Source organism: Streptomyces sp. NPDC002643 (assembly GCF_053592555.1).
This window is the reverse complement of sequence record NZ_JBSFVY010000001.1, coordinates 85,826-142,549: the sequence shown is the minus strand read 5'-3', so window position 1 is coordinate 142,549 and position 56,724 is coordinate 85,826. Positions and strand designations below refer to the sequence as shown.

The 56,724-nt window shown below is 70.0% G+C and carries 51 protein-coding genes and 2 pseudogenes (2 of these 53 only partly in view); 18 read left to right on the top strand and 35 right to left on the bottom strand.

Features of this window, described 5'->3' with window-relative positions:
• On the top strand, positions 1-365 hold the 3' end of the coding sequence (locus tag ACWD4G_RS00635; RefSeq protein ID WP_451289855.1) for a DUF72 domain-containing protein. The gene continues 400 nt to the left of window position 1, outside the view; 365 of the gene's 765 nt are visible here — the last part of the coding sequence; its start codon lies beyond the left edge, outside the window; the stop codon is at positions 363-365.
• Positions 366-515: 150 nt separating this feature from the next.
• Here ACWD4G_RS00635 and ACWD4G_RS00630 read toward each other — a convergent pair whose 3' ends face one another.
• A complete protein-coding gene (locus ACWD4G_RS00630; RefSeq protein WP_451289854.1) occupies positions 516-884 on the bottom strand; it encodes a GntR family transcriptional regulator in 369 nt (122 codons plus the stop codon).
• 94 nt (positions 885-978) lie between these two features.
• Between ACWD4G_RS00630 and ACWD4G_RS00625 the strand changes: the two genes are divergently transcribed.
• Positions 979-1,908 carry a GNAT family N-acetyltransferase gene (locus ACWD4G_RS00625; RefSeq protein ID WP_451289853.1) on the top strand — a complete coding sequence of 310 codons (930 nt, stop codon included), beginning with the start codon at positions 979-981 and terminating at the stop codon, positions 1,906-1,908.
• Positions 1,889-2,416 (top strand): DUF402 domain-containing protein, encoded by a 528-nt coding sequence (locus ACWD4G_RS00620; protein WP_451289852.1) that lies wholly within the window; start codon positions 1,889-1,891, stop codon positions 2,414-2,416. The genes ACWD4G_RS00625 and ACWD4G_RS00620 overlap by 20 nt, the downstream gene beginning before the upstream one ends.
• Before the next feature lie 69 nt (positions 2,417-2,485).
• Here ACWD4G_RS00620 and ACWD4G_RS00615 read toward each other — a convergent pair whose 3' ends face one another.
• Positions 2,486-3,145 carry a class I SAM-dependent methyltransferase gene (locus tag ACWD4G_RS00615; RefSeq protein ID WP_451289851.1) on the bottom strand — a complete coding sequence of 220 codons (660 nt, stop codon included), beginning with the start codon at positions 3,143-3,145 and terminating at the stop codon, positions 2,486-2,488.
• 137 nt (positions 3,146-3,282) lie between these two features.
• On the opposite strand from ACWD4G_RS00615, the gene ACWD4G_RS00610 reads away from it, so the two are divergent.
• Positions 3,283-3,417: a hypothetical protein gene (locus tag ACWD4G_RS00610; protein WP_451289850.1), complete on the top strand. Its 135-nt coding sequence runs from the start codon at positions 3,283-3,285 to the stop codon at positions 3,415-3,417.
• Between the two features lie 305 nt (positions 3,418-3,722).
• On the opposite strand, the gene ACWD4G_RS00605 is transcribed toward ACWD4G_RS00610, so the two are convergent.
• From ACWD4G_RS00605 to ACWD4G_RS00580, 6 genes and pseudogenes are all read right to left on the bottom strand, one after another.
• Positions 3,723-4,493, bottom strand: a complete 771-nt coding sequence (locus ACWD4G_RS00605; RefSeq protein ID WP_451289849.1) for a dienelactone hydrolase family protein — start codon at positions 4,491-4,493, stop codon at positions 3,723-3,725.
• A gap of 350 nt (positions 4,494-4,843) precedes the next feature.
• The gene (locus ACWD4G_RS00600) at positions 4,844-5,704 is read right to left on the bottom strand and encodes an esterase/lipase family protein (RefSeq protein ID WP_451289848.1); all 861 of its coding nucleotides are present in this window, start codon (positions 5,702-5,704) and stop codon (positions 4,844-4,846) included.
• Between the two features lie 347 nt (positions 5,705-6,051).
• A complete protein-coding gene (locus ACWD4G_RS00595; protein ID WP_451289847.1) occupies positions 6,052-8,208 on the bottom strand; it encodes an MMPL family transporter in 2,157 nt (718 codons plus the stop codon).
• 44 nt (positions 8,209-8,252) lie between these two features.
• Positions 8,253-8,528 carry a hypothetical protein gene (locus ACWD4G_RS00590; protein ID WP_451289846.1) on the bottom strand — a complete coding sequence of 92 codons (276 nt, stop codon included), beginning with the start codon at positions 8,526-8,528 and terminating at the stop codon, positions 8,253-8,255.
• A gap of 179 nt (positions 8,529-8,707) precedes the next feature.
• Positions 8,708-9,664: a DNA polymerase Y family protein gene (locus ACWD4G_RS00585; RefSeq protein WP_451289845.1), complete on the bottom strand. Its 957-nt coding sequence runs from the start codon at positions 9,662-9,664 to the stop codon at positions 8,708-8,710.
• Positions 9,665-9,803: 139 nt separating this feature from the next.
• A pseudogene (locus tag ACWD4G_RS00580) lies at positions 9,804-10,846 on the bottom strand (OB-fold nucleic acid binding domain-containing protein); the annotation flags it as partial.
• 235 nt (positions 10,847-11,081) lie between these two features.
• On the opposite strand from ACWD4G_RS00580, the gene ACWD4G_RS00575 reads away from it, so the two are divergent.
• A complete protein-coding gene (locus ACWD4G_RS00575) occupies positions 11,082-12,149 on the top strand; it encodes a LysR family transcriptional regulator (protein WP_451289844.1) in 1,068 nt (355 codons plus the stop codon).
• Positions 12,150-12,200: 51 nt separating this feature from the next.
• On the opposite strand, the gene ACWD4G_RS00570 is transcribed toward ACWD4G_RS00575, so the two are convergent.
• Positions 12,201-14,843 (bottom strand): family 78 glycoside hydrolase catalytic domain, encoded by a 2,643-nt coding sequence (locus ACWD4G_RS00570; protein WP_451289843.1) that lies wholly within the window; start codon positions 14,841-14,843, stop codon positions 12,201-12,203.
• A 270-nt stretch (positions 14,844-15,113) separates the two neighbouring features.
• Here ACWD4G_RS00570 and ACWD4G_RS00565 point away from each other — a divergent pair, with 270 nt between their 5' ends.
• Complete coding sequence (locus ACWD4G_RS00565) at positions 15,114-15,656, top strand: MarR family winged helix-turn-helix transcriptional regulator (protein WP_451289842.1); 543 nt, start codon at positions 15,114-15,116, stop codon at positions 15,654-15,656.
• 97 nt (positions 15,657-15,753) lie between these two features.
• On the opposite strand, the gene ACWD4G_RS00560 is transcribed toward ACWD4G_RS00565, so the two are convergent.
• Positions 15,754-16,446, bottom strand: a complete 693-nt coding sequence (locus ACWD4G_RS00560) for a TetR/AcrR family transcriptional regulator (RefSeq protein WP_451289841.1) — start codon at positions 16,444-16,446, stop codon at positions 15,754-15,756.
• Between the two features lie 132 nt (positions 16,447-16,578).
• On the opposite strand from ACWD4G_RS00560, the gene ACWD4G_RS00555 reads away from it, so the two are divergent.
• From ACWD4G_RS00555 to ACWD4G_RS00545, 3 genes are all read left to right on the top strand, one after another.
• A complete protein-coding gene (locus ACWD4G_RS00555; RefSeq protein WP_451289840.1) occupies positions 16,579-16,788 on the top strand; it encodes an SDR family NAD(P)-dependent oxidoreductase in 210 nt (69 codons plus the stop codon).
• 2 nt (positions 16,789-16,790) lie between these two features.
• Positions 16,791-17,240 carry an SDR family NAD(P)-dependent oxidoreductase gene (locus tag ACWD4G_RS00550; protein ID WP_451289839.1) on the top strand — a complete coding sequence of 150 codons (450 nt, stop codon included), beginning with the start codon at positions 16,791-16,793 and terminating at the stop codon, positions 17,238-17,240.
• A gap of 161 nt (positions 17,241-17,401) precedes the next feature.
• Complete coding sequence (locus ACWD4G_RS00545; protein ID WP_451289838.1) at positions 17,402-18,340, top strand: aldo/keto reductase; 939 nt, start codon at positions 17,402-17,404, stop codon at positions 18,338-18,340.
• A 71-nt stretch (positions 18,341-18,411) separates the two neighbouring features.
• Here the strand turns inward: ACWD4G_RS00545 and ACWD4G_RS00540 are convergent, their stop codons facing one another.
• From ACWD4G_RS00540 to ACWD4G_RS00530, 3 genes are all read right to left on the bottom strand, one after another.
• Positions 18,412-19,029, bottom strand: a complete 618-nt coding sequence (locus ACWD4G_RS00540; RefSeq protein ID WP_451289837.1) for a carboxymuconolactone decarboxylase family protein — start codon at positions 19,027-19,029, stop codon at positions 18,412-18,414.
• A gap of 335 nt (positions 19,030-19,364) precedes the next feature.
• Complete coding sequence (locus tag ACWD4G_RS00535) at positions 19,365-20,336, bottom strand: fumarylacetoacetate hydrolase family protein (RefSeq protein WP_451289836.1); 972 nt, start codon at positions 20,334-20,336, stop codon at positions 19,365-19,367.
• 101 nt (positions 20,337-20,437) lie between these two features.
• Positions 20,438-21,355, bottom strand: coding sequence for a LysR family transcriptional regulator (locus tag ACWD4G_RS00530; RefSeq protein ID WP_451289835.1), 918 nt, complete (start codon positions 21,353-21,355; stop codon positions 20,438-20,440).
• A 124-nt stretch (positions 21,356-21,479) separates the two neighbouring features.
• Here ACWD4G_RS00530 and ACWD4G_RS00525 point away from each other — a divergent pair, with 124 nt between their 5' ends.
• From ACWD4G_RS00525 to ACWD4G_RS00515, 3 genes are all read left to right on the top strand, one after another.
• The gene (locus ACWD4G_RS00525; RefSeq protein ID WP_451290269.1) at positions 21,480-22,613 is read left to right on the top strand and encodes an FAD-dependent monooxygenase; all 1,134 of its coding nucleotides are present in this window, start codon (positions 21,480-21,482) and stop codon (positions 22,611-22,613) included.
• 228 nt (positions 22,614-22,841) lie between these two features.
• Entirely contained in the window at positions 22,842-23,768 is a 927-nt protein-coding gene (locus tag ACWD4G_RS00520; RefSeq protein WP_451290268.1) for a VOC family protein, read from the top strand.
• Positions 23,769-23,889: 121 nt separating this feature from the next.
• Positions 23,890-24,777, top strand: coding sequence for an aldo/keto reductase (locus ACWD4G_RS00515; protein WP_451289834.1), 888 nt, complete (start codon positions 23,890-23,892; stop codon positions 24,775-24,777).
• A gap of 79 nt (positions 24,778-24,856) precedes the next feature.
• Here ACWD4G_RS00515 and ACWD4G_RS00510 read toward each other — a convergent pair whose 3' ends face one another.
• The 8 genes from ACWD4G_RS00510 to ACWD4G_RS00475 form a co-directional block, all read right to left on the bottom strand.
• On the bottom strand, positions 24,857-26,227 hold the full coding sequence (locus ACWD4G_RS00510) for a LysR family transcriptional regulator (RefSeq protein ID WP_451289833.1): 1,371 nt from the start codon (positions 26,225-26,227) through the stop codon (positions 24,857-24,859).
• Between the two features lie 282 nt (positions 26,228-26,509).
• Positions 26,510-27,640: an NAD(P)/FAD-dependent oxidoreductase gene (locus ACWD4G_RS00505; RefSeq protein WP_451289832.1), complete on the bottom strand. Its 1,131-nt coding sequence runs from the start codon at positions 27,638-27,640 to the stop codon at positions 26,510-26,512.
• Complete coding sequence (locus ACWD4G_RS00500) at positions 27,637-27,831, bottom strand: ferredoxin (RefSeq protein WP_451289831.1); 195 nt, start codon at positions 27,829-27,831, stop codon at positions 27,637-27,639. Before ACWD4G_RS00500 ends, ACWD4G_RS00505 begins: the two co-directional genes overlap by 4 nt.
• Positions 27,832-27,940: 109 nt before the next feature.
• Positions 27,941-29,215: a cytochrome P450 gene (locus tag ACWD4G_RS00495; RefSeq protein ID WP_451289830.1), complete on the bottom strand. Its 1,275-nt coding sequence runs from the start codon at positions 29,213-29,215 to the stop codon at positions 27,941-27,943.
• A 48-nt stretch (positions 29,216-29,263) separates the two neighbouring features.
• Positions 29,264-29,794: a flavin reductase family protein gene (locus tag ACWD4G_RS00490; RefSeq protein ID WP_451289829.1), complete on the bottom strand. Its 531-nt coding sequence runs from the start codon at positions 29,792-29,794 to the stop codon at positions 29,264-29,266.
• A gap of 34 nt (positions 29,795-29,828) precedes the next feature.
• Positions 29,829-31,010 (bottom strand): hydroxylase, encoded by a 1,182-nt coding sequence (locus ACWD4G_RS00485; RefSeq protein WP_451289828.1) that lies wholly within the window; start codon positions 31,008-31,010, stop codon positions 29,829-29,831.
• A gap of 74 nt (positions 31,011-31,084) precedes the next feature.
• Positions 31,085-31,951 carry an MBL fold metallo-hydrolase gene (locus ACWD4G_RS00480; RefSeq protein ID WP_451289827.1) on the bottom strand — a complete coding sequence of 289 codons (867 nt, stop codon included), beginning with the start codon at positions 31,949-31,951 and terminating at the stop codon, positions 31,085-31,087.
• Between the two features lie 10 nt (positions 31,952-31,961).
• Positions 31,962-33,131 (bottom strand): fumarylacetoacetate hydrolase family protein, encoded by a 1,170-nt coding sequence (locus tag ACWD4G_RS00475; RefSeq protein ID WP_451289826.1) that lies wholly within the window; start codon positions 33,129-33,131, stop codon positions 31,962-31,964.
• A 232-nt stretch (positions 33,132-33,363) separates the two neighbouring features.
• On the opposite strand from ACWD4G_RS00475, the gene ACWD4G_RS00470 reads away from it, so the two are divergent.
• The gene (locus ACWD4G_RS00470) at positions 33,364-34,332 is read left to right on the top strand and encodes an amidohydrolase family protein (protein ID WP_451289825.1); all 969 of its coding nucleotides are present in this window, start codon (positions 33,364-33,366) and stop codon (positions 34,330-34,332) included.
• Positions 34,333-34,392: 60 nt separating this feature from the next.
• Here the strand turns inward: ACWD4G_RS00470 and ACWD4G_RS00465 are convergent, their stop codons facing one another.
• From ACWD4G_RS00465 to ACWD4G_RS00450, 4 genes and pseudogenes are all read right to left on the bottom strand, one after another.
• The gene (locus tag ACWD4G_RS00465; protein WP_451289824.1) at positions 34,393-36,675 is read right to left on the bottom strand and encodes a GDSL-type esterase/lipase family protein; all 2,283 of its coding nucleotides are present in this window, start codon (positions 36,673-36,675) and stop codon (positions 34,393-34,395) included.
• A 43-nt stretch (positions 36,676-36,718) separates the two neighbouring features.
• Positions 36,719-36,874 (bottom strand): annotated as a pseudogene (locus tag ACWD4G_RS00460) (FAD-binding protein); the annotation flags it as partial.
• On the bottom strand, positions 36,853-37,434 hold the full coding sequence (locus ACWD4G_RS00455) for an SDR family NAD(P)-dependent oxidoreductase (RefSeq protein WP_451289823.1): 582 nt from the start codon (positions 37,432-37,434) through the stop codon (positions 36,853-36,855). The pseudogene ACWD4G_RS00460 and the gene ACWD4G_RS00455, both read right to left, overlap by 22 nt.
• Positions 37,435-37,776: 342 nt before the next feature.
• Complete coding sequence (locus ACWD4G_RS00450; RefSeq protein ID WP_451289822.1) at positions 37,777-38,175, bottom strand: winged helix-turn-helix transcriptional regulator; 399 nt, start codon at positions 38,173-38,175, stop codon at positions 37,777-37,779.
• Between the two features lie 119 nt (positions 38,176-38,294).
• Between ACWD4G_RS00450 and ACWD4G_RS00445 the strand changes: the two genes are divergently transcribed.
• The 5 genes from ACWD4G_RS00445 (at position 38,295) to ACWD4G_RS00425 (ending at position 42,040) form a co-directional block, all read left to right on the top strand.
• Positions 38,295-39,008 carry a DsbA family oxidoreductase gene (locus tag ACWD4G_RS00445; RefSeq protein ID WP_451289820.1) on the top strand — a complete coding sequence of 238 codons (714 nt, stop codon included), beginning with the start codon at positions 38,295-38,297 and terminating at the stop codon, positions 39,006-39,008.
• Between the two features lie 68 nt (positions 39,009-39,076).
• The gene (locus ACWD4G_RS00440) at positions 39,077-39,721 is read left to right on the top strand and encodes an FMN-dependent NADH-azoreductase (RefSeq protein ID WP_451289819.1); all 645 of its coding nucleotides are present in this window, start codon (positions 39,077-39,079) and stop codon (positions 39,719-39,721) included.
• 55 nt (positions 39,722-39,776) lie between these two features.
• Positions 39,777-40,439 (top strand): NAD(P)-dependent oxidoreductase, encoded by a 663-nt coding sequence (locus ACWD4G_RS00435; RefSeq protein WP_451289818.1) that lies wholly within the window; start codon positions 39,777-39,779, stop codon positions 40,437-40,439.
• A gap of 90 nt (positions 40,440-40,529) precedes the next feature.
• Entirely contained in the window at positions 40,530-41,468 is a 939-nt protein-coding gene (locus ACWD4G_RS00430) for a dioxygenase family protein (RefSeq protein WP_451289817.1), read from the top strand.
• 74 nt (positions 41,469-41,542) lie between these two features.
• On the top strand, positions 41,543-42,040 hold the full coding sequence (locus ACWD4G_RS00425) for a nuclear transport factor 2 family protein (RefSeq protein WP_451289816.1): 498 nt from the start codon (positions 41,543-41,545) through the stop codon (positions 42,038-42,040).
• Here ACWD4G_RS00425 and ACWD4G_RS00420 read toward each other — a convergent pair.
• The 10 genes from ACWD4G_RS00420 to ACWD4G_RS00375 form a co-directional block, all read right to left on the bottom strand.
• On the bottom strand, positions 41,961-44,963 hold the full coding sequence (locus ACWD4G_RS00420; protein ID WP_451289815.1) for a glycosyl hydrolase: 3,003 nt from the start codon (positions 44,961-44,963) through the stop codon (positions 41,961-41,963). The two genes, ACWD4G_RS00425 and ACWD4G_RS00420, sit on opposite strands and share 80 nt — an antisense overlap.
• 64 nt (positions 44,964-45,027) lie before the next feature.
• Positions 45,028-48,498: an indolepyruvate ferredoxin oxidoreductase family protein gene (locus tag ACWD4G_RS00415; RefSeq protein WP_451289814.1), complete on the bottom strand. Its 3,471-nt coding sequence runs from the start codon at positions 48,496-48,498 to the stop codon at positions 45,028-45,030.
• Positions 48,499-48,587: 89 nt separating this feature from the next.
• A complete protein-coding gene (locus ACWD4G_RS00410) occupies positions 48,588-49,643 on the bottom strand; it encodes an extracellular catalytic domain type 1 short-chain-length polyhydroxyalkanoate depolymerase (protein ID WP_451289813.1) in 1,056 nt (351 codons plus the stop codon).
• Positions 49,640-50,512, bottom strand: coding sequence for an alpha/beta fold hydrolase (locus tag ACWD4G_RS00405; protein ID WP_451289811.1), 873 nt, complete (start codon positions 50,510-50,512; stop codon positions 49,640-49,642). The genes ACWD4G_RS00410 and ACWD4G_RS00405 overlap by 4 nt, the downstream gene beginning before the upstream one ends.
• Positions 50,509-51,303 (bottom strand): ABC transporter ATP-binding protein, encoded by a 795-nt coding sequence (locus ACWD4G_RS00400; RefSeq protein ID WP_451289810.1) that lies wholly within the window; start codon positions 51,301-51,303, stop codon positions 50,509-50,511. Before ACWD4G_RS00400 ends, ACWD4G_RS00405 begins: the two co-directional genes overlap by 4 nt.
• A 5-nt stretch (positions 51,304-51,308) precedes the next feature.
• Entirely contained in the window at positions 51,309-52,109 is an 801-nt protein-coding gene (locus tag ACWD4G_RS00395; RefSeq protein ID WP_451289809.1) for an ABC transporter permease, read from the bottom strand.
• The gene (locus ACWD4G_RS00390; protein WP_451289808.1) at positions 52,106-52,948 is read right to left on the bottom strand and encodes an ABC transporter permease; all 843 of its coding nucleotides are present in this window, start codon (positions 52,946-52,948) and stop codon (positions 52,106-52,108) included. Before ACWD4G_RS00390 ends, ACWD4G_RS00395 begins: the two co-directional genes overlap by 4 nt.
• Positions 52,945-53,937 carry an ABC transporter substrate-binding protein gene (locus tag ACWD4G_RS00385; protein WP_451289806.1) on the bottom strand — a complete coding sequence of 331 codons (993 nt, stop codon included), beginning with the start codon at positions 53,935-53,937 and terminating at the stop codon, positions 52,945-52,947. Before ACWD4G_RS00385 ends, ACWD4G_RS00390 begins: the two co-directional genes overlap by 4 nt.
• Complete coding sequence (locus tag ACWD4G_RS00380) at positions 53,934-55,415, bottom strand: FAD-binding oxidoreductase (RefSeq protein WP_451289805.1); 1,482 nt, start codon at positions 55,413-55,415, stop codon at positions 53,934-53,936. The genes ACWD4G_RS00385 and ACWD4G_RS00380 overlap by 4 nt, the downstream gene beginning before the upstream one ends.
• A 114-nt stretch (positions 55,416-55,529) precedes the next feature.
• A protein-coding gene (locus ACWD4G_RS00375) for a helix-turn-helix domain-containing protein (protein ID WP_451289804.1) crosses the window boundary here: on the bottom strand, positions 55,530-56,724 show its 3' portion. The gene runs 710 nt beyond the window's last position; the window shows 1,195 of its 1,905 coding nt (coding positions 711-1,905); the start codon falls outside the window, past its right edge; the stop codon is at positions 55,530-55,532.

The window sequence follows — 56,724 nt, the reverse complement described above, 5'->3', positions numbered from 1 at the left end:
TCGCCGTGGAACCGCGCCACGACTCCTGGTGGACGGAGGAGACCCGCGAGGTCCTGACCTCCCGAAACGCCGCCCTCTGCTGGGCCGACATCGACTCCCGCCCCGCCACGCCCCTCTGGCGCACCACCGACTGGGCCTACCTGCGCCTCCACAAGGGCCGAGCCCGCTCCTGGCCCCACTACGGCTCCCAGTCCCTGAAGACCTGGGCCCGCCGCCTCTCCGACACCTGGCCCAGGACCGCCGACCTCTACACCTACTTCAACAACGACCCGGGCGGGGCGGCGGTGGAGGACGCGATGACGTTCGCACGGGCGGCGAGAAGGAGCGGCATGCCGGTGACCCGAACACCGAGCCAGTTGCTATAGCCATGGCGGCTGGGCCAAACCGCGCCCCAAAAGGGGCGCGGGGCGGAACATTCTGCGGCTCCGCCGCGCGGGCGCGACCAGCCACAACGACGCCGCAGACGAACAACTACCCATCAGCGGCCCCGCGGCGGAGCCGCAGGTCGCCCCGGCCTACTCGCCGTAGGCGGCCCGCAGGGCATCACGGGCCACCGCCAACGCCTCCGCCTCACCCAACCCCAACCGCCGCGCCCTCTCCGCGAACACCGCGGCGGCAGCCGCCGCCTCCCGCTCCGCGGCCGACCCGGCGGCGGCGACGAACGTCCCGTTCCGCCCCCGCGTCTCGATCACCCCATCCGTCTCCAACGCCCGATACGCCTTGGCGACGGTGTTGGCGGCGAGCCCCAGCTCCTCGGCCAGCCCCCGCACGGTCGGCAGCCGATACCCCACGGGCAGCACCCCGGCCCTGGCCTGCTCCGAGATCTGGGCCCGCACCTGCTCATAGGGCGCGGTCCCCTCAACGATGCGAATCTTCAAGGTCACGCCGCGATTGTCCCGCACCCCCGGCGTTTCCCCGTTCCGCACCCACAGGAAATCGGGAGGCGCCTCCGCTCCGCCCCGCGTACCGTGCGCGCATATGACAGTGACCGTGCGCGACCTCCGCCCCACGGACCCCGTGGCCACCGAGGCCTTCGCGACCGTACGACGCCGTGCGCTGCCTTTCCTGGTCAGCACCGCCGAGTCCCTCCTGCACGACGCCACCCACGCACCCCCCGAGGCCCACTACCGCCAGCTGATCGCGGAGGCGGACGGCGTGGTGATCGGCACCGCGCAGCTCGGCATCGCCCACGACAGCCCGACCCCGGGCCAGGGCAACGTGAACGTCTACGTGGACCCGGAGCACATGCGCCGCGGCGCGGGCGGCGCACTGGTGCGTACGGCGGAGGAATGGCTGGCCTCGGTGGGAGCGAAGCGGCTGCTCTCCTGGGTGCTGGACACCCCGGACAACCGCGCCTTCGCGGAACGGCGCGGCTATACGGCGAGCCGCTCGGCCCACTTCCTCCGCCTGGACCTCGCCCACGGCACCCTCCCCCCGCTCCAGCCCCTTCCCTCCGGTGTCGAGTTGCGGACGACCGGGGACTTCGCCGACGACCCGCGCCCCCTGTTCGACTTGGACGAGGAGACCGCGGCGGACGAACCGGGCGATGTGGAGGCCGAGTTGGACGACTACGCGCTGTGGCTGGAGGAGACCTTCCGCCATCCTCTGCTGGACCATGGACTCAGCACGGTGGTCGTGGCGGACGGCGTGCCCGTCGCGTTCACCGCGGTCCGCACGGACGGGCGCGCCCGCTACTTCACCGGTATGACGGGTACCGCCCGCGCCCACCGCGGCCGGGGCCTGGCGAAGCTCGCCAAGAACGACTCCCTGCACCGAGCCCGTACCGCCGGCTACACGGAGGCCTTCACCGGCAACGACGCCGAGAACGGCCCCATGCTCGCGATCAACGAATGGTTCGGCTACGCAATGTGCGCGACGGAGGTGCGCTATGTCCGCGAACTCGACTGACCCCACGAACGAGCCCACGAACGGACCCGGGATTGACCTGGACGTCGTCCTGGTCAAGGCGGGCCGTACGAAGATCCGTTACCCGGCCCGGCTGCTGAGCGACGACGGCACCCGGATCGCCGTACGCGCCGCCTGGGCGGGCACCGCCGCGCGGGACTTCGGCTTCGTACGGTTCGAGGCGGGCGATGTCTTCACCGAGTACTACTGGCGGGACCGCTGGTACGCGATCAAGGAGGTCCGCGACGGGCAGGGCGGCCTGAAGGGCTGGTACTGCGACATCACGCGCCCCGCCACGCTGTCCGGCGGGGAACTCGTCGTGGAGGACCTCGACCTGGACCTGTGGCGCTCGGCGGACGGCACGACCGTACTGCGTCTGGACGAGGACGAGTTCGAGGCGAGCGGCCTGCGGACCACCGACCCGGAGGCCGCGTCCGCCGCCGTCGCCGCCCTCGACGAACTGGAGGCCCTGGCCACCGCGGAAGGCGGCCTGGAGTCACTGCTGGCGTAGGCGGAGGGGAGGAGCCACACCGGCACAAACCGATCAAGTGTGGCGGCCGGCCGGCCTCGGCCCACTCGCTCAAGGACGGGCCACCACCACGTACCGCTCGTCCTCGACCTCCTTCCCCCACAGCCGCGCGTCGCCCGACAGCCGCTCCACCCGCACGTCCGACATGAGCGGCGAGACCATCGCGCACAGCCGCCCGGCGGGTATGCCGACCGGGCCGATCGTCCCCCAGACCCCCTCGACCAGCACGAGCCGTCCGCCGGGCCGCAGCAGCCCGCACCAGTGGCGCAGAGCACGTCCAGGGTCGGGCAGGGCCCAGAGGACATGGCGGACGAGGACGACGTCGAAGCGTTCCTCCCCCACCGGCGGTGCCGCCGCGTCGCCGACGAGGAACACGGCCGGGCGCCCGGCGAGCTTGGTGCGGGCGTGGCTGACCATGGCCGGGGAGGAGTCGACGCCGGTCACCCGGTGGCCCTGTCCGGTCGCGAGGAGTGACAGGGTGCCGGTGCCGCAGCCGAGGTCCAGTACGTCGCTCGGCCGGTGCGGCAGCCATGCGCGCAGGCGGGCCGCCCAGGCGTCCCGGACCAGGGGATCGCGCAGGCCATGATCGGGTTCGTCGTCGAATGTGGCCGCCTCGGCGTCCCAGTCGACGGTCGTCGGGGCGCCAACCGGCGCCGCCTTCTTCGAAGTTCGCAGGGCTCGGGAGGTTTCGCGGTCGTCGATGTTGGTCATGCCGCCAGAGTGACACCTGCCACTGACAGTCCCGAGGGTGACAACCACCACTGACAGAGCACGAACGATGAGGAACGCTCCCGGAAAGGGTCTACCTCCGTGAAACCGCGGAGCCCGGTAGACGCAAGGAGGCAGCCATGCGCCGTACGACCGTGCAGAAGCCCCTGAAGAAGTCGGTCTCCCGCCGGATGCGGGAGGAAGCCGACGAACGCCCCGTCGAGCGCCGGGAAGTGCGAAAGGACATCGCGCGCACCTGGTGGCCGGACGGCTGACCCCGCCCGCCCACCGGCATCGACCGTCAGGTCACCAGACCGTCAGGTCACGAGTCCATCTGGACACCGAACCGTCAGGTCACCACGACAGACCACCAGGACCGACCAGCGAGGACCGACCGCCGGGGCCGACCGTCAGGTCCCGCCCACGAGTCGACGAACTCCAGCAGCCGCCGTTCCGGCGCCCGGCCACCGGCCGTGTGCGTCGGGCCGGACGGCGGCGCTGTCGAGGAACAGATGTCGCCCCTGCGCCGGGAAGAGAGGTCACCCCTGTGCCCGGGGCCTCCCTCATACCCGGGCCTCCGTCATGCCCGGGGCCGGGCGAGCGCGCGGTTCAGCAGATCGAGCAGGGCCTCCCAGTGGCGTTCGCTCGCCTCGGCGTCGTACGTGGAGGTGTCGGACTGGGTGTAGCCGTGCCGGGCGCCCTCGTAGACCTCGGTGCGATGGCGGACGCCGGCCTCGGTGAGGGCCTTGTCGAGCCGTTCGATCTGCTCCGGCGGCAGGGAGTGGTCGTTGTCGGCGTGGCCGAGGTACACCTCGCCGGTGATCCGGGGAACCGCCAGATGGGGGCTGTCCGGGGCGTCGGTCGCCAGCCCTCCCCCGTGGAACCCGGCCGCCGCCGCGACCCGCTCCGGGAAGGCGGCGGCGGTGTGCAGGGAGAGCCGGGTGCCCATGCAGTAACCGGTGGTGCCGACCGGCCCCTCGGCGGCCTGCGGACACTCCTCCAGCCACCCCAGATAGGCCTGAGCGTCCCGCATCGCCCGGTCGACCGTCAGCGACCGCATGACCGGCATGATCACCCCCCACAGCTCCGGCCGCGCCTGCGGGTCGATGAACTCGGGCAACTCGAACACCGGGGTCGGCCCGGTGCGGTAGAAGACGTTCGGGACGAGCACCGTGTACCCGGCCGCCGCCAGCCGGTCCGCCATCGCCGTCAGATGCGGTCGCAGCCCGAACGCGTCCATGTAGAACAGCACCGCCGGATGCGCGCCCCCGTCATCGGGGTGCGCGAGATACGCGTCGGCCGTCCCGTCGACAGTGGCGATCTCGACGGTCGTTCCCCGTACGCCGGTCATGGGCACTCCTCTTTCTCACACGACTGATCCGTCAACCGATCATCAACTGACCCGGACGAACGCATTGTTCCGCTGCCGGGTAAGAAAACGGATCGTCGGCCCCTGCGGAACCGGGCATTCCTGATCTCCCGGTTAGCCCTTCCTTAAGGCGACCATAAGGATCTCCCGCACCCACCCTCAACAGGGGATTTCACGGTTCCTTGGGGCTAACTTGCTGATCGTCCCGGCACTCGCTGATCGTCCCGGCACTCGATCGGCGTCGGGGCGCACCTCGGCCACAAGGACTCCGGGGCCTGTCCGGCGGCTCAGGCCGGACAGGCCCCGGTGATGCCCTTCGGCATGTGCACGTGTCAGCCGACGGCCGAGAGACAGGTCGTGGGCATGGCGTTGGCCGGGTCGAGGGCATTGGTGACCTCGTGGAAGGCGATGCGGTCGAGGAGACCGATCGCCGCGTGCTCGGAGAGGTCGAGGGCGCACAGGTCCTGGATGACGATGTTGCGTACGTTCGCCCCGCTGAGGAACTGGGACTGGTACGGCGTCACGACCTCGTCGTACTTGGTGGCGAGGACGGTGTAGGTGACGCCGGGGACGGTGTCGCCGCCCGCGTTGAGCTTGGTCAGGAAGGGCGAGCCGACGACCTGGTCGGCGAGGGCCGGGGTCGCGGTGGACAGTAGGTCTGCGGCCTCCGGGAAGTACTTCAGAAGCTCGGTGAGGCCGCCCAGAGTGGTGCCGTGACTGGAGGGCGCGATGGCGACGAGGGCGTTCACCTCCGCGGCTCCGCCGAGGAACTTGAGGTAGTAGCGGGGCATCATGCCGCCCTGTGAGTGCCCGACGAGGTCGACCTCGTCGGCGCCGGTCGCGGCGAGCACGCCGTCGACGTAGTCGTCCAACTGCTCCGCCGACTCCTCGATGGGGCCGAGGCCGTGGAAGAAGGAGACGCCGGGCAGTTGCCCGTAGTCGAGGGAGAAGACGCAGTACCCGCGGTTCACCAGATACGGCGCGAGGCCCAGCCAGTTGTCGACGGAGTTGGCGAGCGTTCCGTGGACGAGGACGACGGGGCGGGGGTGGGCACGGGAGGGTTCGCAGGAGTAGTCGTTCCAGCCACGGCTGGTCGTCTCGGCCGCCTCCGCGCCGGCGACGGGGACGACGGTCGCGGCGGAGGCCAGGAACAGGGCGGCCAGCGGTCTGATCAGGCGCTTCCAGGGCAGCATCGAGTGATCTCCTTGCGGCTCAAGGGACGTGCGAAGGCGTGTGCCCAGTGATCCGGATCACGAGGATGCTGTTCTGAATCGCCAAGTTACGGTCGAGTAGGAAAAGTGGGAAGCTACGCGTCAGTAAAAACTTCAAGCGCCGACCGCCGACCGCCGACACCGAGGCGGGGCCGGAGGCCGAAGTGGGGGCCGCGGCGGAGGCGGGTGACCACGCCGCGGCCGGCGTGGCGAGGGCCGCCGACGCGGCGACGGCCGCCCTCCACACGCGGGACCTGGGGTGATGGCGGTCTCGGTGGGGCGGGCGTTCGCGGGTGGCTTCCTTCGGTGTTCGTGGCTTCCCTCGGTGTTCATGGACGGCCTCCCCCGCGAGGGGCCCTGCTGGACTCGGCGCGGGGCAGGGCGCGGAGGTGGCCTATGGCCGTACGCGGTCCGGGGAGGCCGGTGGCCGTACGCGGCTCCGGGAGGTCGGCGGGTGGCGCGTCCGGTGGGGGCAGGAGGCGGCTCAGGGGGGCCGGGAGCCACCAGTTGCGGTGGCCGAGCAGGCGCATGAGGGCCGGTACGACGACCATGCGGATCAGCGTGGCGTCGAGGAGTACGGCGGTGGCGACGAGGAAACCGGTCTGCCGGAAATCGTCCCGCTGGGTGACCATGAGCCCGGCGAAGACGGTGGCCATGGTGGTCGCGGCGAGGGTGATCGGGCGGGCGGTGTCGCCGAGCCCCCGGGCGACGGCGAGGCGGCAGTCGCCGGTAGCCCGGTAGTGCGTGGTGATGCGGTGGACGAGGAAGACCTCGTAGTCCAGGGAGAGTCCGAAGACGACCGTCGCGGCCAGCAGGGGGATCGCGAGATGGATCGGCTCGGCGGTGCGTCCGTTCACCCAGGCGAGCAGCCCGAAGGACGCGGCGAGGGAGAGGACGTTCATGGTGATCGCCTTGAGCGGCAGCAGCAGACTGCGGAAGGCGACCAGCATCAGCAGGAACGCCCCGGCCAGCACAATGACGGCGATCTGTCGCAGCGCGGGCCGCAACGCCTGGTGGAAGTCGGCCAGTTGGGCGGCGGGCCCGGCGGTGAACACCTGTTGCCCGGGAGGAAGGGCGCGGGCGGCGAGCGTCCGGATGTCGGTCACCAGGTGTTCGGCGGGGCGCCGATCGCTGATGAGACGGTCGGTGACGGTGACCAGGGTCAGATCGCGGCCGTTGTCGAGGGTCGCGACGGTGGTGACGCGCGGGTCGGCGCGCAGGGCGTCGGTGAGGTCGGTGGTGTCCACCGGCCCGGCCGTCGGCGGGTGCGGCAGGGCGACCAGGGTGACGCCCGCGAGGCCGTCCCGCTCCATCTGGGCGAGGCCGCGCCCCGCCTCGGTGCCGGCGATGACGCTCCGCTCCATCTGCAGCCCGGTGCGCAGGGTGCCCGCCGGGAACGCGGCGACGAGCAGCACCGCGAGCACACCGAGCAGATGGGGCCAGGGCCGGTCCATCAGCCGCCGCGCCCAACGGGCCCAGCGCTCCTTGCGGTTCGCGCCGTCGCGGCGGCGCACCCGGCCCCGGTCCAGCAGCGGGTCGAGGCGGGGCAGTACGGCGGGCAGCAGGGTGGTGGCCGCGGCGGCGGTGACGACGGCGGTGAGCGCGGCGACCAGGGCGGCCGTACGGGCGAGCGCCAGCGGGGTGGCCAGCAGCGCGGCGCTGGTGACAACGACCGCGGCGGCGCACCACAGCACGGCGTGCCCGGCGGACCTGGTGGCGCTCGCCACGGCCGGGTCCGGGGCGAGCCCGTCGTCGCGCAGGCTCCGATAGCGCAGCAGGACCAGCAGGGCGTAGTCGAGGCCGAGTCCGAAGCCGACGGTGGTGGCGACGGTCACCATCAGGCTGTCGACGTCCAGCACCAGGGCGACGGCCGCGAGGGCGCCCGTGCTGACGAGGACGGCCAGGGCGGCGGTCACCAGGACCACCAGGGCGGAGCCGACGGACCCCAGCCCCACGACGAGCAGCAGCAGCGCGGCCGGCACGGTGACGGCCTCCACATACCGCAGATCGCGCAGGTCGGCCTTGATCTGCTCGGTGAAGACGGGTGTGGCGCCGGTGAGGGCGACGGTGACCCGTCCGTCGGAGGCGTCCGTCACCGCCCGGCCGACGGCGGACCGCAGTGCGGGGAGCAGCCGCCGACGTGCGTCGTCGTCGCCCTCGATGCCCATGGCCAGGTAGGCGTGGCGCGGGTCGCGGTCGGGGGCGTCCGGCACGGGGATGATCTGTCCGGTGCCGGGCAGTTCGTCCGCCGCCCGGGCCGCCGCGGCGACGGCCCGCCGATACGGCTCGCTGTCGGCCGTCAGGGAGGACGAGTCGAAGGCGAGGGAGACCTGTTCGGAGCCGAACGACGGCAATCCGCGCGCGATGAGCTCCGCCGCCCGTGCCGAGGAGCTGCCCTCCACACGCACGATCGCTCCCCGCACCTGGGCGAGCCCGACCGGCAGCACCAGACAGGCGACCACGACGACGACCGCCCACGCCGTCACACACCAACGCCCCTTGAACCGCCCGCCCCCTCCCACGACCGCCCTCACCGCTCTCCCCCGCCCGCCGACAGGAGCACGGACGCACATGACACGCGGACGAGGTCGCGGTGGTGCCGGGAGCGCAGGGGGACGGAGAGTCCCGCGCGGTCGAGCAGGGTCGTGCACGGGACCGCCCGGCACACGGGGCGCGGACCGGGCGGCATGAGCCGTATCAGCGCGTACTCGGTCGGGTCGGCGGGCTTGGAGTGTCTGCCGCAGGCCGGGTACGCGGCCCTCAGCGCGGGGTCCTCGATGGCGGCCTGAGCGGGGATGCCGGGCAACGGCGGCTTCCTTCAGCGAGGGGCGGACGCACGGTCCGACGGGGACGGGCGGGGACGGTGCGCCCCGGGGGCGGCGGGAAGAGGGGACCGGAGGTGAGATCGCCATCCACACCGGGGCAACGAGACACCCCACGGACGGTCACGCTGCGTAAGGTTTCCCGCCCATCTCGACGGTTCTGTCAGGTTCTGTCGGCCATGCCGGGATTATCAGGGTCATCGGCGTTGCCGCTCATGTCGATGAGGCAGGCCGCAGGGCCCACCGCGCCGGGTCCGCACCGCTCGTTGAGGGCGTCGATGACCGGCTCGGCGCGCAGCCGGGCCTCTCTGCCCCGGTCCAGGGAGAGCTGGGTGTGGGCGAGGGTGGCGTCCACGATGTTCTCGGCGGTCAGGGTGAGCCGTCGTATCCGGGCGCGCTGGAGGGCGTGGGCGTCGAGGACGGCGTACACCGCCGTGCGCAGGTCGTCGGTGTGAGCCGACGGACCGGGCAGGGTGCGGGTCCTGGCCAGCTCCCGCCGGTCGGCCATCCGCAGGGTCACCGTCACGCGTCGCGCGGCCTGGTCATGGGCGCGCAGCCGGGCGCCGAGTTCCGTGGCGAGGCGCAGCGCGGCGGCGCGGATCTCCACGCCGTCGAGGGCGTCGACGGGGAAGTCCGCCCGTACGCTCGTCGACCTCGTGCCTCCGCCCGGGACGACCGCCCGGCGGTCGATGCCGTGTGCCCGTTCCTGGAGTTCGCGGCCCGCGTGCCCGAGGATGCGCAGCGCGGTGGCGCCCGGCAGGCCGGCCAGTTGCCCGACCGTCTCCACGTCCAGGCTCCGCAACTCCTCCGCCTGCGCCCGCCGGATGCCGTACGACTCCTCGATCGGCAGCGGCCCCAGGAACTCCCCGGTCCGCTCCGGCACCACGAGGCGGATGCCGCCGGGGCCGGTGCGCGCCGAAGCCATCGCCGCGACCGCCCAGGACGGTCCGATCCCCACGGCCGTGTCCAGCCCGTACCAGGCCAGCGCCTGCACCCGCATCCGTCCCGCCAGCTCGACCTGCCCCGTCCCGAACAGCCGCAGGGCACCGCCGAGTTGAGCGACGGCCGCCCCCGGGGGCAACGCCCGCGCGGCAGGGGTGAACCGCTCCAGCACCGCCATCAGCTCGGACAGCCCCTCCCCCGGGTCCTCAGCCGCACATGGAAGAAGACGGACGACACCTCATGACCACGCCGCGCACGGCCGCCTCGCGCACCGCCGCCGCCGTCCAGTACGCCGCCATCCCGTACGCGAAGCGTCCTCATCCCGCGCTCCCCGGACTCTGGTGCCACAACTTCCTTACGCGTGAGGGTCCTTGTGCGGCCTCCTCGCCGGCCGGGCGGAGATCGGCCCATGGATGCGTCTCGTATCCGGTGGGCATACGGATACGGCGGCCGGTGGCGCCGTTCGCGGTGGGCGGGCCGGTGCCGTTCCCCGTGAGCGCGCCGGTGTCCGCGGGCTCGGCCAGCCGGGGCATCACCGCGTCGAGGCCGCCCTCGCGGCGCAGTTCCACCAGATCGGCGAGGTTCCAGACCGCCGAGCCGACCACACTGAGGCTGCGTGGACCGCGCCGTTGGACTACTCCACGGACCAGCAGCAGCCAGGAGTGGAAGACGGTGTGGGCGCAGGCGTCGTGGGAGTCGTCGAAGAAGGCGAGGTCGACCAGGCCGGTGCCGTCGTCGAGGGTGGTGAAGATGACCCGCTTGCCGGAGCGGATCGGCGGGGTCTGGGTGGCCGCCTTGGCGCCCGCGACCAGTACCGTCTCCCCGTGCCGGGCCTCGCACAGCCACCGGGCCGGCACCACGCCCAGTTCGTCGAGGAAGTCCCGGTGGTCGTCCATCAGATTGCGGGACACATCCATCGAGAGCACCCCCGGCTCGGCGCTGAGCCGTTCGACGGAAAACAGCTGCGGCAGCCCGGCCGACGCGGTCCCGCGCCCGCCCGCCAGGGGGAGTTGGCCCCCGCCCGCGCCCCGGCCGCCCCGGTGCAGCTCCGTCAAGTGCAGTCGCAGATCCCGCCGGTTGGCGCCGAAGGCGTCCAGCGCGCCGACCTGGGCGAGCGGACGGCTGGGCCGTGCCCGTTCCCAGAAGTCCAGCAGCGAGGCACACGGCTGCCCGTCCGCGATCCGCGCGGCCTCGGTCTCACTGATGCCGTGCACGTCGGAGAGCGCGAGCCGGAGACCCCAGGCCCCCGGCCCACTCGGCCCTTCCGGCCCCGCCGCCCCCGGCCCTCTCACCGCTTCCGACCCTCCCGACCCTCCCGACCCCCCGATTCAGACACCAGTTCGATACGGTGTGTGACGCCGCAACTGTCTCAGCCAATGGCTGGTGCGGGCGTCAGCGACTTGGCACCGGGGTCGCCCAGCTACCGTCTCAAAGAAGGGCGGCATATGTGACTCATCCGTGACCTACCTGAGCTGTCCCGGCTCCACTCAACTCGGGACGGGCCGGGGATTCCACGGAACCAGGGCAGCTCACGACGAGGATGTCCGCATCGCCCGGCCGCCACTGCCACACGCGCACAGCCGGAGCAGTGAGCCATGGCCGGCAGCGAGCGTTTGAACCTGGAAGGGCTCAGGTACGCGCAGGCCGTCGCCGAGACCCAGTCGTTCAGCGCCGCCGCCCGCGCGTACGGCGTCACCCAGCCCGCCCTGTCCAACGGGATCGCCAAACGGGAGGAGCGCCTCGGCGACAGGCTCTTCGACCGGTCGCCGCGCGGGGTGACCCGGACGGCGTTCGGCGCACGCATCCTGCCGCTCATCGAGCGGGCCCTGGCCGCGCTCGACGCGGTCACGGCGGAGGCCAGGCGACTGACCGAACCGAGCGAGCAGAAGATCCGCATGGGAGTCTCCCCCCTGATCGGCTCCCTGCTGATCGCCCGGGCTTTCAGCAGCGTCTGCGACCTGCCCACCCCGCGCGACCTCGTACTGCGCGAGGCGAACATGCAGGACCTCCGCGAAGGCCTGCGCGCAGGGGAACTGGACATCATCCTGATCCCGGCCGTCGCCGCGATGCCGCGCTTCGGGCACCGGGTCATCGACGTCGAACCGATCGTCGTCGTCACCCCCGACTCCTTGGATGACGCCCCACTCGAACTCGAAGAAGCGGGCAAGGAGCAGTTCATCCTCGTGCCGGACGCCTGCGGCCTGACCACCTTCACCACACAGCTCTTCCAGGCGCACCAGCTGCCCCTGCGCGCGTATGCGGGAGAGGCCGCCAGCTACCAGGTCCTGGAGGACTGGACCAAACTGGGCCTGGGACCGGCCATGATCCCGCGCTCCAAGCTCACCTCACCCGACGTCCCGCACCGGCCGTTGATGAACGAGGCCCGCGAGGTGCAGATCTCCCTGCAGGTGGCCCCGGCCAACCGCGTCGCCGCCGCGGGCGTGTACGAGAAGTACAAGCAGCCGTTCCTGGCGACCGTCCCGGGCGCCAGCAGCGAAGAGCTTCTCGTCCGCGACGAGGATGTCCAGGTTCTCCACGGCTTCCGGACCGTGGCCGACGCGAAGGCGTACCTGGAGAGCGACCTCTTCGCCCGCGACGTGGTCGGTGGCCTGTCCCCGCTGCTGAAAGCCGCACCCGAGGTGCGGGTGTACGACAGGGTCTGATCTCCTCAGAAGCGAGGCGCGCACCCGCGGCGCGCTGCCCACGACCTTGTGTCAGGGAGCCGGCACGGGGGCGAGGGTGCTGGTGAAGTCGTACGTGCCGCTTCCGACTTCCTTGTGGAGAGCGCCGAGATCGAGCTCTGCCGTCACACCGGCCGGCACGGTGACCGAGAGGCTGACTGTCCCGTCCGGCTGCAGTTCCCATGCGGACGCGGCGCGGCCGTACGGGGTTTCGACCGAAACGGAGGCAGAGGTGAGACCGCCACCGATCACCGGCGCGACGCGGATGCGGGCGTAACCCGGCGCGGCGGGGGAAAGACCGGCGACGTACTCCTGCAGGAAGGCGGCCACCGATCCGAACGCGTAGTGGTTGTGCGATGCGGTCGGGTTGCCGTCCTTGTAGCCCTCCCAGGTCTCCCAGGTCGTGGTCGCGCCGAGCTCGACCTGGCTGAGCCAGGACGGCGTGGTGGTCTGCAGGAGAACGCGGTAGGCGATGTCCGGGTGCCCGGCTTCGACAAGGCTGCCGAGAAGCATGGGCGTGCTCAGAAAGCCGGTGCCCAGGTGGAAGCCGTTCTCCTCGATGAGCTCGACCAACCGAGCGGCGGCGGCCGGACGCTGTGGGGGTTCGAGCAGTCCGAACGCGAGACCGCGCACGTAGTCGTCCTGCTTGTCGTCGGCGATCCGGCCGCCCCCGTCGCGGACGAAGGCCGCTCGCCACGCCTCGGCCGCCGAGTTCGCGAGCTGCCGGTAGCCGGCGGCGTCCTCGGTCCTGTCGAGCACGGTGGCGATCTGGGACAGCAGCCCCGCGGAGTGGGCCAGGTAGGCCGTGGCGACGCCTGCTCGCTTGCCGGTGAGATTGCCCGGGATCTCCGATCCGAGGCTGTCGCCGGGGCGGAGCCACTCTCCCCAGTGGTAGCCGGTGTCGACGATGTACCGTTCCAGCGGTCCCGTGCCGTTGCGGAACCGGCGTCGCCATCCTCGCTTCGTGGCGGCGCGCCGGGCGAGATGGTCGACCCACGCCCTGCCGCTGTCGTACTGCGTGCGCAGGACCTCCACGTCTCCGTAGTAACGGTGGAGCGTCCAGGGAAGGATCACGGCGGCATCACCCCATCCCACCGACGTCCTGGTGAAGCGCATCGGATTCCTGCTCCTGCCCCGGGCTTCTTCCGCCGGGATGAAGGGCGGCACGGTCCCGTCCTCGTACTGTTCGGCGGCCAGGTTCCGCAGATAGCGGCGGAGGTAGGCGTCCGCGTCGACCATTTGCGCCGCCGTGGGGCCGAAGACCTGGATGTCCCCGGTCCAGCCGCTGCGCTCGCGGGTCGGGCAGTCGGTGGGCGTGTCGGTGAAGTTGGACCGAAGGGACCACAGCACGTTGTTCCACAGCCGGTCGAGGCGGGGATCGGACGAGCGGAACTCGGCGATCTGCGGAAGGTCGCTGGAGAGCACGATGGCCTCCACGTCCTCCTCGGTGAGCGGCTGGACGGGGCCGTCGATGCACAGGTACCGGAAGCCGTGGATGGTGAACCACGGGGTGTAGTCGACGGGTTGGCCGGTCAGCACGGCTTCGTCGCGCTGGAACCACTCGCCCTTGCCGCTCCCCACTCCCAGGTATGTGGTCGCCACCTCGCCGTCGCTGTCGAGGACTTCGCTGTAGAGCAGTTTCACCGCCTGCCCCGCGGTGCCGGACAGACGAACCCGTGCGACGCCGGAGAAGTTCTGGCCGAAGTCGATCAGTTGCTTGCCCGACGGCGTCGTGCTCACCGTCCCGTTGCGGCGTCCGATCTCCGTGACGCGCTGGACCTCCTCGGCGACCAGCCGGGGGTTCTCCTCCAGCACCACGGTGACGGTCTCCCCGCTCGCCCCCTCCTCCGTCCAGGGCAGTTCGGGCAGGCGCAGATCCACGCGCTCACCGTCCTTGGGGTCGGAGCGGAGCACGCGGCCGTAGCCCACGCGCCAGGTCCCGTCCGTCGTCACACGCACGGTCGATCCGTCGGCGAGTTCCAGTTCGAGCTGCGCGAATGCTCCGAGGCGGTCTCCGTAGCGCGCGCGGAGGGAGAACGCGCCGAGGCGGCCGCGGTACCGGCCTTCGGAGACCACGATCCCGATGCGGTTGCTCCCGGCCCGGAAGGCGTCGGTGACGTCGTACGCCTGGTACTCGGTGTAGTCGTGGAACGGTGTCCAGCGCGGCACGAGCGCGTGGCCAGTCACATTGGTGTCGTTGACGAACAGCCGGTACCACCCGAGCGCGCTCGCGTAAGCGCGCCCGCGTACGACCGGAGCCGGCAGATCCAGTTCGGTGCGGAAGTACAGGGTCCGCGGCTCGTTTTTGTTCGATTCGGGATGGCTGATCCATCGAGCGTGCCACTGCGACGCGTCCAGTATCCCGGTCTCGAACGTGGCATCGGCCCACTCGGTCATGCCGCCGTCGGTGTCACGCACCCGTACTCGCCAGTGGTACGTCGTCCCGGAAGCCAGCGGTGTCCCCCCGTACAGGACACCGAACGGCCGGCGAGCGGGGACCTCACCGCTGGCCCACACCACGCTCGACGGCTCGAAGGAGGGCGTGAGAGCGACCTCCACCTCGTACGACTCCTGTCCTGCCGCGCCGAGGAGCTTCCACCCGAACTCCGGGGCCGCCGTGTCGATTCCGAACGGCTCGCTTCGCCGGTCGACGGTCAGGGAATGTGGTGCGGCCATGGAGGTCTCCGTTGAGGATCTTCTAGAAATGGTTGTGCCAGGAAAACGCCGAGCGCCTGGGCGGACTCATGATCAATGCGGAGTCGAAGACAGAACGGCTGGACCGCGGAGGCACCCACGTCTCACCAGGGGCTTCGAAGGCCGGTGCTGCGCGGTGAAACGATCCGGCCGCCGTCGAGAATGCCACAGGTATTGTCTTCAGGAAAGTACTTGGGTTTCGTAGGCTGAGAAACCCGAAGGGAGGCCAGGGTGGCGCGAAGCAAGAGCACGGTGCGACTGGACACCTTGTCGGCGGAAGATGTCACACCGATTGCCGGGGGTGACGGCCCGACGCTGCGCTCAGCTCTCCAAGCGGTCGTCACGTGGGGAACCTCTCGGTCCCTCCGTGAGCAGGTGATGACTGACTGCGGCTTTCCGCTGCCGGAGGACCTACCGGCCTTCCTCGTCGTCAACCAACTCGTTTACCGGGGCATCGCGAGGCCCACTGAGCTCGCAGACGCTGTGGACACGACCCGGTCCAACATGAGCAAGATCGTGTCCCGGCTGGAGGAGGCAGGGCTGGTTTTCCGCGCCACCGACCCACGAGACGACCGCGGGGTCGTCATCGGGCTCAGTCGCGAAGGGCGCGCACTCGGCCACCGCGTCGTACGCGCCGTCATGCCGAACGAACAGAAGCTTCCCGGCTGGTCCGCGGAGGAAATCGACACACTGGAACGTCTTCTCATCAAGTTCGCCGCGACCATCGACGCCCTGCCAGGACACCCGCTCACCGTCACCGCCGGTGTGACATTCGCCGAGTTCACCGAGCCCTGAATCGTCATTTCAGGTGCCGCAGTGGAGCAGGCGGACCGGAGCGACAGCGATCAGGGCCCCTTCACGATCCCAAGTCCACGCAAGATCACCTCGTGAATCAGGGCCGCTCCTGAGGGCCCCCCGGACCAGGTGCCACCGGCACGGGCGGCGTGCAGACGGCGGCTGACAGGGCGAGCAGGAGCGGCTTGGTCAGGACGGTCATCTCGAGCGGCGTTCGCGGGCACCCCCGCTGCAGCCAGTCGACGGCCACGCCCAGGAGCGCACCGGCCGCGAACGCCGCAGGGACGTCGTGCGCGATGTCGGACAGGCCGGTCACATCCGGCGGAACGTCGCCCGCCGCACCAAGGTATGCGGAGAAGTGCGCGGACACCGTGGTGCGCACGCGTACGTGCTCGATGACACGGGCGCTGCCCGTCGCCCCCAGCAGGCCGCGGTACAGGCCCGCATGCTCGGCGAAATGCGTGAAGAAGGCCGTCAGCACGGGGTCCGGGTCCACCGGATCCTCCGGGCGGTCCGACGGGTTCACCCGTGCGGGGTCGAGGGCTGTGAGCAACCCGATCATGTCGTCGATCATCGAGGTACAGGCGGCCTCGACCAGTTCGTTCACATCCTGGTAGTGGGCGTAGAACGTCGAGCGGTTCACGTCGGCCCGGTCGACGACGTCGGCGACGCTGATCTGGGAAACGTCCCGTTCCTCGACGAGACCGATCACTGCGCTCTGCAGAGCCGCCCTGGTGCGTCGCACGCGTCGGTCGCCCGGCACGGCGCCGCTGCTCTTGATCATGGCCATGCTCCTCAGCGTACCTTCTCTCCCACTCAGATAGGCAACGTCACGGCGTTTTTCCAACATGATGGTGGAAAAACGTCAGACTGTTGTCTATGGTTGGTCCTGCCACCACCGCCGCCGGAGAGGAAGAGGGAGATGCGCGGACTGCAGGGCAAGAGGATCGTCATCGCCGGGGGTGCCGCCGGGATCGGCGCGGCCACGGCCGAGCGGCTCACGAAGGAAGGCGCCTCCGTCGTCATCGGTGACCGCAACCTTGATGCCGCACAGGCCACTGCCAAGCACCTGGGCGAGACCGGCGGCACCGCGCCGGCCCCCAGAACCTGGGCCGGGACACGAACCTGCTGAACATGGACCTGGCCGTATGGCGCCGCACCTTCGAAGTGAACCTGTTCGGCTACGCCCTCACCGGCCGCGCGGTCATCCCCCATCTGCTGGCGGAGGGCGGCGGCGCCATCGTCAACACCTCATCGGGTTCGGCCTGGATAGGCGAGCCCGAGCGCCCCGCGTACGGCGCGTCCAAGGCCGCCGTCAACGCGCTGACCCGGCACATCGCCTCCGCCTGGGGCAAGCAGGGCATTCGCCGCAACACCGTCGCCCCCGGCGTGACCATGACCGAGCAGGCACAGCAGCAGGTCGGCGAGGAACTCAAGACCATGGTCCTCGGGATGGTCCGCAGCCCACGCCTGGGCCTGCCCAACGACCCGGCCGCCGCCGCCTCCTTCCTGCTCTCCGACGACGCCGCCTGGGTCAACGGACAAGCCTGGTCGATCGACGGTGGCATGACCATCCGCGGCTGAAGTGCCCTGACCGGCATCGGAACCACTGCTTCCGGTCAACCGGGACTCGATGCCGTCAACACGATCGTCCCGCCCGGTACTGACATCACCCCGACCGACGGGTGCCACACCACGCCGGGGCCGTTCAGCCCGAACTTTTGACTTCATCAAGGGAGTACCTCATGCAGACCAGGACACTGGGCACCCAGGGCCTGACCGTATCGGCCATCGGCTACGGCGCGATGGGCACCGCCTTCGCCTACGGCCCCTCCAACGACACCGAGTCGATCGCCGCGATCCGCCGCGCCCACGAACTCGGCGTCACCCACTTCGACACCGCCGAGCTGTACGGCTGGGGCACGGGCGAGCAGCTGCTCGGCCACGCCCTCGCGCCGATCCGCGACGAGGTGACGATCGCCACCAAGTTCGGCTTCACCGAGACCTGGGGAACGGACTCGCGGCCGGAACACATCCGCGAAGTGGTCGACAACAGCCTGCGCCACCTCAACACCGACACCATCGACCTGCTCTACCAGCACATGCCCGACCCCAACGTCCCCATCGAGGACGTGGTCGGCACCATGAAGGAGCTCGTCGACGCCGGCAAGGTCAAGTACCTCGGCCTGTCCAACGCCGACGAGGACACCATCCGCAAGGCCCACGCCGTGCACCCCATCTCGGCGCTGCAGAACCAGTACTCGATCTTCGCCCTCGACACCGAGCCCCTCTTCCCGGTCCTGGAGGAACTCGGCATCGGCTTCGTCGCCTACTCACCCATCGCCCGCGGCTTCCTCAGCGGCGGCGTCAAGTCCATCGACCACTACGACGCCACCGACTTCCGCCGGCAGCTGGCCTGGTGGAAGCCGGAGAACTTCGACGCCAACGTCGCCATCGTCGCCGAGCTGACCAAGCTCGCCGAGAGCAAGGGCGCCACCCTGTCGCAACTGGCCCTGGCCTGGCTGCTCGCGAAGAAGGACTACATCCTCCCCATCCCCGGCTCGCGCAACCTCGACCGCGTCGCGGAGAACATCGCCGCCGCCGACCTCAAGCTGACCGCCGAGGACCTCGCCCGCATCGCCGAGATCGCCCCCGAAGGCGGCGTCGGCGGAAGCCGGGACTGACACCCGCACCCTCGCTGGCCCGCGCCATGCGGCACGGGCCAGCGACCCGCGTGGAAGCAGCAGCCCGCCCGTCAATCCCACGCCTGGGCACCATCGCGGAGTGCGGCGGCCGAGGTTTTGGATGCGCCTCCCTCACCCGCGAAGACGCGAAGCTGAAGGGCGAGCGTGGAGTAATAACCCACCAGCGTGGTGAGCTCGAAGAGGCCGCTCTCACCGATCGCCGCGACCGCCATGTGGTACTCGTCGTCGCTCAGGGCGCCGGAGCGCAACAGGGCGGCGACGGTCCGCAACGCGACTGTCTCGTCCCGGTCGGTGAGGGTCGGCAGGATGCAGCTGCGCAAGTGCCCCAGCTCCTCCTCGGTCAGGCCGCAGGCGCGCCCCACGGCCTCGTGCGCCGTTCGCTCGAACGCGCTGTCCCAGCGCGCGGCGACGAGAAGGATGGCCATCTCCCGGACGCGGGCGGACAGGGAGGACTGGTAGCGCACCGCGGACCCCACGGCCTGTAGCGCGGCTCCGACCGGAGGGCTGAGCAGCATCGCGTTGAACGGTCCCCGCAACCGTCCCTCAGCGTCGGTCAGGGCGAAGGCCTGAGGGCTGGCGGCTCGTGGACCTCCGCAGATGGCCTCGTACACCGCGGTCTGCTCGACACTCATATCGCCGGGGAGAAATCCGGCCAGACGGGCGGTCAACGTGCCTCCATTCGTTCGACGCAGACGAGCCGATACCGCGAGCTTGACACGGGGTTCTTGTCATTCGGGTGGGAGGAGGCCGCATCAGGAGACGGGACGGAGGCCCTGCGGCACCGCGCCCGGCCGGTGTCCGCCGCTGTGGACCGGAATCAGGCCGGCCCGCTGGTCCGCATCCGTGACCACGGCTCCGGCTTCCCGTCCGACTGCTCGCCGTCCCCAAAACATCTGGACCTCAACGCGTCCGCAGCGGACGCGTTCCCGAGAGCCGACTCTGCCCGATCATCCGTGACGGTCTCCCAGGCCGATCGACGCTGAGGAGACCGAAGCGGCAGCGATCAGCGGTCCCGCTCGCCGGACACGCATCGGTTGCGCTGTTGGCCGAGCCCGGTGATGGTGCTCTCCATGACGTCCCCGGGGCGCAGGAACCGGCCTCGGGAAGCGCCGTTGCCGGCAGGCGAACCGGTCAGCACGAGATCGCCCGGCAGCAGAGTCGCGACGGACGAGGTGTGCTCGATGATCCGGGCGAGGTCGAAGACCATGTCAGAGGTCGACTCGTCCTGCATCACCTCGCCGTTGAGGCTGAGGGTGATGCGGAGCTTCATCGGATCGCCCGCGAAGGCGGCGGGGACCAGCCACGGGCCGGTCGGCAGGAACGTGGGCGAGTTCTTCGACGCGAGCCAGTCGGCGCCGATGGCGGCCGAGTCGGGGTGGTGCACACGGTCGCGGGTGGTGATGTCGTTGACGATCGTGTAGCCGGCCACATGGCTGAGTGCGTCCTCGCGCGAAACACGGTAGGCCGGGCGACCGATCACGGCCGCGAGTTCGAGCTCCCAGTCGTGGTCGGTGCCCGTGTCCGGCAGGACGACGTCGTCGTTCGGTCCGCACAAGGCGCTCGGCAGCCCGGTGAACACGTACGGCTGCCCCTCCCTGGCCCGTTTGTCCATCAGCGCTGCGGCGCGGGCCCGGTTCTCTTCGGTATCGCCCTGGTCTGCGGCCATCAGATCGATCACATGCGTGCGGTAATTGGCGCCGGCTTGGAAGATCTGCCGAGGAGTCACCGGAGGGAGGATCTCCAGAGCGTCGAGCTGCATCCCACTGGGACGACTTGCCCCGCTCATGTCGGTCAGTGCCGAGAAGGTGGCGGGCCAGTCCGCCAACGCGTCGGCAATGTCGATCTTCCCGGGCTGCAGGACGGACAGTTGTATCACCTCCGTACCCACCACCACGCCGGCGAAGGGGAATCCGCCCGCGTCGCGGAACCGGCCCAGCTTGAACGGTGTGTCCTCGTGCCGTACGTCCGTAGTCACCGCTCGGCCCTCCGTCTGCGTGATCGTTACTGACGTCCGTCGTCACGGTAGAGCCGGCACCGCGAGGCCGGAAGGAACCCTCTGCTGATCTCGGACATCGATCACATCGATACAGGGAGGTCGGCGGCCATCGCCGCGACCTCCTTCCGCAGCCATCGGTGCGCGGGATCGTCCTGCGACCGCGGGTGCCAGAACATCAGCTCGGTGATCGGCTTCAGCGGCAGTGGCGGTTCGAGGATGCGCAGCTCCGCCGTCTCCCGCATCGCGAGGGCCAGTCGCTCGTGCAGCAGAGCCACCAGCCGGGTGCCACGCAGCATCATCGGCGACACGACGAACGATCCGGTGGAGACCTCCAACTTGCGTTCAACGCCCGCGGCGTCGAGCTGAGCGTCGACCGACGTCGCATGCTCCGGGTCGGTGTACGTCAGGTACGGAAGTCCGCTGAACATCTCCAGGGTGATCTCGTCGCCCACCTCCGGATGCTGGTTCCAAACCGTGCACACGTAGCGATCCGTGAACAAGGTGGCATGCGGGAACTCACGCAAGCCCGGATCCATCTCGACCGGGAACAGCACCAGGTCGGCCTCGGCCCGGCTCAGCACGTCCCGGAACCGCAGGCTCATCGGGATCACCGACAGCTGGACGTTGGGCGCCACGTCCGCGAGCCTGGCCAGCAGCGGACGTAGCAGGACGAGCGTGACGTAGTCACTGGCCATCACACTGAAGGAGCGCTTGTCGCGGGCGGGGTTGAAGTCCGGCCGGATCGCGAGCAGCCCTTCAACCCCTTGGAGAACGTCGCGCACAGGCACGACCAGCAACTGGGCCAGAGGCGTCAGTTCCATGCCCCGCCCGCGGCGAACCAGGAGCGGATCGTCGAACATCCGCCGCAGTCTCTGCAGTGCGGCACTGGTGGCGGGCTGGCCGAGTGACAGCCGTTCAGCGGCCCGAGTCACGTTGCGCTCGGTCAGTAGAGCGTCCAGTGCCACGAGCAGGTTCAGATCCGCGTTCCCCAGGTTCACGAACGCCTCCGTCGCCAGTCGTATCGATGGCGTTGATGAACGTTATCGCAGATCAGTCCGTTCCGGTGCCTGTTCCCACTGCCTACGTTGACGACAAAACCAAAGGAGGTTGCGGGTGCTGACCATGGACGTGCTTGTCGTGGGAGCCGGCATCGGTGGTCTGGCCGCGGGCGTGGCACTGGCCCAGCGCGGGGCCGAGGTCGCGATGGTCGAGATCAGCCCCGTCCACGAGGTGTTCGGCGTCGGCATCAATCAACCCGCCAACGCCCTGCGCGCACTGCGCGCCATCGGCGTCCTCGATGAGTGCCTGGCGGCGGGCTACCAGTACGACCGGGCCCGGTTGTGCGACGCCTCCGGGAACGTGCTCGCAGAGGTGCCGGCAGGCGTCAACGGCGATGTCCCGGCGAACAACGCGATCACCCGTCCCGACCTGCAGCGCATCCTAAGAGGTGCGGCGGAGCGGGCGGGTGCGAAGATCCGCCGCGGGGTCACCGTCGACGTACTGCGGCAGGACGGTGACCGGGTCTACGTCGACTTCACCGACGGCGGCTCGGGCGACTTCGATCTCGTGGTCGCTTTCGACGGCATCAAGTCACAGACGCGCCGACGCCTGTTCGGGGCCGGCCACGAACCGGAGTTCTCGGGGTACGGCGTCTGGCGCGTCATGTTCCCGCGGCCCGCGGACGTCACCTGTGTCTACGGATTCCAGGGCGTCGGAGCGAGACCGGGGCTCATCCCGCTCAACGACCGTGAGATGTACATGTTCGTCGTCACTCCGGAACCGGGACAACCGCGGCACGATCCTGAGCGCTTCGACGCATTGGTGCGGGAGCGGATGGCCGAGTTCGTCGGATTCCCAGGAGCCCTGCGGGACAGGATCACCGGTCCCAAGGGCATCGTGTACAGCCCGCTCAACGAGGTCCTGCTGCCGCTGCCGTGGCACCAGGGAAGAGTCGTGGTCCTGGGCGACGCCGCCCATGCCTCCACGCCGCACCTCACCCAGGGCGCGAGCATGGCTCTGGAGGACGCAATGGTCCTGGCCGAGCTTCTCGACTCCGACATGCCGGTCGAGCAGGCGCTGACAGCCCTGGGCGAGCGCCGGTGGCCGCGCTGCAAGCTGGTCCAGGACGTCTCCCACCAGGTCATGGTCAGTGAGATGTCGATCACCGACGACACCATGCCGGGCGCGGCCGAGATGCGCGCCGCCATGGGTGCGCAGATGGCGGAACTCTCTCTTCTCCTCGACCAGCCCGCCTGATCCGGGGGCGCCCAGCGCCACAAGGACGGGGCCGATCCACACCGTGTGCCGCGGACGGCAGACCGCTGCCGATCACTCGCGCATCGAACCAGCGACAAGACAAGGAGTTTCACCGTGACCGAGACGTCCTTCAGCGACATTGACCTGTCCGGTATCCAGCCGCCGGAGCCCATCCCTGACCTGCCGCTGCCCCCGCCGGCCCTGCGGACCGGTCCTCCGGCCTCCGAGATCGCCGCCCGGTCCGTGATCACCCACCTCCGGCACGTCGGCCTCGCGGTGCCGGAGTACGAGCGCTCTCTGAAGTTCTACGAGCAGGTGTGGGGGCTGTACCGGATCGCCGACGACGGGAACGTCGCGTTCCTAGGCTCCGTCGGCTCTCCCGAGCCGTACATCCTCCGGATCAGGGCCGCCACCGAAGCGGGTACCGACATGCTGTCGTTCGGGGCTCGCGACGCGGCCGGCATCGACGAACTGGCCGCCGCCCTGGGCGCAGCGGGAGTGCGGCTGGTCCGCGAACCCGGCAAGCTCGACACCCCCGGTGCCGGCTACGGGCTGCGCTTCTTCGACCCGGACGGCCGGGTGGTCGAGGTCTCGGCGGACGTGGCTCCCAAGCCGTACCGTGAGCTGCAGGCGCGCGAGGCCGTGCCCAGGAAGATCAGCCATGTGATCATCAACTCCCCTAACCCGCCAGAGATGTTGGCCTTCTACGAGCAGCACCTCGGTTTCCGCCTGTCGGACTGGCTGGGCGACCTGATGTGCTTCATGCGCTGCTCGGACGAGCACCACAATCTCGGCATCGCGAAGGGGCCCGTGCCGGGCCTGAACCACGTGTCGTTCGAGATGCGGGGAATCGACGAGTACATGCGGGGTACCGGCCGGCTCGTCCGGGCCGGCTACAAGCCGCTGTTCGGACCCGGCCGGCACAGCGCGGGCGACAACACCTTCTCGTACTTCGCCGACCCCGACCGCAACATGATCGAGTACACGACCGAGCTGGAGCGGATCACCGACGAGGACGCCTGGATTCCCCGGGTCTGGTCCACCGACCCCGCCTACGCCGACCGTTGGGGCACCTCCGACATCCGCTCGGACATCACCGCCCTCAAGTACGAACCCCGTGCCGACGCCGGTCTGTGGAACGCTCCGCCGATCTGAGACCCCTCCGGGAGCCCGCCCGTCGCGAAGGACGGGCGGGGACCGGGGGAAACAGAAACAATCGAACGGTTCCATGGGAGAAATGGTGAAGTTTCGCCAACTTGGCGCTCACGGACCGGAGTTGTCGGTCATTGGCCTCGGCTGCAACAACTTCGGCATGAAGCTCGACCTCGACGCGAGTGCCGCGGTGATCAACACGGCACTCGACGTGGGGATCACCCACCTGGACACGGCCGAGATGTACGGCCAGGGCAAGTCGGAGGAGTTCATCGGGGCGGCTCTCGGGTCCCGCAGGGACGAGGCGGTGATCGCCACCAAGTTCTCGCCGCGCCCCGCGGAAGAATCGTACGCACCCGGCGTGCTCAAGCGGCGGATCGTCGAAGCATGCGAGGGCAGCCTGCGCCGTCTGGGCACCGATCGAATCGACCTGTACTACCAGCACTTTCCCGACCCTGACGCGCCTGTGGAGGAGGCCTTGGAGGCGCTGGACGAGTTGGTGCGGCAGGGCAAGGTGCTGCACATCGCGTCGTCGAACGTCAGCGCCGAGCAGATCCGGACCGCCGCGCAGGCCTCGGCAGCCGCGTCGAGTGCTCCGTTCTGCGGCATCCAGGTCCAGTGGAACCTGCTGGCCCGTGACGTGGAGCGTGATGTCGTGCCCGCCGCCCGGAAGAACCAGCTGGGTGTGGTGCCGTTCTTCCCGCTGGCCAGTGGGATGCTCACCGGGAAGTACCGGCGTGGGAAGCCGCACCCGGCGGGGTCGCGCTTCGCAACGCTGCCCTTCCTCGCGGACAAGGTCGTCACGGACGAGAACTTCGCCCGAGTCAAGGAGCTGACCGCCTTCGCCGAGCAGCGCGGGCACACGGTCGGCGAACTGGCGGTGGCATGGCTTGCTGCACAGGACGGTGTGACATCCGTGATCGCCGGTGCGACCACGCCCGAACAGGTCCGGTCGAATGTGGCCGCCGCGGACTGGCTCCTCACCGGAGAGGATCTCTCCGCCGTTCCGTGATGTCCTCGGCCGACGTGACCCACAGCCGTCCAGGGGTTTGCGACCTGGGCGGCTGTTCGTGGTCAGGCCACGCCCGCCTTCAGCCGTTCAGCGTGCGCACGAACTCGCCTGCGTGGCCGCAGACATGATCGAGGTGCTCCCGGATCTCGGACAGAGCGGCGAGAAGTCCCGGGTCGTCGACGTCCACGGGGAGCATCGAACCCTGTAGCTCGGCCAGAGCCGTGTTCGCCCGCTCTGCGGCGGTGACGGCGCGCTCGATCCGAGCCTTCGCATCGGCGGACGGTTGCGGGACGTGACCCCGGCCGCATGAGCGGCTCGGCAGGTCATGAGCCGCGGCAAAGGCGGTGTGGGCTCGCTGAGTGCGTCCCAGGGCGAGTTGAACCGGGCGGAACAACGATTTCTCGAGGCGGTCGCCGGCGGTGTCGTCCAGGAGCTCGTACGCCTCGCCGAGAGAGGCCAGGGCCAGCGTCATCTGCTCGGTGGCGGACGCCAGCGTGTCCTGCACCTGCGTGCCGGACATGGTGCGGGCCGTCTCGGCGATCATCCGCCGCAGCCAGGCGTGTGCCGGATCGCCGTCCGCCGCCGCGTTCCAATACATCATCTCCTCAAGGCCGGGGGACGAGAACGGCGGCTCCAGTATCCTGATGCCCGTCGTCTCCCGCAGCTCGTGGGCGAGGCGCTCCTGCACCAGCGCGACGAGGCGTGTCCCGCGGACGAGGTGGGGGGCGAGCGCGAAGCTCCGCGTCGTCGCGACGACGTGCCGGCGCAGACCGGCGTTGTCGAGGTACTCGTCGGCGATGGTGCGCAGCCTGGGCTGCGGCCACGCGATGGTGAGCTGAGGCAGCGACTCGAACAGGTCCGTCGTCATGCGGTCGCCCACCTCGGGGTGGTCGGCGGAGACGATGCACACGAACCGGTCGCTGAAGAGCCGCTCCGACCGGACGCCGGTCTGCTCGCCCGCCGGCCCGATGACGAGGTCGATGCCGTCCTGCCCGACCATCCGCTGGATCTGGCCTACGAGCGGGTGGACCTCCACCGTGACCCCCGGCGTCTCGATTCCCACGCGCCGTAGGAGCGGTTGCAGCAGCAGGAACATCGAGTAGTCGGACATGGCGATGGAGAAGGTGCGTGACCCGCTGCCCGGGTCGAAGCTCGTCCGGTGGCCGACCGCCCGCTCGATCCTGGCGAGGACGTCCGCCACGGGCTCGACGAGATCCCGGGCCAGCGCAGTCAGTTCGTACTCGCGGCCGACCCGGACCAGCAGTTCGTCGTCGAACATGCGCCGTAGCCGCCGAAGCTCGCTGCTCATCGTGGACTGCGTCAGGTTGAGCCGTTCACCCGCCCTGGTGACGTTTCGGTACCGGAGCAGGGCGTCCAGTGCCACCAGCAGGTTGAGGTCGAACTTCCGGAGGTTCTCGCCGGGGATCGACCCGGCTCCGTCGTGCGTCATCCCGCCCTTCACACCTGCGATGTTACGCGGATATCCGCTTTCGGACGTCCCAGTGAACGCAAGAGCACCAGTCGCAGCCGGGCGGCGAACCACGGATCGATGAAGCGCGTCAAGAGGACGACGATGCGGGCCGGTACCGGGCCAAGGCGGGTGTGGTCGCCGCTCGTCCCAGTCTCGGTCTCACGGGACGCACGGCGCTGTGTGGTCGGGCTCCGACAGGGTGCCGGGCACCGCCGGCAAACCGGCCGTCATGCCGGGGTGCACGGAGCCGCGGCGCGTTCTTCACGTACGGGTCTGGGCGGCGGCCGGGGTCCCGGCGCTGAGCCGCTTGAGCTTGACGACGGGGAGCCGGTGGTTGACGGCGACGGCGGTGGCCGTACCTCCGTCGTGGCGCCACCTCAGCAGTGCGCTGCGGTCGGCCACCGATCCGGCGAGGACTTCGGGGGCTCCAGTGAGCGGCAGTTCGCCACTTATCTTGATGTCGAGGCCGGACTGCTCGGTCCAGAAGTAGGGATCGGGGCGGTAGGGCTGTGCCGACTCACCGTGCAGCAGGCTCGCCGCAGCCGCACGTCCCTGCTCGACCGCGTTGGTCCAGTGGGGAGTTCGACGTCCATGCCGTGATACGACGTCCCCGGCGGCGACCACTCCGGGAGCGACCCGGCAGCACGCGTCGGCGACGACACCGCCCCCGGCGTCCAGAGGTAGGCCGGAGTCCCGCAGCCAGTCGGTGTTCGGCACATCTCCGACCGCACACACGATCACGTCGGCCTCCAGCACCGCATCGCCGCAGCGCACGCGGTGCCCGTCGAGCACCTCGGCGCCGTCCGCCACGACGCGCACGCGTATGCCGTGGTCCCGGGCGACCGCCATCGTCAGATCGGCCAGCCACGGCCCGAGCAGCCGGAGCAGCGGCCGTACCTGATCGACGACCGTCACCTCCAGGCCGAGAGCGCGGCAGGTCGAGGCGACCTCCATGCCGAGGAATCCGCCGCCCAGCACGATCGCGCTGCGGGCGACGGTCAGCCGTGCGGCGAGCCGCTCCGCGTCGCCCAGGGTGCGCACCACCAGGTCGCCCTCGCCGCTGAGACGGCGTGCCCGGGCGCCGGTGGCGACGACCAGTCCGTCGTACGGCACGCTCGTGCCATCGGCCAGCCGTACCGAACGGCCGTGAGTATCCAGCCCGACGGCCCGCGTCCCGGTACGGAGCTCGATGTCGCCGCTCGGCGGGGGAAGCAGTGCCGAATCCGCGGACTCCCGGCCGGCGAGGACACCCTTCGAGAGGGGGACGCGTGAGTAGGGAAGGTGGGACTCCTCGGACAGCATGGTCAGCCGCCCGTCGAAGCCCTCGGCCCGCAGGCTCTGCGCCGTTGTGAGCGCGGCGATGGAGCCACCGGCCACGACGATCCGCTTCACGGCTCGACCTTCAAGGCGGCGAGCGGGCAGACGCGGACAGCGGCCGCGACAGCCTCCTCCTGCTGCGGAGCTACTTCCTCGGAGGTCAGGTGGAGGTCGCCCTCGTCGTCGAGGCGGAACACCTCGGGCGCGGCCTGTTCGCACAGCCCATGGCCCTCGCACCGGTCGAAGTCGACCACAATCCGTGTCATTTCCCTGTCCTTCCGTGTACGACATGACGTGGGGCGATGCCAGGCCCTGGCCGGGCGGCGTCGGCCGCGAGTGCGCCCCTTCCCTCGCGGCCCGACGCCGTGACAGGCCCTAGACGTCTGCGTCGACCGGGAGGACACGCTTCCCAGGTGTCCAGGTGACCGGCATGTGCTTGATGCCGCCGACGAAGTTGGAGCGGAGCCGGACGGGCTCACCCGCCAGCCTCATGTCCGGCATGCGGGTCACGAGCTGCTCGAAGATCAACCTCAACTCCATACGGGCGAGGTTGGCGCCGAGGCAGAAGTGGGTGCCGCTGCCGAAGGAGATCTGGGGGTTGGGATCGCGCGTCACGTCGAAGGCGAAGGGGTCGGTGAAGACGTCCTCGTCACGGTTGGCGGAGACGTACCACACGACGACGGGGTCGCCCTCCTTGATGGCGGTGCCCCGGATCTCGGTGTCCGCGGTGGCGGTGCGCCGGAAGTGGAGGACCGGCGAGGCCCAGCGGATGATCTCCTCGACCGCGACGTTCATACGGCCCTGCGGATCGGACTTGAGGAGTTCGAACTGCTCGGGATGGGTGAGGAGCGCGTACATGCCGTGCGTGGTGGCGTTCCGGGTGGTCTCGTGGCCGGCGATCGACAGGAGAAGCATGAACATGTCGAACTCGAGGTCCGAGAGTTTCTCCCCGTCGATCTCGGCGTTGAGCAGCTTCGTGACGATGTCGTCGCGGGGGTCGTTGCGGCGCTGAGTCGCCAACTCGCGTGAGTAGGCGATGAGTTCGGCCATCACCGAGCCGACGCCGCCCTCGTCGGCGAACTCGGGGTCGCCCAGAATGCGGTTCGACCAGTCGAAGAGCCGCTGGCGGTCCTCCTGCGGCACACCCATGATCTCGGCGAGCGCCTGCAAGGGCAGTTCCGACGCGATGTCGACCACGAAGTCGGCCTCGCCCCGCTCGATCACCTGGTCGATGATGTGGGTGGCACGGTGCCGCAGGGCCTGCTCCAACAGTCCGATCATGCGTGCCGTGAACCCCTTGCTCACGAGCTGCCGGTAGCGGGTGTGCCTGGGCGGGTCGAGGTCCAGCAGGGGCCTGCCGCGTGCGGCCTCGTACTCGCCGCTGGTCGCGTACCCCTCTTCCAGGGTCTGAAGGGTGGAGTAGATCTGCGTGCCGCCGAGTTCCGACGAGAACAACTGCGAATCGCGGCTGACGAGCACGACGTCCTCGTGCTTGACGACGTTCCAGAAACCCCCTCCCTGCCCGTCCTCGTGCCAGAACACCGGCTGTTCCGCGCGCAGGCGGCGGAACCAGTCGTGATGCTTCTGCTGGACGAAGGCGTCGGGGTCGAGGAGGTCGATCTCCTTGAGGCTGTTGTTGTCGATGGTCATGCGGCTCCTCCAAGCGTCCGGCTCAAACGCTGCACAGGCGTCCGCTCGCTACCAGCCGACGAGCTGGTCCAGTACGAGCGAAGTCGTTGAGAAGTAGTCGCCGTACCCGCCCCGGAAGAACAGCAACGGGGTCTTGGGCGATACGGCGCGCAGGTCGTGCACCTTGCCGACGACCAGGAAGTGGTCCCCGATCTCGACGATCATCTCGATCTCGCAGTCGATCCAGGCGACCACCCCGTCGAGTACGGGGTTGCCCAAGGGAGAGGATTCCCAGGCCACTCCGTCGAACTTGCCGTCCCCGCCGGTCGCCATCCGCCGGCTCAAGGCCTCCTGATCCGAAGCGAGCGCGTTGGCGCAGAAGCACCCGGCCTCGCGGATCTTCGCGAGCGTCCTGGAGGAGCGGTCCGCGAGGAAGGACACCAGGGGCGGGTCGAGGGAGACGGAGGTGAAGGAACCGACGACCATGCCCGCGGGACGTCGGTCGTGTTCCCGAGTGGTGATGGCGACGACACTCGTCGGGAAGTTTCCCAAGACGTCGCGGAAACGCCGTCCGGCGCTCGCGGGTTCACCGGCGCCCATTCGCCGTTCTTCTTCCATGGCAGGATCGGTCCCCTCAGAGCATGACGCGCATCGGCTCCGGCAGTTCGAGACCCATCTGGGTCAGGGCGCCGCTGTGATACGTCATGCCGGGCACGTGCACCGCGTGCTGAAGTCCCACGTGGGCGTCGCGCCACAGGCGCTGCAGCGGATTGTCGCGGCGCACGATGTTCCCGCCGGACCGGGCGAAGATCCCGTCCAGGGCCGTGACGGCCCGCCACGCGCTGCGCACCTGGTCGCGGCGGATGGCGGCCCGGATGTCGACCGTCACGGGCCGTCCGGCGTCGACGAGGTCGTAGAGGCGGCTCACGCTGTCGAGCAACTGCAGCCGGGACGCGGCGATTTCCGCGGCCGCCTCACCGGCCGCGTACATCGTGTACGGATCGTCGCGGACCTGGACGCCCATCACGGAGACCCGGTCGCGCTGGAGGGCGAGGTGGGTGTCCAGCGCGCCCTCGCAGATACCGATGACGCTCGCGGTGATGCCGGTCGGGAACGCCGCGGTGAAGGGCAGCTTGTACAGGGTCTCGTCGGCGCCGTTGCGTTCCGCGGCCTGGCCCGACATGACCTCGCCGATCTCGACCGTCCGGTAGGCGGGGATGAACGCGTCCTTGACGACGACGTCCTTGCTGCCGGTGCCCGACAGGCCGATCACGTCCCAGGTGCCGTCGACGATCTCGTAGTCCGGCCTGGGCAGCACCACGTGCAGCACGGTGGGCGGCATCGCCGGCTTGCCCTTGCCGTTGCCGACCATGGCGCCCAGGAAGGTCCAGTCGCAGTGGTCGGATCCGGAGGAGAAGGGCCAGCGCCCGTTCAGGACGTACCCGCCGTCCACTGGCTCGGCGATGCCGTTCGGGATGTAGGGCGAACCGATCCAGGTGTCAGGGTTCTCGCCCCATATCTCCTGCTGGAGTCGCGCGTCCATCTGGGCGAGTTCCCACGCGTGGATGCCGACTACGCCGCCGACCCAGCCCGCGGCGCCGTCGTGACGCGCCACGGCCATCACCGCCTCGGCGAACTCCCGGGGATGAGCGGCGAGACCGCCGAACTTAGTCGGCTGCAGCATCCGCAGCATGCCCGTCGACTGGAGGAGAGCGACGGTCTCGTCGCTCAGCCTGCCGAGCTTCTCGTTCTTGTCGGCAAGTTCGGCCAGCTGCGGCCCGACGGCCGTGATCCGGTCGAGAACTTCATGCGCCATGGGGCACACCTCTCTCTTGTCCATGCCGATGGGAGCGTCGGCGCAGGTTCCGACTGCGCTTCAGCGCGTGTTCATCAGTCCTCTTCGGAGCCGCGCGCCCGGATCTGCCGGTACAGGTTCCTGACGTTCATCTGGTCGAGATGCGGAACGATCGTGAACAGGCGCTGGCCCAGCGGGTACGGATCGATGGAGACCGTGTCCAGTGGCATCGCCACGGCTTCCTCCTCGGTCAGCCCGCGGTCGACGAAGGACTGGACGACGTCGATCCAGTTCTGCAGGATCTGGCGCTGCTCGGCGACGTAACCGACGTCGCACGGCTCCCCGTGGCCCGGCACGATCACGTCCACGTTCTCCAGGCGGTCGATCCAGTCCAGCGCCGCGAGCCACTCCCAGGGGGAACCCTCCTGGATGAACGTCTTCGTCCGGCAGAAGACGTTGTCACCGGTGAACAGCACGCCTTCCTCGGGGAGATGGACGTGCGTCTGCTCGGCGGTGTGCCCGGGCACGTTCACACAGCGGATGGTTCGTTCGCCGAGTCGGAGCGTGATCTCGTCGGTGAACGTCCGCGTGGGCGGGTTGGGCGGAAACCCGGGATGGCCCACCAGCCACTCGCTGTCGGGGTCGTCCTTCTTGACCCACTCCAGATATCCGGGCGTGGTCATGTAGACCATGTCCTTCTCGTAGCGCGCGCCGAACCCGGCCTGCGCCACCACCTCCACGCCCTGGCAGAACGCGTTGCCCACGTGGTGATCCAGATGCGGCTCGGTGTTGACCAGGTACCGCACCGGCCCGTACTCCCGCACCCGCTCCCACCAGCGAAGCCCGTCCATGGGCCCCTGAGGAGTGTCGATCATGAACACGCCGTCGTCGGTGACGAGGAAGCCCGGGTTGCAACCGGCGAGGTAGAACTCGACGTGGACGTTCTCGCTCACTTTGCGCATGGCCGGCTCCCTACGGGGTCACCCTGGGACCGAGCCCCTTGGGGCCGTCCTCCAGGCGCAACTGCGCGTCCTTCTTGACCTCGTCGAGGAACCCTTGCGCGTGCTCGGGCACGGGCAGGCGACCGGGCAGCCCGTGACGCACGTAGGAACGCTCGTTCCCCTCCCGCACGACCGTCGCCGAGATGGTGCCGATGCCCTCGATCCACTGCTCGACCACGTCACCGGGCTGTACCCACTTCTGCAAGTCCAGCGAGCAGCCCAGCCCGATCGTCCCGGAGCCGAGCACGTCGCCGGGGACGATGTCCTCTCCGTCGGATGCCCACGCGACCAGCTCCGGGGACCAGTGGACGCGCCGGTGCCCGGTGTTGCCCTCGAACCACGTCTCGCCGTTGACACGGATGCCGCAACGGGCGCCGCCCTCGTCGAACTCGTCGGCCGTGACGAGGACCGGGCCGAGATGGGTGTCGAAGTCCTTCATCTTGTGCGGGCCCATCATCATGAACAGGTCCATGGGCCCGGTGTCGCGGGCGCTGGCGTCGATCAGGATCGTGTAGCCGGCGATGTGGTCGGCGGCGTCCTCGACCGCGATGTTCCGCCCCGGACGACCGATGACGCAGGCCAGCTCCAATTCCAGGTCCAGCCAGTCGGTGAACGCGGGGTACACGATGGGGTCTTCGGGCCCGTACACCGCCTCCGGGTTGCCCTTGTAGGCAGATGCCGCGTGGTAGAAGGCCGGCGGCTTGCGGAGACCTTCGCCCTTCTTGGCCCAGTACCAGGTGCCGTGTTCCTCGTACGAGCTGTAGTCCCGGATGGAGCGGGGCCTCGGCAGCGGGGCCAGCAGGCGCACGTCGGCTCGGGAGAACACCAGCGTCTCGCCACGCGCCCCGGACGCGGCCTGACTCTCCTTTAGGAAATCGACCACCTGTTGGGCCCGTTCCTGGGCCGGTCGGCCGCCTTCCAGGAAGGTCAGCATGTCCGGGGGAAGCAGCGCCTCCGCCGCCTCGTACGCCCGCGGTTCTCCGCTCTCGCGGAGGAATGCGGCGTAGCCCGAAGTCAGGTCGGCGATCCGGGATTTCCCGCTCAGTTCGGCACTCGTCTCCTGGTCTCCCGCTGGGAGGACCGCGCCGATCCTTCGCACCGTGCCCAACGGTGTGGACACCTCGAATGTCACCAGCTTCATATCCAGCTCCTTTGCTGATGCCGGGAGCGTAGATGCGAAAAGGCGCACCCAGGATGACGGGCCTCAATACCTGACATTGGCCCTCGCAATGGTTGACCGGCGCGGAATGCGCGAGGGTGTGACGGCCGGTTTCGGCAGGTCTGTGGCGCACGAGTCGAGGAGCGCCGTCGCCGGTTCTCCGCGCCCGCGGGCCACCGCTTGTGCACTTCGTGTAAGAGAGGGTGAGCGTCGGATGAGGATCATCGGACTTGAGGAGCACTACCTGAGCCGCCCCTGGGACGGGGAGGGTCCGGGCGCGGGCATCGCGGGCCTGGACGCCGTGCTTGCCGGGATGGAGAAGAGGCTCCTCGAAACCGGTGAGCAGCGGATAGCGGACATGGACGCGGCCGGTATCGACGTACAGGTACTCTCGCTCGCCGGACCGGGAGGCGAGACGTATCCGCCCGCCGACGCGGTGACGCTGGCCCGTGAGGAGAACGACCGGCTGGCTGAGATCGTGAAGCGTCACCCCGACCGTCTGAAGGCGTTCGCCGCACTGCCGACGACCGCCCAACCGGAGGCAGCGGCGGACGAGTTGGAGCGCGCGGTCCGGGAGTACGGGTTCAAGGGCGCGCTGGTCAACGGCAGTACGGACGGCCGCTTCCTGGACGACGAACGCTTCCGGCCCGTCCTGGAGCGGGCCGAGGCACTGGACGTTCCGCTCTACCTCCACCCGGGAGTGCCGCCCGCCGGCGTGATGCGCGCCTACTACGACGGCTTCAGCCCCCAGGTGAACTTCACGCTCGGCACGGCCGCGTGGGGCTGGCACATCGACACCGGCCTGCACGTCCTGCGCATGATCCTGGCCGGCGCGTTCGACCGCTTCCCCCGGCTCCAGATCGTGATCGGCCACCTGGGAGAGGCCCTGCCGTTCATGCTGCCGAGGGCGAACCGCACGCTGCCACCGGTCATGACCGGCCTGTCCCGCACGATCACCGAGTACGTCCGCGAGAACGTGCACTTCACCATCGCGGGCTTCTTCTACGTGCCGACGTTCCTCAACACCCTGCTCGAAGTGGGCGCCGACCGCATCCTGTTCTCGGTGGACTATCCCATCGGCTCCAACGACGAAGGACGCGCCTTCCTCGACAGGCTCCCGGTCAGCCCCGCCGACCGGGAGAAGATCGCGTATCGCAACGCGGAGACACTGCTGCGGATCTGAGATGACGCGGTCAGCTGTCGGCCACCGTACCGATGCTTCGGGCCTGCCGTCTCGCGAGAGCTACGAGGGGAGACGACCTCCGGCGTCCCCGCCGTCCAGCCAAGGTTGTTCGATGCCGGTGAGCTCGGTGATGGTGTCGACCAGGCGTGTGGTGGCCTTGCGGTGCCCTCTGGTGTTGGGGTGCAGGGTTTCGGTGAAGTCGGCGGCGTCGAGCCAGCCGCGGGTGGAGACGTAATGGGTGCGAGGGTCGCCCAGTTCGGCGATGGCGGACTGGATGGCCGGCGCCGTGGTGACCGTGGCCCCGGCCACGCCGAAGGGTTCGAGGGCGACGACCGTCGCGTCCGGATAGCGAGTGCGGATCTCGCGCAGCAGTTCGAGGTAGCCCTCGCGCACATCGTCGCTCGACGCCTTCATGTCGTTCGTGGTCTGGTTGACGACAACGACGTCCGCGTCGAACGCGGCGGCGGGCGATCCGGCGTAGTTGAGGCCGATCGCGTCCTGGGCGCGCGGGACACCCCCGCCGCCTCCCTTCGTGACCCCCTGGCTCCCGAAGCCGACCTGTTCCAGCCCGGCGCCGAACGCCTTCGCGACCAGCGACGGATAGGCGAGCGTCCCGTCGGCACACTCGGACGTGATGTATGCGCAGTGGAGGTTGACACCTTGTGTGATGGAGTCGCCGAGAAAGGTGAACCGGTGCGCCGGGGCCGGGGGTAGCTCCTCCAGTGCCGTCCCGTCGGCCAGGTCGAAGCCGGCGAACCGCAGGCCGGAGGCGAGCGGCGGCTGCCAGCGGTTGGCGTTCTCGTAGACGTCCTTGACCGCCAGCACCAGGGTGTGCGTCCGCGCCGGCAGGTCCTCGCGGGTGAGGCGGATGACGTCGCGGTCGACCACGATCCGGTCGGTCTTCTCGCCGTCGATGTAGGCGTAGATCTCGGGCGGCGCGGTGATCCCGTCGCGGTCGAAGCGCGCGTCCACCGTTGTCCCGGTGAAGCGAATGGTGATGCGGGAGCCGCTGTTGACGGTCGTGGCCAGCCCGGACCGGATGTCCCAGCGGCCCTCGTAGCGCAGGAGGGGATGGCTCGGGTCGATGTGCCCGCTCGGGCAGCGCCCCTGGCACTTCCCGGGGTCGGGGCGCAAGAAGGCCAGGTCCAACGCCTCGCCCATCGCTTCGTACCCGGTCGGCGTCGGGTGCAGGCTGTCGCCGGAGTCGTAGCCGGCGCGCAACGCGTCCGGCTGTCCGGTCCGGCTGAGTATCCGTTCCAGGTCGAATACGTCGTCGAACAGCGGGCTGGTGCGGATGAACCGGTTGACCACGGCCTTGTCGGCATGTGCGTATACGCCCCGGGGCGGGAGGGTCGCGCCGATGACCCGTAGCCCGCGCTCCCGCAGCCGGGTCGCGATCTCGGTGAGGTTGTCGATGACCTGCTGCGCGGACCGGCCGATGGTGAGGTCGTTCGTCCCGATCTCCACCACCACGTCGGTCACGCCTGCCAGATCGAGTACGTCACGGTCCAGCCGGGCGAGGACACCGGTGGTCGTGTCCCCGTTGATGCCCTGGTTGACGATCCCGGCGCGCGCGAGCTCAGGGTCCGCGGCGATCCGGCGTGCCACGACGTCGGTCCACCGCTCGTAGGTGTCCATCATCGCGTCGTCGTTGAAGGGTGGGAACGCCTGGTCGCCGTCGGTGAGCGAGTCGCCGATGGCCACGATCGACCGCGGTGCCTCGGTCAACACTTCGACGGCGTCCAGCCACGGCACCGGTTCCTGCCGGGACGTGAACACCGCGCCCTCGGCCTCGGAGGTCCGGTCGCCCGCGCCCGCGGCCGTCACGTACTGCGTGACATAACTCTGCGCGTGCACGGACTGCGGTGTCGGCGTCGGGACGTAGAGACTGACCACGAGGTCACGCAACGCGCGCACCGGCAGGTCGACCGGGTCGCTGCGCAGGCCGGCTCCGGATGCGACCAGCGTGCCGGCCCGGCCGCCGAAACGCAGCGGCCGCAGCGTGGACGCGTCGACGGCCGCGCCGCTCCGGCCGCGGCGCTCCGCGACGGTCGCCGCAGCCACGCGCAGGGGAACCCCGGCGCCGTTGGTGAGCCGGATACGGACACCGGAACCCTCCAGCGTCGGCCGGACCACCAGACGGTAGGTGGCCTCCGGCGGCGACGGGGCGTCGTCCACGGTCGGATGCTCCGACCACTGCGACACTCGAACGCCGCCGCTGCTCTGCGCGTTCGCCCACGCGGCCCTCCAGGAGGCCGCCGTCGGAGCCGCGTCGGCGGCCACGACGGAATGGACTCCGCCCAGTGGCGCCGCGGGGGCCGTGCACGATCTCAAGCGCGTCACGCGCCACGCTCCATCTCATCGATCGAGCCTCACAACACGGGTTGCCGGAGGCGATGTGCAACTGCGGGGACACGCTCTTGCCGGTCTGGCCGACCTGGTTGGTGTGCGGACACCAGCCCGCGTCCCATGCGGTTGCATGCCGCGTCCGAGACCGCCACCCACTCGAACGGCGCGGAGTCATGCGGAGGGCGCCGTCCATGCGGATCGTCTCGCCGTTGAGGTAGTCGTGGTCGATGATCGCGAGGACCAGCTGGGCGTACTCCTCGGGCCGGGCCAGGCGACGCCGGAAGGCACACCGACGGCCAGTCCGGCGCGGAACTCCTCCGAGACCGAGGCGGGCATGGGGGTCTCGACGATGCCGGGCGCGATCGTGCACACCCGGATGCCGTACTGGGCGAGGTCGCGGGCGGCGGGCAGGGTCAGGCCGACGATCCCGCCCTTGGAGGAGGCGTAGGCGGCCTGGCCGACCTGGCCCTCGTAGGCGGCGGCGGAGGCGGTGTTGACAATGACGCCGCGCTGGCCGGCGCAGTTGCCGACGGTGCGCAGCAGGGCGTCGGCAGAGGCTTCGGTCTCGACGGCGGCCCGCAACTGGTCGCCGTCGGTGACGTCGGTTGCCAGGTAGCTGATGCCCTCGACGGCCGGCGCGTTCTCGATACTCGCCGGGAGATCCAGGACGAAGACCGCCGCGCCCTGCCCGGCGAGGGCCGCCGCGGTCGCGGCGGTGTGCACGACCTGCATGCCTTGCCTCTCCTGGTCCATGGCGCATTTGTCCTTGGCCCGCACCATGGTGGTGCCCGGTTGGTCCGGGCCGGGGCCGCGTCGTCCAGGGAACTCGGGCGCGGTGAAGGGAGCACATCACGCCATGAGACCTGGGTGTATGGACTGACAGTCCACGATTCCGGCTACGCGTTGGAGGTTCGCCACATGCCGCCGCCGAGGACCGGGGGCCTCACGCGCCCCGTCGGCGGGATACCAGGATCATCAGCGTCTTGGTGCCGATCACCCGCCCGCTGCGCCGCATCTTGTCGATCACGTGCTGTAGGTGCTGCACGTGTCAGCGCCGTCGGCTGCCCGTCTGTCCTGCGTCGCCCCGTGCGGCCGTCAGGGCGCAGTGGCGCGGGCTCGGTGCTCGCGGATCTCGTCGTGATGGTCGGCGGCCCAGCCGATCAGGGACGTCACGATCTCGTGGAGGCCGCGGCCCAGCGGGGTGAGGGAGTACTCGACCCGCGGCGGAACCTCCGCGTACGCGGTGCGGGTGATCAGACCGTCCTCCTGGAGCTGGCGGAGCGTGAGGGTGAGCATCCGCTGGGAGATTCCGGGGATCTGGCGCTGCAGGTCGGTGTAGCGCAGCGGGCCGGGCTCCACGACTGCGATGAGCAGCAGGCTCCACTTGTCGCCGACGCGGTCGAGGACCTGCCGGATGAAGGCCATGTGCTCGGCGGGGATGGCGGCGCAGGGCCCCACCGCCGCGGCGCCGACCGAACTGCTCGTGACCTCCATGACGCACATTCCTCTCCGGCACGAACACCGATGTGCCTTTTGTATCGGCTTCCATACTGGCCCATCATGGCGCTACGCACAAAACGTAGGAATTGAAGTGCAGGCATGGGAGGCGCGTCATGAAGATCGAGATCTGGGCCGAGGTCACCTGCCCGTGGTGCGGACTGGGCAGCCACCGTCTGGACCGGGCCGTGGAGCGGTTCGAGCACGGCGACGAGGTGGACGTCGTCCACCACTCGTTCCCGCTGAGCAGTTCGTTCCCCGTGGATCAGACCTTCAGCGTCCGTGACGCGCTGCTGCGCCGACACGGGATGGGCGGCCCCCAGGCGGAGGCGTCCACCCGCCGGATCGAGGCGCTGGCCGAGGCCGAGGGCCTCAGCCCCTACAAGGTGCTGGACAACCTGGTCGGCAACACCGACCTGGCGCACGAGTTCCTCGCCCACGCCTCCGCCGAGGGCAGGAACCGCGAAGCGTGGGACGCGATCTTCCGTGCCTACTTCGGTCAGGCCCGTCCGGTCTTCAGCCTGGACGACCTGCTCGGCCTGGGCGAGGAGATCGCTCTGGACCGGGAGGACACCCGCCAGGCGCTCACCGAGCGCCGCTACCAGCGGCAGATCCGCGACGACGCCGCCCGCGCCCAGCGCCTGGGTGCCACCGGTGCGCCCTTCATCGTCGTCGACGGCAAGTACGGCATTCCCGGGGCGCAGGACAGCGATGCCCTTCTGGAAGTGCTGCGCACGGCCTGGGACGAGTCCCACCCGCTCACCCTGGCGACCGGCGGCGACGCTGCGGTCTGTGGCCCCGACGGCTGCGCCGTACCGGCCCACAACTGACCCCCATCCACTGTTCACTCCCCGACACACCCCTGATCGTTTGATCATTTTGAAAGGCTGATTTCTCCATGTCGTACCTGCTGCACATCGACGCGTCCTCGCTCGGCGAGGCCTCCGTCTCCCGTCAGGTCGCCCGGTCCTTCCGTGACGAGTGGAAGGGCGCGGTCGTCCACCGTGACCTGGCCGTCTCGCCCGCGCCGCACCTCAGCGCGGCGGGCATCACCGCCCGCACCACCGACCCTGCCGAGCGCACCCCCGAGCAGGCGAAGGCCATGGCGGTCCAGGACGAGCTGATCGAGGAATTCCTCGGCGCCGACGCCTACTTGTTCACCGTGCCGATGTACAACCTCACGATGCCGTCCGTGTTCAAGGCATGGCTGGACCAGGTCATGGTCGACGGCCGCACCCTGAGTTTCGACGGTGCCCCTCCCGCCGCGGGCCGCCCGGCCGTGCTGATCTCCGCGCGCGGCGGCGGCTACGGCCCCGGCGCCCCCAAGCACGGCATGGACAACCTGGTGCCGGCGCTGGAGACCGTCCTGGGCCACCCGACCACGCTCGGCCTTGAGGTGACGACGGTCACGCCCGAACTGACCATGGCTCCGCACGTGCCGATGCTGGCCCCTCTCCTCCCCCTCCACGAGGCGTCGCTGACCGACGCCCACGCCCAGGCACGCGGCCTGGCCACGGCCATCGCCGGCCGACAGGCCGCCTGACCGGCCCGACCGTCGACCGACCGGCGCCGCCAGACCCGAAAGGCAATCAACCACCATGTCCCACCTGCTTATCCTCGGCGGCACCGGCCGCACCGGCATCCACGTCCTCAAGGAGGCCGCCGAGCGCGGCCACCGCGTCCGGGCCCTCGTCCGCAACCCCGATACCGTCCAGGCCCCGGCCGGCGTCGAACTGGTCCAGGGCACGCCCTCGGACATCGACGACCTCCGCAAGGCCGCCGCCGGAACGGAGGCGGTGATCAGCGCACTCAACAACTCCCGCGCCTCCGACAACCCCTGGGCCAAACCCGTCAGCCCGCCCATGTTCATGACCGACGCCACCCGCAAGACCCTGACGGTGATGAAGGAGGAGGGCATCCACCGGATCGTCGTGACCTCCGCGACGGGCGCCGGAGACGACTGGGCCCGGATCAACCCGGTGTTCAGGGCCCTGATCAAGGCCTCCAACCTCAAGGCCGGCTACGACGACCACCACGGCGTCGACAAGCTCCTGCGCGCCTCCGACGTCGACTGGACCCTCGCCCGAGCCGTCGCCCTCACCGACAAGCCGATGAGCGGCCCGCTGCGCGCCGCCGAGGCCGGCGCCGAGAAGCCGGGGGCACGGATCAACCGCGGCGACCTCGCCCGCTTCCTCCTCGACACGCTGGAGAAGGACACCTGGCTCCGCAAGGCCCCCCTCGTCTGGAACGCAAGAGGCTGACACTCCCATGCTCCACACCCCCGTCATTCGCAACAGCTTTCGGAACTTAGGCGCGCCGTATCCCGACGGCGACGCCGGAACGGAGTGACTGTGACCACAACTGACACCCCCCACACCGACATCGAGTTCAACAAGCGGCTGCGCGTCGTGTTCGACGATCTCCAGAAGGCGTTCGGGGACATAGCGATCAGGCACGGCATCACACATGACGAACTGGGCCGGGCCATCGGCTACGTGACGAAGCTGGTCGAGTCAGGGGACTTCATGCTGGCGACGACCCTGCTCATCGCCACGCGCCCGCTGGAGGCCAGTTACGGCAGGGCCTATGCCAACCCGGAGAAGGACGGCGCCTCCACCTGGATGGCGACCGGGCCCGCCTACGTGCCCGGCGCGCCGGAGATCGACAACCCCGGCGCGCTGCCGATGACACCCGACGAGCCGGGCGAGACCCTGTTCGTCTCCGGCGTCGTACGGTCGACCTCGGGCAAGCCGCTGCCCGGCGCCGTGATCGATCTCTGGCAGACCGACGCCCACGGCAGGTACGCGGGGCTGACGCCCGAGCAGGCAGGCCCCCTCGAAGGCCTCGACGTCGTCGACTTCGACCTGCCGAAGTACAACCTGCGCGGCAAGATCGTCGCGGATGCCGAGGGCCGCTACGAGTACCGGACGGTCGTGCCTGGTGTGGAGGCCGCGGCGGTCCCGGGCAGCCCGCTCGACGACCTCCTGCACATGCTGGGACGGGCCAACTCGCGCGCTCGGCACATCCACGCGTACGTCACTCACGACGACCATCACATGCTCACCCACCAGATCCACTTCGAGGGCGATCCGCTCGTCGACACCGTCAGCGAGGGCGCCATCGCACGGGATCTGATCCACAAGGCCGAGCTGCACGACGACCCCGCTGAGTGGGAGGCACGCGGCCTGACCGCCCCGTACCGGACCCTCACCTGCGACTACGTGCTGCGTCCCATCGGCTTCGACGAGGTGAAGGACCCGTACGTCCTGGAGGGCTTCTGGAAGCAGTGACCCGAAACCGCTGAACAACGCCTCGTGGGCGGCGCCTGACGGTGCCGCCCACGACCGACGAGTGAGGAATCCAGGTGTCCGACAAGGTTGCCGACGAGCTGGCCATCCGCGAACTGACCGCACGTTTCAACCACATGGAGTCCCAGAAGCGAAACAAGGAATGCGCCGCGACCTTCGTGGAGAACGGCGTGTTCGTGGCTCGGGACGAGCGCTACGAGGGAAGGTCGGCCATCGAAGCGTACTTCGACACCCAGAAGCTGGGCGCGCCCGTGGACATCGGTTTCGGGGTGACGGGACGCATCGGCACGACCGTTCATCTCACCACCGACAACCTGATCACCATCGAGGGGGACGGGGCGGTCCAGCTCTCGCACATGCTGGTGTTCCGTCAGGTCCCGCGTGAGGTCGCAAGGGACGGGCTCGTCATCGCCACCGAGCGTTTCGAGGACCGACTGGTCAGGACGGACGCCGGTTGGTTGTTCGACCAGAGGATCATGACCGTCCTCCAGACCAACGCGGCCCCTGGCTCGTCGCTGCGGCAGGTCGGGGTGGGAGAGACTCCTGGTGAGTGAGCAGTCGCACCGGTCCCACGAGGCCGTGATCACGTACTCGCGTCATGTGCGTGTGGCCATCCCTTCCGAAGAGCCTCATGCCGACGTCGGGAATGTCGTCGTAGTAACCCCGCGCGATGAGCCGGTTGTTCAACGAGCTTGAGACCCGGATGACGACCGTGTTCTCGCCGTCCAGCATGTCCTCGGTGATATCGACCAACGGACGGGAGGTGTCATAGCCCCGTGGCGAGCCGTCGTTGACGACGACGGAGCCGAGCCCTCCGTCGGTCGAACCGAGGTCGAGCAGATATCGCGTCCCCGCGACGGAGGGCAGGGGCGCGGAGAACGTGCTGCGGTACTCGGCCACCCCGGACACCTCCGGGCCGACTCCCGGCAGGTCGCGCCACGGCCGCAGCGGCGCCTGGCCGACGGCCAGACTGGTCACCTTCGTCAGCGGACGGATCTCACGGGTGATGTACCCGTGACCACGGTCTTCGACGATCACCTCGTTCGCGCCGGCGTCCCAGCTCTCGACGGTGATCGTCCAATCGCTCAACTGCGCCACCTCGGCGCTGCTTTCGCGGACAGCATCGAAAAACGGGTTGGACCGGTCGACGGTGAACAGAGCTGTCTCCCCGGGGTGAAGAGAGACCGTCAGGACAGTACGACCGTTCTCGGCGCGCGTGGCCGGGTGCTGACGTACTCCGCCGCTCCAGGCGTCGACGCGATAGGCGGTTCCCTCGCCGGGGAGCGTGATGTCGACCGTGGTGGGGGCGCCGGTCTCGTACAGGAAGTGGTAGGCGTACAGGTGCAGCAGGTCGCCTTCCTCCCGCAGGCAGGTGAGCACGTTCTGGTCGGGCGCGGCGAACTCGGCGCGGCCCCTGACGCCGAGGCGCCGCAGCGCCTCGACCGTGTCGGCGGGATCGTCGATCTCCGCGACGGTCGGCAGCGCCCGGATCTTGCTCATCGTCGTCGCGAGCTCGTCGTCTCTGCCGTCCAGGCCCTGGGTGCGCGTGGCGGCGCGTTCGTGGACCGTCTCCGTTCCGCTCGCCAGATGCTTCAACTCACGTGCGCCGTTGACGATCAGGACCTTGAGGCCGCGGGTGGCCCAGTCCAGGAGCAGTTTCGCCACGTCCGGGTCGAGTGTCTGCTGGTAGACGATCAACGCCTGGTAGCCGGGTCCGTCCGGCTGCACTTCCCCCTGGTCGAAGGAGACGGCGTCGTCGAGAAGCAGCGAACCGTCGAAGAAGTCGTAGCTCCATCCCGCGTCCTGCATACCGAGGTCCCGCCACCAGTGGTTGTGCCGGTCGCGCATCCACATCCGTCCGTACGCGTCCTCGTCGGGCACACGATGGCCCTCCGCGTCGATGAACATCACTCCCGAGGTGTTGTCCACGAAGTGATCGGTACGCAGGATGCCGACGTCGACGCGCGGCTTGCCCTGGCGGAGGAGGTACTGGTAGCGGCCCATGGCGTCGTTCCAGAGCGGGTAGAACTCACTGCCCGGCTGGCGGAGATCGAACCTCTCGCCGAAGGCCGGCCACATTCCTTCGTGCCCGGGCCACCGCGTCGTGTCTTCCGCGCCGGCCATGCTCGCCCAGCCGTGGAGCACGGTCTTGGTGACTCCGGCGGCGAACTGCGTGGCGATGATCTGGTCGTAGAAGCGGTGGTCGAGCATGTGGTTGCGTGTCGTGGCGCCGGTCTCGGACGAGTACTGCTTGCCGAAGAGGTGTGCCGGTCCCGCGAGCATGCGGTACGCGTCGATCTGCGAGCCGAATTCGAGCGACTCGGTCTCGATGGTGTCGACCTCCGGGCCGGGCCGGGTCAGCTCGAACGGCAGGCCGTAACTGATCTCCGCCCGGAGCTGGATGCCGTTCTCGTGCAGGAACGCGGCGAACGGTCGCAGCATGTTCTCGATGTACAGGTCGGTGAGGGTGCGGACGTAGTCGTGACGCACCTTCTCTACCGTGATCCGGTGGGTTTCCTCCGGCTCGAACTGGTAGGTCGTCGACGGGGCGAAGAGGGGGACGTTGCGCGTCAGGAACGGCAGCCAGCGCTCGATCCGGTAGCCCCGGCGGGCGGAGAACTCCTCCGCGAAGTGTTCTCCCCAGAAAAGGCCGCCCCGGCCGTACGTCACGATTTCCAGAGAATCCATGTACATCTGCGCTCGCGGGTTGCGGCGGATGTTCTCCTTCATCGTGTCGGTGAGGACATGGGCACGCCAGTAGTCGATGACGGCGTCCACGCCCGCTCGTTCGAGGTAGTTCACCGTGTAGTTCACGGAGACCGAGGGAGACGCGGTCTGCCCTGTGCCCAGCCGCCAGAACGTGAAGATCCTCCACTCCCGGTCGTCCGGTACTTCCCAGCCGAGTTCCTCTTCGACGACGTCCGGGGTGAGATCGAGGGCGCCTGCGGCATCGAGGACGGTGTCGTCGACGACGGGGACCGCGACGACAACCGCCAGATGCTGGACCGTGGGTGCGACTCGCTCACGGGGGCGCGTGGAGTGGACAGGGGGCGCGCTCAGATCGATGCGCCGCAACGGCCCCTTTCTCGCATCCCCAGGACGCACGGACTCGACGGTGTAGTCGAGTTCCTGAGAGGCGGCGGGATGGTCGGCGTCGATCGTCGGGACGTTCGCGTTGGACCAGTTGGTGCCCGACGTGAAGCTGACCGACATCCCACGCTCAGTCGTTTCCCTGACGATCAGTTCCGAGTCGTGCACCCACTCCTCGGAACCCCACCCGTAGCGGGAGTGGTCGATGCCCTCTTCGTCCATGGCGAGGAACTCCAGCCCGCCGAACCCGAGCCGGAACGCCTGCTCCACCTCCCGCCGGAGAGTGACATCGGTGTGCAGTCCTTCCGCCAGCCACCACCGAAGCTCTGGCCGGTACTCAATGGGCGGCTTGGCGAGCGCGCTCCGGTGTTCGTCGATCCCTGGCACTGGTGTTTCCCTTCAAAGCGGATCGTGTCGCAGCAGTTCGTGTCGAAACGGCGTCGGGCGAAACTCATTCCTCTTCCCACGCGCCGGCATCGACCCCCTCGGCCGCGAGCGCCGCGCGGTACTTGGCGACGTTGGCGAGCTTGACGTCCTCGAAGCCCCGGACCATGTCGGGGAGGCCGGCGATGCGTACCGCGCGCTCGTAGGTGTCGGCCGACAGCGAGGCGGTGAGGTCGCGGACGGTGTGCCGGTAGTGCGCGACCAGGGCGCGCTCGGTGCGGCGGACCGCCGTGTACCCGAAGGGGTCCATGGGAGTTCCGCGAAGCCCCTTGAGGTGGGCGAGGGCGCCGAGCATCCAGTGGGTTCGGGGGCCGAGCCCGATCTTCTTCTTCCGTCCCAGCATCCGCAGCACGGGCGGGTGGATCTGGAACGTGACCTTCCCGCTGCCGGGGACTTCGGCCGTCGCCGCCTGCGCGTACCCCGGTGTGGTCAGGAGCCGGGCCACCTCGTACTCGTCCTTGTAGGCGGTGAGTTTGAACAGGTATCTGGCCACGGCTTCGCTGAGGTCGGTCCGTTCCGTCACGGATCGCTCGGCGTCCCACACCTGCTGGACGAGCCGGATGTAGCTGTCGGCCGTCGCCTGGTTCTGGAACCGGACCAGATCCGAGGACCGTCGCCGCACCAGCTCACGCACCTCGCCGGCGAGGGACGTCTGTGCGAGTAGGGGGGACTCGACGGGCTCGGCAGAAACCGGTACTGGGACCGCGGTGGCCGCGGCGAAGGCATCCGGGGCCGCCACCGCTGCCCGCCCCCAGCGGAAGGCCGTGATGTTGGCCGTCACGGCGACACCGTTGATCCTGATGGCCTCCTCGATGGCGTGCGCGGGGATCTGGATGGCTCCGCTCTGGAACGCGGCGCCGACGAGAAGGAAGTTGGCCACAGCGGTGTTTCCGAACAGGGCCTGCGCCGCGGCGAGGGCGTCGACGGTGTGGATCTCGGCGACCGCGGGCCCGAGCCGGTCGAGGAGTTCGCGCGTCTTCGGGTAGGAGACAGCCGGGTCGTACACCATGTCGCCCGTCGGTGTCTGGCTCGTCGAGACGATCGCGACGGTACTGGAGGGGTCTGCGTAGGCCAGGTTGCGGGCTTCGGCCGCGGTCAGCAGGTCGAACGCGAGGATGCAGTCCGCGGCCGAGGGGGAGAGCCGGTTCGACGGCTCCAGTCGCCCGGTGGAGTAGCGCAGATGCCCGGTGACGGGGCCCGCCTTCTGGCTCAGTCCCGTCTGGTCGAGGGTCTGCACCTCGCGGCCGGCGAGCGTCGCGGCGGTCGCGAGCACCTGGTTGACCGTCACGATGCCGGTGCCCCCGATGCCGGCCAGGAACACGTTGTGCGTCCCGGCGCGGCGCGGCGCGGCGGGATCGTCGACCTCGGGCGGGTCCGGAACCGCGCGCCGTGCCCGTACGGCGTCCGGGTCGACCTCCACCGTCATGAAGGACGGGCAGTCGCCGTCGAGACAGGTGTAGTCGGTGTTGCAGGACGTCTGGTCGATGCGTGTCTTGCGTCCGTGATCGGTCTCCACGGGCTGGACCGACAGGCAGTTGCTCTTGCGGCCGCAGTCGCCGCAGCCCTCGCACACGGCCTCGTTGATGACGACCCGGGTGTTGCGGGTGGGCAGGTCGCCCTTCTTGCGCCGGCGTCGCGCGTCCGCCGCGCAGCCCTGGTCGTAGATCAGGACGGTGACACCCGGGGTGTCACGCAGGAGGCGCTGCGCCTCGTCGAGACGGTCGCGGTGCCACAGCAGGGTGCCTTTCGCGAGCCGGCGCCGGCTGTGCCGCCGGGGCTCGTCGGAGCAGATGACGATCTTCGCGACGCCCTCGCTGCTGAGCTTGTGGGTCAGGGCGTCGAGGGGAAGGGCGCCCTCGGCGTCCTGGGCGCCCGTCATCGCGACCACGTCGTTGTACAGGAGCTTGTACGTGATGTTCACCCCGGCGGCGACGCATGCCTGGACGGCGAGCTGACCGGAGTGGAAGTAGGTGCCGTCGCCCACGTTCTGGAAGATGTGCGGGACGTCGGTGAACGGTGCCTGGCCGATCCACTGGGCGCCTTCGCCGCCCATCTGCGTGATGCCGGTGACCGTAGAACTCTCGCGTGCCTCCAGCGTCACCATGGTGTGGCATCCGATGCCTCCGCCGGCGAGGGAGCCGTCCGGGATCACCGTGGAGCGGTTGTGGGGGCAGCCGCTGCAGAAGTAGGGCGTTCGGGAGGTGCTGAGGAGGGGGAGCTGCCGGATCGCCGGCTTCGGTGCCACGAGGGGTATGTGGTCGCCGAGCGCCCGCCGTAGCGGTGCGGTGAGGACGCCGGGGGTCAGCTCGCCGCCGTGCGGGATCAGCGGCCGCCCGGCGCTGTCCTTCTTGCCGGTCACCCGGGGCATGTGGGCGCTGCCGTAGAGGGCGTCCCGCACCGCCGTCTCGACGAAGGACGTCTTGTCCTCGACGACGAGGATGTCGTCGAGGTCCTTGGCGAAGTCCCTGATCGTGACCGGGTCGACGGGGTGGATCATGCCCAACCGCAGTACCCGCACGCCGGACTCGGCGAGCTGCTCGTCGCCGAGGCCGAGGTCGGCCAGGCTCTGCCGCAGAGCGTCGTACGTGCTTCCGGCCGCGATGAGGCCGATCCGCGGGGAGGGCGGCTCCACCTCGATCCTGTTGAGGCCGTTCAGCGCGGCGTAGGCCAGCGCGGTGGCCGTACGCGGGCCGAAGAGGTCGCTCTCGGCGGCCTGGATGTGCCCGGGAGCCAGGTCCACGGCACGCTGCCGGTAGGTCCAAGGGCGGCCTTCCCAGGATCTTTCGGGAAAGGTGACCGCCAGTCGGGAGACGCTGTTGTCGACGACCCATGAACCGTCCGCCACGTCGGCGACGATCTTCAGGGCGACGAGGCAGCCGGAAGCGCGTGACATGGCGATGCCGTGCAGGCCGAGCGTGACGATCTCCGACGCGTCGCGCGGGAAGAGGACCGGGATGCCCAGCGCGGCCAAGGAGCGTTCGCTCACGGCCGGCACGGTGGAGGACTTGCTCGCCGGGTCATCACCGACCAGGAGGAGCGCGCCACCGTTCGGGTTGACGCCGAACATGTTCGCGTGGCGGAACGCGTCGGTGGCACGGTCGAGTCCCGGGCCCTTGCCGTACCAGACCCCGACGACTCCGGCGTAGTCCGAGCGGCCGGTCGGCAGATCGAGCTGGGAACCCCACACGGCCGTGGCCGCGAGTTCCTCGTTGAGTCCGGGCACGAACGTCACGTCATGGGCGGCCAGGACGTCGGGCATTCCGAGGAGCAGCCGGTCGACGCCTGCCAGCGGGCTGCCTTGATACCCGGAGACGAAAGCGGCCGTCCGGTGTCCTGCTCGTCTGTCGAGCTCGTGCTGTTCGACGAGCAGCCGCGCGATCGCCTGTACGCCCGTGAGCAGGACCGGCGGCGCGTCCGGCCGGTAGCGGTCCTTGAGGTCGTACGTGACCACCGGGTTGGCCGTGAGGGTGTCGGTCATTCGAGCAATCCCGTTCCGTGCGTTGCGGAGGTTCCGGGGCCCGCAGTCGGGCGACGAGCGCGCCACGCGGGCCCCGGATTCGAAGTGGCTCACTCAGCGCACGGCGCACTTTCGTGCCGCGCCTGCTGGAGCATGAACTGCCATGCCACCGCCCGCATGTTCGGCCCGGTGGGGTCGGTCGTGACGTCGGTGAGGCTCAGCGGCGCCCCGCCGGAATAGGCGTGGAGCATGCCGTCGATGGCGTACTGCCGCACCAGCAGGCAGCCGTCCGCGTCGTGCCAGTCCTTGACAGTGAAGGTGCGGCCGTTGTCGCTTCCGTGCCACGTGGCTGCGGGCTCCTGGGGGACCGAATGGTCAGCCTCGCCGTTGTCGGCCCAGTCGTTGGTGCCGAGCCACTGGTGCACGAGAGCGTCCTGGCCGGTGGTGAGCGCGATGGGGTCGGCGGTTCCGTACGAGGTGAGCAGCGGCACCCGACGGGCCTGGTCGCCCATCGCCTCGTACGCCTCCAGCGCGGCGACATCGGGATCGAGCGTGCTGTTGGGGTAGGGCGTGGTCAGGTTGCACTGGAGCCCGGCGTACATGCAGCCGACCTCGACCGCGACGCCCCGGAAGATCTCCGGGTACGTCGCGCCGGCCACGACGGCCATGCCGGCACCGGCCGAGATGCCGGAGACGAGCACCTCGTCCCGGTCGGCATCGTGGTCGGCGATCACCTGCCGGGTGATGGCTGCCAGGAGGGACGGAACCCGGCCGGACCGGCCTGCGTATGCGGAGCCGCCCCAGTCCCAGATCCCGAGGTTGCCGTTGTCGGGGTCCTCCTGCGGGTAGACCGCGATGAGTCCCTCCCGCCGCGCCACCTCGTTGAGCCGGGACTGGCACATGACGTCCCGCACGTCCTTGTTCGACCCGTGCAGGTGCACCACCACCCCGGGGTGCGCCCCCACCGAGTCGGGCACGAACACGTAGTAGGTCATCGAGCCCAGCGCATTGGTCTCGACGTACTGGGTGAGGGTGCCCTGGCCGATGTCGTCGGCGCAACGGGAGGTGACCGGTGTGCCGGTGTCGGCGTGCGCCGGGGAGGCCAGGGCGAGGAGCGCCCCGGCCAGAACCGTCGCGAGCACGCTCGCGCGTCGGGGGCGGCTCACCGGCCGGTCGCCTTCGCGAGGGCGGCCGCGCAGCGTTCGGCGCCGCGGTCGGTCATGATGATCGCCGCGTGGTCGGTGCCCTCGACGAGCTCGGTGTGCACCAGGTGTGGCGTGCGCTGAGCGACGGCGGCGACATGCTCCGGCGGGTACATCGGCGCGCTGCCCTCGCCCGCGGACCACTCGGCGTGCAGCAGTCGCATCGGGGCGGTGACCTGGGACAGGGCGGTGGCCGGCTGCTCCGAGGTGAACACGCTCAGGGCGTCCTCGACGACCGTGTCGAGGTCACGGCGGACCGGGCCCCCGGCCTCCCCGTCGCGCAGCTCGTGGGTGAGCATCGCCACGAACCGCGGGTCTGCCGCGTCCACCAGCGGTGCCGCCTTCTCGGCGTAGTGCCGGGCGTACGCCACCGCGTCGGACCACGGCGTGTGATCGGTGTACTGCGCCCGCAGGGGCCCGGTCAGTGCTTCGGCCGGCATCACGGCGGGGAGGGGCAGTCCGCCGTCGACCAGCGTGACCGAGCGGACCCGGGCCGCGTGGCGGGCGGCCAGCTCGACGGCGACGAAGCCGCCCAGCGACATGCCCACCACGTGCGCCGCCTCGATGCCGAGCGCGTCGAGCAGGGCGGCCAGTCCGTCGGCGTGTACCCGTACCGAGGAGGGGCGGGCGTCGCGGGCGGGGGTGAGCCCTCGGCCGGGCAGGTCGGGGGCGATGAGCGTGGCCCAGGGTGCGGCCTCGCCCAGCCAGGTCCACAGTCGGTTGGTGCTGGAGACTCCGTGGACGGCCAGCACGGGGTCGCTGTCGCCGGGCCGGGTCAGGACGTTGAACGCGCCGGCGGATGTCTCGATGCGCTGGTCTTCGGGGACGGTCATGCCACACCTTCGGTCGTGGAGAGTTCGGTCCTGATCATCTTGAGCACCTGGCCCCGCACGGCGAGGAAGCGCTCGTCCGCCTTGGTGGTGAGTTGGTCGCGCTCGCCCGGCAGGTCGACGGGCAGGTCGGCGGTGATGGAGGCCGGTTTGCCGGCCAGCACCACGACCCGGTCGGCGAGATAGACCGCCTCGTCGATGTCGTGGGTGACCACGATCAGGGTGATGCCGGTCTCGCGGCGGATGCGCAGCACCATGTCCTCCAGGTCGGCCCTGGTCTGGGCGTCGACGGAGGCGAACGGCTCGTCCATGAGCAGGACACCGGGGCGGTAGGCCAGGGCGCGGGCGATCGCCACCCGCTGCTGCATACCGCCGGAGACCTGCCACGGATAGAGCGACTCGGTGCCGGCGAGTCCGACGGACTCCAGTGCCGCTTCGGCACGCTCGCGTCGCTCCCGAGCGGGCAGGCCGCGGCGCAGCGGCAGCATCACGTTGTCGAGGATGGACATCCACGGCATCAGCGAGCGGCTGTAGTCCTGGAAGACCACGGCCAGGTCCGGTGGCGGCTCGACCACCTGGTGGCCGCCGACCCGGACGACACCGGCACTCGGCTGGAGCAGGCCGGCCAGGCAGCGCAGGAACGTCGACTTGCCGGTGCCGGAGTGGCCGACCACGCACACCGCCTCGCCCGCGGCCACGTCCAGGTCGACGCCGCGCAGCACGGGCCGTTCGGCCCGGTCCACGGCGTAGGAGTGGGACAGGCCCACCGCCTGCAGAGCTTTTCCGTCGGCCATGCCCGTCACGCCCTTTCACCGGAGACAGCGGCCGCGGCGCGCTGTCCGCGATGCCACGACAGGACCCAGCGCTCCAGACCGGCGCTGAGGAGGTTGAGTACATAGCCGAGGAGGCCGAGCAGGATGATTCCGGCCCACATGTCGGCGATCGCGTAGGTGCGTTGGGCCTGGAGAACGAAGTAGCCGATCCCCTCGCTGGCCCCGAACATCTCGCTACCCACGACCACGACGACGGCGACCGAGACGCTGGTGCGGATGCCGACGATCACCTGCGGCATCGCCGAGGGCAGTACGACACGGAAGGCGACGTCGACCGGGGAGAGCCGGTAGGCGCGGGTCACCTCCCGGATCTGCGGGTCGACGGAGCGGACGCCGTCGACGGTGTTGAGGAACGTCGGCCAGAACGCGCCGAGCGCGATGAGTGCGACCTTCGAGGTCACGCCGATCCCGAGCAGCGCGAAGACCAGTGGGAGCAGCGCGATGATCGGCGTGGCCCGCATGAACTCCATCAGCGGCAGCAGCGCCGAGTAGAGGCGCGGCATCCGCCCGATCACGACCCCGGCGGCCACCGCGACGGCCACCCCCGCGATGAGCCCCATGGCGAGGTTCTCCAGGCTGGGCACGAGGTGGACCGGAACCAGGTCGAAGAGCCACAGCTCACGGAAGCGCTGCGCGATCTTCGACAGGGGCGGGAAGTACAGCGAGGTGCTGGACGCCGAGCCGATCCACCACACCGCCACCAGCAGCACCGGCAGCCAGGCTTCGACCAGCAGGTGCCTGCCGGCGCGCATCAGCCGGGCCGTCATCGCCGGCTCCGTACGGTGGGGTGCCAGCGGATCAGCCGGCGTTCCAGCCGCGCGAAGACCAGCACCACCGCCAGTCCGAGGAAGGCGGCCAGCAGGGTTAGCGCGTACACGTCGACCGTGGCGCTGTTGCGCTGCGCGGTGCCGAGCAGGGCGCCCACTCCCGGGACCAGGATCAGCATTTCGATGCTGATCGCCAGGAGCAGGCCGAGGATCGCGCTCAGGCGCAGGCCGGTCGCCACGAACGGCAGCGCTCCGGGCAGGACCACCCGCCGCAGCGTCTGCCAGGTCCCCAGCCGGAAGCTGCGGGCCGTCTCCAGCGCCAGCGGGTCGGCGTCGCGCACGCCGTACGCCGCCTGCAGCAGCAGCGGCCACACGCAGGCCGGTACGACCACGACCAGGACGGCGGAGCGGCTGGCGCCGAAGACCAGGGATGCCAGCGGGATCAGGCCCAGGGCCGGGATGGTGCGCAGGAAGTCCACGACGAACCGGGTGCTGCGGTAGGCGAAGCCACTGAGCCCGAGCCCGATGCCGAGCGGGACGGCGATGACCGTGGCGATCGCCAGTCCCATCGCCCAGCCGGTCAGCGTCTGCCCCACGGCCGTCCAGACCTCGCCGGTCGCGAGCAGTTCGCCGAGCCGGGACAGGGTCGCCCCCGGCCCGGCGAGCGCGTCGTCGCTGACGAGGCCGGAGCCGTCCAGCAGCGCCCAGGCCGCGAGCGCGCCCACCAGCACCGCGGCCTGGGCGTGCCATGCGGGGCGGTCCGAACGCCGCGCGGTGCCCGGCCGGGACCGTTTGCCGACGGGCGCGCCCGCCACGTGGGGGTCCGCGAGCTGTGTCATGGCGTCGCCACCAGGTCGGTGCCGGAGACGGGCTTCTTCAGGGCGTCGTACCGCACCAGGACCTTGTTGATGACGTCGAAGCTGTCCGCGTCTATCTCGGCCTTGAAGGCGTTGAGCTTGGTGGCCTTGGCGATCGCCGGCGTCATCTTGAAGTGCTTCTCGTAGATCGGCAGCAGCTTGTCCGGGTTCTTGGCGGCCAGGTCGAGCGATTCCTGGACGGCGGCCCGGATCTCCTCGACCACCTTCGGGTTCTTGGCCGCCCAGTCCTTGCGGGCGGTGATGACCAGCCGCGGCGAGTCGCCGAAGACCTTCTCGATCGGGTCGCCCACGGGCGCCTCGGCGGCCCCGGAGGCGAGCAGCTGGCTCAGCATGGGGTCGGGCACGAGCGCCGCGTCGACCTGTCCCTTGGCCAGCGCGTCCTTGGCGGAGGCGAAGGGGAGCTCGACGATCTGGACCTTGCTGTCGTCGCCGCCGTCGTCGGTGACGAACTGCCGGACCCCGAATTCGGACGCGGACTTCAGCAGGCCGACACCGACCTTCTTGCCCTCAAGGTCCTTGGGTCTGGTGATGCTGCTGCCCTTCTTGACCAGCAGCGCCGAACCGGTGCTCTTGGAGGTGCCCGCCTGGAACGTGGTCACCCCGCTCACGGCGGTGATCGGCACCTGCTGGCCCACGGCCAGTGCCAGGCCGGGACCGGTCTGCACGCTGAGATCGATCTTGTTGGAGATGAGGCCGCCGACCAGGTCCGCGGCGCTGACCTCGGAGGCGTCCACATCGAGTCCGTGCTTCTTGAAGATGCCCTCCTGGATGCCCAGCAGCACCGGAGCCGAGTCGGTGAGCGAGTAGCCCCACGTCAGCTTGGTCAGGCCGTCGGCGCTCGTCGTCTCGGCGGTGTCGGACGAGCCACCGCACGCGGTGAGCGGGAACACCATGCCGGCAAGTGCGAGGCCTGTCGCCAGGACACGACGGCGGCGGATGTGTGTGGTCATGCGGCTCCTCCAGGGTGGTGCGGGGTTACGGGGACGGCCTGGGCTGCGGGGACGGCAGGCGACGGGGAGAAGACCTTGCCGGGGTTGAAAAGCCAGGCCGGGTCGAGGGCGGTCTTGACGGCGCGGTGCATGGCGAGCACAGCGGGGGACAGTTCGCGGGTGAGTCCGCCGGCCTTGAGGAGCCCGACGCCGTGCTCGCCGGTGACCGTCCCGCCGAGAGCGAGGGCGGCGTCGAGGATCTCCTCGAAGGCGTGCTGGGCGCGGTGGCGGGCCGCCTCGTCACCGCGGCCGGTGATGAGCAGCGGGTGCAGATTGCCGTCGCCGGCGTGCGCGATGTTGGCGATGGTGACGTCGTGGCGGCGGCCGATCTCGTCGATCCGGCCGAGCATGGCCGGAATGTGCTCACGCGGAACGCACACGTCCTCGGTGAGCACCGGCCCGAGCCGCTCGACGGCCGGATAGGCCAGCCGCCGCGCGGTGAACAGCGCCTCGGCCTCCTCCGGGTCGGTGGAGCGCTCGGCCCACGTCGCTCCGGCGTCGCGGAAGCAGGCCACCACCTGGTCGGCCAGCCGCGCGCCGATGTCACCCGGTTCGTCGACGCGGGCCAGCAGCACGGCGTCCGCCTCCAGTGAGAGGCCCATGTTCTTCCACTCGTCGACGGCCCGCAGGCAGTGCCGGTCGACCAGTTCGAGTGCCGCGGGCGTGATCCCGGCGGCGCCGACGGCCCGCACCGCCTCGCCCGCGGTGACCACGTCGGAGAAGTAGCCGGCCACGGTGACGGCCGGGGACGGCAGTGGCCGCAGCCGGACGGTCACCTCGGTGACGATGCCGAGCGTGCCCTCCGAGCCGACCACGAGCCCGGCGAGGTCGTAGCCCGCCACGCCCTTGGCGGTACGGCGGCCGAGCCGCACCACCTCGGCGGTGCCGGTGACCATCTCCAGTGCGAGGACGTAGTCGCGGGTGACGCCGTACTTCACACAGCACAGGCCGCCCGCGTTGGTGGCCACGTTGCCGCCGATGGTCGACCAGGGTGAGCTGGCCGGGTCCGGCGGATACCACAGGCCGTGCTCGGCCACGGCCGCGCGGAGGTCGTCGTTGACCACGCCGGGCTGGACGACGGCCAGCCGCTCCAGCGGGTCGATCTGGAGGATCTCCGTCATCCGGTCCAGGGCCACCACCACGCAGCCGTCGACGGCGTTGGCCCCGCCCGACAGGCCGGTGCCGGCGCCTCGGGCGACGACCGGCACGCCGTGGCGCAGGCAGACCTCGACGGTGCGCCGGACGTCCTCGGTGCTGTGCGCGCGGACGACGGCGGCGGCCATCCCGACCGGGGCCCACTCGGCCTCGTCGTGACTGAGGCCGGCGACCACGTCGGGGTCCAGGAGCACGCGGTCCTGCGGGAGCGCGGCCAGCAGGTCCTTGACCAGCGTGCCGGCCGGTGCGGGAGGCGCGGAGAGCGCCGCAGACTCGGGATGCATGCGGTCAGTGGAGCACCAGCGGGGCGTCGACCGCGTCGGAGAGATTCTCCGATGTTCTCCCTGTCTTGTGGAGGATTCCCACCGGAGGTTTTCTACCGGGGCGCCCGAAGATTCCTACCGGGTCGCCTGCCGGGTCATGAGATGCCGGAGCCGGAGCGCCAGTTGGATCTCCCAGGCGCGCTCGGGGCCGCGCCAGCCGTCGCCGAGCAGTTCGGTGACCCGGTCGAGGCGGTGGTAGAGCGTGTTCGCGTGGATGTTCAGCGCGGTGCAGCTGCGGGCGTGGTGCTGGGCCTCGGCCAGGAAGACCTCGACGGTCCGTACGAGGTCGCGGTTCTTCGCCCGGTCGTGTTCCACCAGCGGACCGATGGCGGAATCGACGAAGGCGCGGATGTCGCGCCGGCCGGCGTGGCTGAACAGGGATCGGAAGATCCCGAGCTCCTCGGCGAGAGCGACGTCGCGGTCGCGGTCCAGGGCCTGCAGCAGCACGGCCGTCTGCCGGGCCGCCTCGTGGGCGGCACGGATGCCGGCCGGCCCCGCTCCCCCACAGGCAGCCACTCCGATCGCGGCCGGAAGGCCCACGTCAGCGACGTCGATCGCCCAGTCGCGGACCCTCTCGGGTTCGATCCGGGGCAGCACGACCACGGCGCCACTGCCATGCTCGGCCGACCATCCCCCCAGTTCCGCGGCCATCCGCGCGGCCAGCTGGGTCGTGGCCCGCTCCTCGCCGCCGGCGGGCGCCAGCACGACCACGGTGCGCAGGGCGTCGAGGTCGATCCCGGCCGCGCGGGCCCGGCGCCGGATGCTCACCTCCTCGACGTCCGGTGAGAGCAGCGCGCTGACGAATTCCCCGCGCGTGCGCAACTCGGCCTCGCCGACGGCCCGTTGACCGGCCACTACCACCCCGACGGTGGTGGCGCCGATCTCCAGCAGCCGTACGACCTCGGTCCCGACCGGCTCGTCGGCCGCGACCACCACGCAGCCGGCGTAGCCGTCCTGGAGGGCCACCACGGTCGCCGCCAGATGACGGTCGCCCGCGCTCCACATCCGGCTGCGCCGCCCCTCGAACCACTTCTCCTCCGGCGGCGGATCAAGCCGCCGCATCACCTCCGCGACGCCGGACGCGTCCGGATTGCGTGGCCGGCCCGTGGCATCGAGGACCAGCACGACCATCCCGATCGCCTCGGACAGGACATCGGCGACCGCCGTGACATCGCCGCCCCCGACCAGCAACTGCCACAGCGATTCACGCAGGTCACCGGCCTGCTGCCGTTCGGCGATGGTCCGCTGCAGGCTCTGGTTGCTCTCGCGC

Bases quoted from the DNA above. Each gene is read 5' to 3' on its own strand.
- ACWD4G_RS00495 (WP_451289830.1), bottom strand. From the start codon at position 29,215: ATGACCATCGACAACAACAGCCTCAAGGAGATCGACCTCCTCGACCCC.
- ACWD4G_RS00480 (WP_451289827.1), bottom strand. From the start codon at position 31,951: ATGCGCAAAGTGAGCGAGAACGTCCACGTCGAGTTCTACCTCGCCGGT.
- ACWD4G_RS00585 (WP_451289845.1), bottom strand. From the start codon at position 9,664: ATGGCGGTGCTGGAGCGGTTCACCCCTGCCGCGCGGGCGTTGCCCCCG.
- ACWD4G_RS00600 (WP_451289848.1), bottom strand. From the start codon at position 5,704: ATGCTGCCCTGGAAGCGCCTGATCAGACCGCTGGCCGCCCTGTTCCTG.
- ACWD4G_RS00510 (WP_451289833.1), bottom strand. From the start codon at position 26,227: ATGACGCACGACGGAGCCGGGTCGATCCCCGGCGAGAACCTCCGGAAG.
- ACWD4G_RS00490 (WP_451289829.1), bottom strand. From the start codon at position 29,794: ATGGGCGCCGGTGAACCCGCGAGCGCCGGACGGCGTTTCCGCGACGTC.
- ACWD4G_RS00380 (WP_451289805.1), bottom strand. From the start codon at position 55,415: ATGCATCCCGAGTCTGCGGCGCTCTCCGCGCCTCCCGCACCGGCCGGC.
- ACWD4G_RS00385 (WP_451289806.1), bottom strand. From the start codon at position 53,937: ATGACCACACACATCCGCCGCCGTCGTGTCCTGGCGACAGGCCTCGCA.
- ACWD4G_RS00545 (WP_451289838.1), top strand. From the start codon at position 17,402: ATGCAGACCAGGACACTGGGCACCCAGGGCCTGACCGTATCGGCCATC.
- ACWD4G_RS00625 (WP_451289853.1), top strand. From the start codon at position 979: ATGACAGTGACCGTGCGCGACCTCCGCCCCACGGACCCCGTGGCCACC.
- ACWD4G_RS00525 (WP_451290269.1), top strand. From the start codon at position 21,480: ATGGACGTGCTTGTCGTGGGAGCCGGCATCGGTGGTCTGGCCGCGGGC.
- ACWD4G_RS00400 (WP_451289810.1), bottom strand. From the start codon at position 51,303: ATGGCCGACGGAAAAGCTCTGCAGGCGGTGGGCCTGTCCCACTCCTAC.
- ACWD4G_RS00485 (WP_451289828.1), bottom strand. From the start codon at position 31,010: ATGGCGCATGAAGTTCTCGACCGGATCACGGCCGTCGGGCCGCAGCTG.
- ACWD4G_RS00470 (WP_451289825.1), top strand. From the start codon at position 33,364: ATGAGGATCATCGGACTTGAGGAGCACTACCTGAGCCGCCCCTGGGAC.
- ACWD4G_RS00555 (WP_451289840.1), top strand. From the start codon at position 16,579: ATGCGCGGACTGCAGGGCAAGAGGATCGTCATCGCCGGGGGTGCCGCC.
- ACWD4G_RS00620 (WP_451289852.1), top strand. From the start codon at position 1,889: ATGTCCGCGAACTCGACTGACCCCACGAACGAGCCCACGAACGGACCC.
- ACWD4G_RS00475 (WP_451289826.1), bottom strand. From the start codon at position 33,131: ATGAAGCTGGTGACATTCGAGGTGTCCACACCGTTGGGCACGGTGCGA.
- ACWD4G_RS00450 (WP_451289822.1), bottom strand. From the start codon at position 38,175: ATGGAGGTCACGAGCAGTTCGGTCGGCGCCGCGGCGGTGGGGCCCTGC.
- ACWD4G_RS00395 (WP_451289809.1), bottom strand. From the start codon at position 52,109: ATGACGGCCCGGCTGATGCGCGCCGGCAGGCACCTGCTGGTCGAAGCC.
- ACWD4G_RS00440 (WP_451289819.1), top strand. From the start codon at position 39,077: ATGTCGTACCTGCTGCACATCGACGCGTCCTCGCTCGGCGAGGCCTCC.
- ACWD4G_RS00415 (WP_451289814.1), bottom strand. From the start codon at position 48,498: ATGACCGACACCCTCACGGCCAACCCGGTGGTCACGTACGACCTCAAG.
- ACWD4G_RS00570 (WP_451289843.1), bottom strand. From the start codon at position 14,843: ATGGCCGCACCACATTCCCTGACCGTCGACCGGCGAAGCGAGCCGTTC.
- ACWD4G_RS00615 (WP_451289851.1), bottom strand. From the start codon at position 3,145: ATGACCAACATCGACGACCGCGAAACCTCCCGAGCCCTGCGAACTTCG.
- ACWD4G_RS00455 (WP_451289823.1), bottom strand. From the start codon at position 37,434: ATGGACCAGGAGAGGCAAGGCATGCAGGTCGTGCACACCGCCGCGACC.
- ACWD4G_RS00445 (WP_451289820.1), top strand. From the start codon at position 38,295: ATGAAGATCGAGATCTGGGCCGAGGTCACCTGCCCGTGGTGCGGACTG.
- ACWD4G_RS00560 (WP_451289841.1), bottom strand. From the start codon at position 16,446: ATGGCCATGATCAAGAGCAGCGGCGCCGTGCCGGGCGACCGACGCGTG.
- ACWD4G_RS00405 (WP_451289811.1), bottom strand. From the start codon at position 50,512: ATGACCGTCCCCGAAGACCAGCGCATCGAGACATCCGCCGGCGCGTTC.
- ACWD4G_RS00575 (WP_451289844.1), top strand. From the start codon at position 11,082: ATGGCCGGCAGCGAGCGTTTGAACCTGGAAGGGCTCAGGTACGCGCAG.
- ACWD4G_RS00500 (WP_451289831.1), bottom strand. From the start codon at position 27,831: ATGACACGGATTGTGGTCGACTTCGACCGGTGCGAGGGCCATGGGCTG.
- ACWD4G_RS00435 (WP_451289818.1), top strand. From the start codon at position 39,777: ATGTCCCACCTGCTTATCCTCGGCGGCACCGGCCGCACCGGCATCCAC.
- ACWD4G_RS00390 (WP_451289808.1), bottom strand. From the start codon at position 52,948: ATGACACAGCTCGCGGACCCCCACGTGGCGGGCGCGCCCGTCGGCAAA.
- ACWD4G_RS00605 (WP_451289849.1), bottom strand. From the start codon at position 4,493: ATGACCGGCGTACGGGGAACGACCGTCGAGATCGCCACTGTCGACGGG.
- ACWD4G_RS00550 (WP_451289839.1), top strand. From the start codon at position 16,791: ATGGACCTGGCCGTATGGCGCCGCACCTTCGAAGTGAACCTGTTCGGC.
- ACWD4G_RS00610 (WP_451289850.1), top strand. From the start codon at position 3,283: ATGCGCCGTACGACCGTGCAGAAGCCCCTGAAGAAGTCGGTCTCCCGC.